Origin of the sequence: Streptomyces sp. NPDC028722 (assembly GCF_040637655.1) — a bacterium.
Lineage (GTDB): Bacteria > Actinomycetota > Actinomycetes > Streptomycetales > Streptomycetaceae > Streptomyces.
In genome coordinates, this window is the sequence record NZ_JBEZWU010000001.1 from 1 (window position 1) to 56,928 (window position 56,928).

The following is a 56,928-nucleotide window of genomic DNA, read 5'->3' on the forward strand; positions in this document are numbered from 1 at the left end:
TGTACCGCTCCGCACGACCGGGATCCGACGCGAACAATTCCCGCAGATGCGGCTGACTCCGGGCATGATGGTCGGCCAGCGCCGTCCACTCGGGCGTCCGGTTGAGCCTCGTACGGCCGTCTGCGTTCATTTCCGACCTCCGCCTTCCGTCGTGCCTGTCCCAGCCGTTCCAACCTAGTTGATCAGCATGGAACGTGAGCGGCACACGGAGGGCAGGCCGGTGCGGCGCGCCGCACACGGATCCGGCCAGGCACCCTCGGGTACCCGGCCGGTCGGTCTCGCTAGATCTCGCCCCGCAGCTTGGCGAGCGCCTCGGCGAGGATCGCCTCGCCGTCCGCGTCGCTGCGCCGCTCCCGTACGTACGCGAGATGCGTCTTGTACGGCTCGGTGCGCGGCGGGTCCGGCGGGTTGTCCCGGTCCTGGCCGGCCGGGAAGCCGCAGCGTGGGCAGTCCCAGGTCTCGGGAACCTGCGCGTCGCTGGCGAAGCTCGGCTGCGTCTCATGCCCGTTGGAGCACCAGAAGGAGATGCGCAGACGCGGCGCGGACTCGCCGCGCTCGGCCTCGCCCATCGGCCCCGCCCCGACCCGGCTTCCTCGGATCGCGTTGCCACTTGCCACGGTCGTAACTCCCTGCGTGATGGTGCCGCGAAGCGAGTCGGCGTTTCGCTTCGCCGCGAGCGCCTCAGTCTACGTAAGGCCCAACGCGCGTCCAGTGATTGGAGTTACCGGCCCCCACATCCAGACGCAAGCCCCATGATAGGCCGCGCTCAGGATCGCGTACCGAACATGGGGCTTTACGTGCGGAACGGGCGGAATGTGCTGTTCGCGTGTCAGCTGTTCGACTTCATCAGCATGCCGAGGACGATGATGCACGCGAACCACAGCAGAGCGATCACGATGGTGATCCGGTCGAGGTTGCGCTCGGCGACCGAGGAACCGCCGACGGAGGACTGCATGCCGCCGCCGAACATGTCGGAGAGGCCGCCGCCCTTCCCCTTGTGCATCAGCACCAGCAGCATCAGCAGCAGGCTGAAGACGATCAGGGCGATCGAGAACCCCAAAACCACGGCTGGACCAACTTCCTCGGATTCTGATGGACGACGGGGCCGACGCTCCCGCGGGGGCTGGCAGCTCCCGTGACAGTTTCGGCCCCGCAAGCGTACGACGTATCGCCGCTACCGCCTACTCATGGCCGCGTCACTGGTCGCGGAACCGCACGATCCTGACGAACTCGTCGGCGTCCAGCGAGGCACCGCCGACCAGGGCGCCGTCGATGTCGGGCTGGGCCATGATCTCGGCGACGTTGCCCGACTTCACGGAGCCGCCGTACTGGATGCGGATCTTGTCGGCCACGTCCTGCGAGTACAGCTCGGCGAGCCGGGCGCGGATGGCGGCGCAGACCTCCTGCGCGTCCTCGGTGCCGCAGACCTTGCCGGTGCCGATGGCCCACACGGGCTCGTAGGCGATCACGACGGTCTCGGCCTGCTCGGCCGGCAGGTCCTTCAGACCGCCGTCGACCTGGGCGAGGGTGTGGGTGACGTGGTCGCCGGCCTCGCGGACGTCCAGCTCCTCGCCGACGCACAGGATCGGGGTCAGACCGTGCTTGTAGGCGGCCTTGACCTTGGCGTTGACCAGCTCGTCGGTCTCGTTGTGGTACTGGCGGCGCTCGGAGTGGCCGATCACCACGAAGGTGCACTTCAGCTTGGCCAGCATCGGGCCGGAGATCTCACCGGTGTAGGCACCGGAGTCGTGCTGCGAGATGTCCTGGGCGCCGTACTTGATCCGGAGCTTGTCGCCGTCGACCAGGGTCTGCACGGAGCGCAGGTCGGTGAACGGCGGCAGGACGGCGACCTCGACGGCCTCGTAGTCCTTGTCGGCCAGGGCGAAGGCGAGCTTCTGGACGTGCGCGATGGCCTCGAGGTGGTTGAGGTTCATCTTCCAGTTGCCCGCCATGATCGGCGTGCGGGTGCTCAAGGGTCAGTCCTCCAGTGCGGCGAGGCCGGGGAGCGTCTTGCCCTCGAGGTATTCGAGGGAGGCGCCGCCACCGGTCGAGATGTGGCCGAATGCGTTCTCGTCGAAGCCGAGCGTACGCACGGCGGCGGCGGAGTCACCGCCGCCGACGACGGTGAAACCGCCGGCGCCGACGAGGGCCTGGGCGACCGCTCGGGTGCCCTCGGCGTAGTCGGGGTGCTCGAAGACGCCCATCGGACCGTTCCAGAACACGGTCTCGGCGTCGGCGAGCTTCTGGGCGTACAGCTCCCGGGTCCTCGGACCGATGTCCAGGCCCTCCTGGTCGGCGGGGATCTTGTCCGCGTCGACCACGGTGTGCTCGGTCGGGGCCTTGGCCTTCAGGTCCGGGAACTCCCGCGAGACCACGACGTCGACCGGGAGCACCAGCTCCACACCCTGCTCCTCGGCGCGCCGCATGTACTCCTGGACGACCGGGACCTGGTCCTCCTGGAGCAGGGAGATGCCGACCTCGTAGCCCTTGGCCTTGAGGAAGGTGTAGGCCATGCCGCCGCCGACGAGGATGCGGTCGGCCTTGCCGAGGAGCTGGTCGATGACGGCGAGCTTGTCGGAGACCTTGGCGCCGCCGAGCGCGACGACGTAGGGGCGCTTGACGTCGTCGGTGAGCTTCTTCAGGACGCCGACCTCGGTGGCGATGAGGTAGCCGGCGTAGTGCGGCAGGCGGGCCGGGAGGTCGTAGACGGAGGCGTGTCCCCGGTGCACGGCGCCGAAGCCGTCACCGACGTAGACGTCCGCGAGGGCGGCGAGCCGGTCGGCGAAGACGCCGCGCTCGGTGTCGTCCTTGGCGGTCTCACCGGGGTTGAAGCGCAGGTTCTCCAGGACGGCGACCTGGCCGTCGGTGAGCCCGGCGACCGTCTCCTGGGCCGACGGGCCGACGGTGTCGGTCGCGAAGGCCACGTCGGACCCGAGGAGTTCACCCAGGCGGGAGGCGGCGGGCGCGAGGGAGAAGGCGGGGTCCGGGGCGCCCTTGGGGCGGCCCAGGTGGGAGGCGACGACCACCTTGGCGCCCGCGTCGGCGAGGGCCTTGACGGTGGGCAGGACGGCGCGGATGCGGCCGTCGTCGGTGATCGTCCCGTCGGCGAGCGGCACGTTGAGGTCGGCGCGGACGAAGACCCGCTTGCCGCGTACGCCGTCGGCGAGAAGTTCGTCGATCGTCTTCATTGAGTGGACTCCTGAGGAGGGCTCGTGGTGCACCTGATCGTAAGAGGACGTGGTCAGTACGCGGGACAGGGCCCGGGCAGCGCGGCGGTGCGCTGCCCGGGCCCTGCGCCCACTGCGGGGTCCTGCTGCTGCGATCAGAGCTGGTTGCCGACGAAGACCGTGAGGTCCACGAGGCGGTTGGAGTAGCCCCACTCGTTGTCGTACCAGCCGATGACCTTCACGCTGTTGCCCTCCTGGACCATGGTCAGGGAGGAGTCGAACGTGCAGGACGCCGGGGCGTTGACGATGTCCGAGGAGACGATCGGGTCCTCGGTGTAGTCGATGAGGCCCTTCAGCTCGCCCTCGGCGGCCTTCTGGAAGGCGGCGTTGACCTCTTCCTTGGTGACCTCGCGGCTGAGTTCCACGACGAGGTCGGTGACCGAGCCGGTCGGGACCGGGACGCGCATGGCCATGCCGTCCAGCTTGCCCTTGAGCTGCGGCAGCACCAGGGCAGTGGCCTTGGCGGCGCCGGTGGTGGTCGGGATGATGTTCTCGGCGGCGGCACGGGCGCGGCGCAGGTCCTTGTGCGGGAAGTCAAGGATGCGCTGGTCGTTCGTGTACGCGTGCACCGTCGTCATCAGACCCCGGACGATGCCGAAGTTCTCGTCGAGGACCTTGGCCATCGGCGCCACACAGTTGGTGGTGCAGGAGGCGTTGGAGATGACGTGGTGGTTCGCCGGCTCGTACTTGTCCTGGTTGACGCCCATCACGATCGTGATGTCCTCGTCCTTGGCCGGAGCCGAGATGAGGACCTTCTTGGCGCCGCCGGCGATGTGCTTGGCGGCGTCGTCCTTCTTGGTGAAGATGCCGGTCGACTCGATGACGATGTCGACGCCCAGCTCGCCCCACGGGATGTCCGAGGGGTTGCGCTCGGAGAGCACCTTGATGGTGTGACCGTCGACCGTGATCGTGTCGGCGGTGTGGGAGACCTCCTGCTTGAGGCGGCCCAGGATCGTGTCGTACTTGAGCAGGTGGGCGGTGGTCGCGGTGTCACCCAGGTCGTTGACAGCCACGACCTCGATGTCTGCGCCCTGCTCCAGCAGTGCGCGGAAGTAGTTACGCCCGATACGGCCGAAGCCGTTGATGCCTACGCGGATCGTCACGAACCGATCTCCTCGTTGGTACGCCGGCCATGCGGTGCCGGCGAGCTCTGTTTGGGATGTCCCCGACCACCACCGACCCTACCTCTCTGCGGGCCCCGGGGTGACATCGAGATGGCGCATACACGGGCAGGCGGTCCGTACTGGTCAGTAGGGGTACGGACCGCCTCGGATCGGCAGCGGATTCATCCGTATGTGCTACGAAATGCGGGGCACTTTTGGCGCCGTTGTCACTCGTTCGTGAGCGGGTCGGCTCACTTGATGAGTACCCCGTTCGTGCACCGTTGAGAGGGGGGTCCGCTCACCTGGTCCACTCACCTGTCGAGCGAGTCGAACGCCTTCCGCAGCAGAGCCGCCCGGCCGGCCGCCGACGTCACCTGTTCGAGGCCGAAACCGAGCAGCACGGTGTCGTCCGTGGCGACCGCTCCGTACGTGCGGAACAGCGCCCCGGTGCGCGCCCAGTCCTTGAGCACCGCCGGACTGCCCGCGGGCGGTCCGGCCGCCCGCCATGCGCCCAGGGACGACTCGAAGCCCTCCGTCTCCCTCGCCGTGCCGCCCACCACCAGTGAGGCGTCGTCGGCCAGGACACCGTGACCGCCGCTGCCGGGATCGGTGATGTAGGCGACCGACACCTCGACGGATTTCCCGGCGTAGCCGCTCAGGTCGAAACTCACCTGCCGCCAGCCGCCGGAGCTGCCGGTGAGGCTGTTCCAGGCACCGGTGGCGCCGCCCGCCGTGCAGGCGTTGCCGGTGAGCGTCAGGTAGTGCTTCAGCCACGGGTGCTCGCCGATCAGGAAGCCGTCCCCGCAGTCGGCCGGCACGGCCGTGCTCGTGGCCCCGCCGGCCTCCGGCAGGGTGGTCCAGTCGGCGGCGCCCGCGGTGTGCGCCTCGACCACCGCGTGGTCGTAGCCGGGTTCGGTGTCCCACAGCAGCCGCATGCTGAGGGCCGGCTTGTCGGCGGCGCCGACACCGGTGAGGTCGATGGTGCGGGTGAGACGCTTGTAGGCGTCGTCGGTGTGCACCGCGGCGGCCATGGCGGCACCCGCGTACGGCCCGTACGGGTTGACCGTCCCGGGGAACGTTCCCGCGCCCGCGCTCTTGAACTGGGGATGCGTGGACACCGGCAGCTCGTCGGAGGTGACGCCGTAGGTGCCCGCCCCGTCCAGCGGGTTGCCGGGCGCGTCACCGAGGGCGCCGGTGACACCGTCGAGCGCGCCGGAGCCGGTGAAGCCGGTGGCCCCCTTGGTCGACGTGCGGCTGTAGGCCCCCAGGTAGTACTGGCTGAAGTCGTCCGACAGGGTGCCGCCGCCGAGGTCGACGCTGCCGCCGGCCAGTTCACCGGCCTCGATCAGCTTGCCGCCCTCGTTGACGTAGGCGCGCAGCTGGAGCTGGGTGGGTCCGGCCGGGCCCTTCGCCCCCGAGTAGTGCACGACCGTCCGGAAGTGCCGCAGCACGCCGAGCGCGTCCGGGGCGCCCCGGGTGGCCACGTCCCACACGATCGCCCTGTGTCCGGCCGCCTTCAGCGCGTCCACGTACGTCCGTGCCTGCGTGGCGGCCGTCCCCTCCTCGGCGACGACCAGGGTGTCCGCCTTCGGCCGCTCGGCGACGGTGTAGGTGAAGTGGGAGCTGGAGACCTTCCTGCCGCCCCCGGTCTCGCCGGTGAACCACACCTCGACCCTGTCGCCCGGCTCGCCGTCGCGCACCCTGGCCCGGTACTCGTCGAAGTAGAGGTCGTCCTCGCCGCCGTAGGTCTGCCCGCCCTTCCAGGGCCGCAGCGCCTGGTCGAGCGTACGGCCGCCGTTGACGCGGTACTTCAGCTCCTTGTCCCGGACCGCCTTGCGCACGACGGCCGAGACCTCCTGGTCCGCGCCCCGGGAGTACGACGTGGAGAACGCGGCCGGGGTGAAGTCGGCGGCGCTCAGGCCCACCGAGGAGACCGGCCTGTCGGGGTGCACGGCGGTCTCGGCGACGGAGAGCGCGAAGGGGACGTTCTTCTCGAACTCCTGCCGGATCAGCTTCTCGTCGTCCGGGAAGTTGAAGACCGACCGGCAGTCCTGGGACTTCCAGGCGTCGTCCGGATCGAGGTCCGAGGCGGTCTGACAGGTCGACATCTCCGGGGTGAACATCGCCATCCCGTTGACGTTCGACGCGTGCCCGTCCGCCTCGCCGTTGGTCGTGTACAGCTCCGAGGAGACCTGCGAACGGTAGCCGGGGATCGCCGGGTTGTCGGGGGTGCCGGCCAGCGCCCGGTAGAGGACGTCGTCGGGCGTGGGCGTGGCCACCTGCCAGCCGACTCCGTAGAGGAGGAGTTGGGCGGCGGAGTGGTAGTTGATGGCGTACCTGAAACCGACGCGCTTCTCGAAGGCGTCCAGCGCCCGGGTCTCGGGCTCGGACGCGGGGCTCGCGCCGCGGTAGGTCTGGCTGGTCGGATCGGGCGACGAACCCTCGTCGTCGTAGCCCCACTTGTACGGGAAATTTCGGTTGAGGTCGACGCCGTCACCCGTGCTGATGACGCCGTCGCCGTTGACGTCCCGCAGGTTCTTGCGCCACAGGCGGGTGCCCGCGTCCCGGAAGGTGTAGTCGTAGCCGTCCGGGTTGGCCGACAGGACGAACCACAGCTCGGTCGAGTCGACGATCTTCTTGACCCGCCGGTCGTTCGTGTAGTGGTCCAGGTAGTAGTGCATCAGACGCCGGGTCATCTCCGGGGTGATCCACTCGCGCGCGTGCTGATTGGACATGTACAGCACCGACGGCTTGGAGCCGTCCCGCGACCCCTTGGCGTTCCTGGTGAGTTTGAGCGCGAGGATGTCCTGGCCGTCGACGGTCCTGCCGATGGACTCCACCTTGGCGAGAGAGGGGTGGTCCCGGGCGGTGCGCAGGATCTCCTCCCTGAGCCCGCCACTGCCGCTGTAGGGACGGAACACGCCCTGCGCGGCGCCCTCGACGCGCGCCTGCGCCCGGGCGGACAAGGTGCGCTCGGTCAGGTCGACGCCCTGCTTCCGCAGGTGCGCGGCCTGCCTGCCGGTGAGGTAGACCTCGACCTCGGTCCGGCCGTCCCCGGTCACCTGCTCACTGAGTTCGCGGCCGTCCTGGCCCGCCCGGAGCAGCAGGGGCACCTGCTGCCGGGTGACGTCGGCGCGGAAGACCCTGATCTCGTCCGGCTGGGGTGCCGCCGGATGTCCGCTCTGTGCCTGGGCGATGGGCGCGAGGCTCGCTCCGCCGATCAGAAGCGCGCCGACAGCGAGGATCGATCTCGCTCTGTGTCTCATGAACCCCCCTAGCGGTGGTCCGCCACAGCGACGAACAGCTGCCAGGCTCAGGTCACTCCTTGATCGAGTCAAGAGCGCCTCACGGACACGACGAGGGAGACGGTGAACGAGCCCCGAACGGCCGATGCCGGGGCCCCGACCGGGCCCCGGCACGCGGAGTGTGACGTTCCGTCAGCCGACCAGGTTGTCCGCCAGATCCTCGCTGAGGTTGGCGTCCGTACCCGGGATGCCCAGGTCGGAGGCGCGCTTGTCGGCCATCGCCAGCAGGCGGCGGATGCGGCCCGCGACCGCGTCCTTCGTCAGCGGCGGGTCGGCGAGCGCGCCCAGCTCCTCCAGGGAGGCCTGCTTGTGCTCCATGCGCAGCCGTCCGGCGGCGGCGAGGTGCTCCGGCACCTCGTCCCCGAGGATCTCCAGAGCGCGCTGCACCCGGGCCCCGGCGGCCACCGCGGCGCGGGCGGAACGGCGCAGGTTGGCGTCGTCGAAGTTGGCGAGCCGGTTGGCGGTGGCCCGCACCTCCCGGCGCATCCGGCGCTCCTCCCAGGCCAGCACCGACTCATGGGCGCCCAGACGGGTGAGGAGGGCGCCGATCGCGTCACCGTCCCGGACGACCACCCGGTCCACGCCGCGCACCTCGCGAGCCTTCGCGGCGATCGACAGTCTGCGGGCCGCGCCGACCAGCGCGAGCGCGGCCTCCGGGCCCGGGCAGGTCACCTCCAGGGAGGAGGAGCGGCCGGGCTCGGTCAGCGAGCCGTGCGCCAGGAAGGCCCCGCGCCAGGCCGCCTCCGCGTCGCAGGTGGCCCCCGAGACGACCTGCGGGGGCAGCCCGCGGATCGGGCGGCCGCGGCCGTCCACGAGCCCCGTCTGGCGGGCCAGCTGGTCCCCGCCCGCGACCACACGCACCACGTACCGCGAGCCGCGGCGCAGCCCGCCGGGCGCCATCACGATCAGCTCGGAACTGTGGCCGAAGATCTCCAGAATGTCCCGCTTGAGCCGGCGCGCCGCCATCGCGGTGTCCAGCTCCGCCTCGATCACGATGCGCCCGCTCACCAGATGGAGGCCGCCGGCGAACCGCAGAACGGCGGAGACCTCTGCCTTCCTGCAGCAGGTCCGGGTGACGGGGAGCCGGGAGATCTCGTCCTTCACCGCTGCCGTCATCGCCATGGGCCGATCCTTCCATGCATCCGAAAAATACGGTCGTACGCGGCGGCCAACAGCTCCGGATCATGCCGGGGCGTTCCGTCGGTCCGGGCCACCGGCGCCAGCTCGACCGCGGCTCCCAGCCGCTTGGCGGCCTCGGTGAGCACATCGCGGTCGGGCACGGCGGCGTCGTCGGCCAGCACCACGTCCAGGGCGAGTTTAGGGGCGTGTCGCCCCAAAACCTCCAAATGACGCTGCGGTGAGAAGCCTTCGGTTTCTCCCGGCTGCGGCACGAGGTTCAGGGAGAGCACACGGCGGGCCTTGGTCTCGGTGAGGGCGTCGAGCAGCTCGGGGACGAGCAGGTGCGGGATCACCGAGGAGAACCACGAGCCGGGGCCGAGGACCACCCAGTCCGCGTCCAGGACCGCCGCGACGGCCTCCGGCACGGCCGGCGGGTCGTGCGGCACCAGGTGCACCGACTGCACCTCGCCGGGTGTGAGAGCCACGGTCGCCTGCCCGCGGACCGTGTCCACGTCGTCCGGCCGCTCCGGGTCGTGCCCCCTGACCAGGGCCTGGAGTTCCAGCGGCACGGCCGACATGGGCAGCACGCGCCCGTGCGCCCCGAGCAGCCTGCCGACCAGGTCCAGGGCCTGGACGTGGTCGCCGAGCTGCTCCCACAGGGCCACGATCAGCAGGTTGCCGACCGCGTGGTCGTGCAGGTCGCCCTTGGAGTGGAAGCGGTGCTGGATGACCCGGGACCAGGTCTGCCCCCAGTCGTCGTCCCCGCACAGCGCGGCCAGCGCCTTGCGCAGGTCGCCGGGCGGCAGCACACCCAGCTCGTCCCGGAGCCGGCCGCTGGAGCCGCCGTCGTCGGCCACGGTGACGACGGCGGTGAGATCACCGGTGATCCGGCGCAGCGCCGCGAGCGACGCGGACAGGCCCATGCCGCCGCCGAGCGCGACCACCTTGGGCTGGGCGCCGCGCCGCCGGGGCCGGGCCCCGCGGACCTCGGCCGGGCGGCCGGCACGGGCCTCGGGCACCATCCGGCGCAGCCTGCCCAACCGCGGTGTACGTTCCGTCATTCCCGTCCCATGTCCCGGTGTACGACCACCGTCTCCACGCCCTCGGCCGCGAGCCGCGCGGCGAGCTTCTCCGACATCGCGACCGAGCGGTGCTTGCCGCCGGTACAGCCGATGGCGATGGTCACATACCGCTTGCCCTCGCGGCGGTAGCCGGCCGCGATGAGCCGCAGCAGCTCGGCGTACCGGTCGAGGAACTCCTTCGCGCCGGGCTGGTTGAAGACGTAGGCGGCGACCTCCTCGTTGACGCCGGTGTACGGGCGCAGCTCCGGGACCCAGTGCGGGTTCGGCAGGAACCGCATGTCCGCGACCAGGTCGGCGTCGACCGGCAGGCCGTACTTGAAGCCGAAGGACATCACGGTGGCCCGCAGCTCGGGCTCCTCCTCGCCGGCGAACTGGGCGTCCATCTTGGCCCGCAGCTCGTGCACGTTCAGGCTGGAGGTGTCGATCACCAGATCGGCGTCGCCGCGCAGCTCGCGCAGCAGCTCCCGCTCGGCGGCGATGCCGTCCACGATACGGCCGTCACCCTGGAGGGGGTGCGGCCGGCGCACCGACTCGAAGCGGCGCACGAGCGCCTCGTCGGAGGACTCCAGGAAGACGATCCTGCGGGTGACGCCCCGGGTGTCCAGGTCGGCCAGGGACTCGCGCAGGTTGTCGAAGAAGCGCCGGCCGCGGACGTCCACGACGACCGCGATCCGCGCGACGTTGCCCTGGGACCGGGCGCCCAGCTCCACCATGGTGGGGATGAGCGCGGGCGGGAGGTTGTCCACGACGAACCAGCCGAGGTCCTCCAGACACTTCGCGGCCGTGGATCTGCCCGCTCCGGACATGCCGGAGATGATCACCAGCTCGGGGATGGCCGCCTCGGGGGCCCCGGCTGTCTCGCTGCCCGTACTCACCTGTGCTCCGTTGTCCTCGCCCGCTCCCTGGCCGGCGTCCTGCCGGGCGACATCGTCACCCGTGTCGCTGTGCGCCTGTTCCCCATGCGCTGTGGGCTGTGCGTCGTGCTCGGTCATGTCTCCTGCCCCCGTCGTCCGTCCGGGGGGCCCGTGGTCACGGGCTCCCCCGAGGAACCCCCCGTCGTGCCGGGTTCCTCATCCTCAATAATCTCTCCGGTCGCCGTGTTCACGGCGGGTGCGGCCGGAGCCGCCCGGGCGAGGGCCACGGCGATGGTCTCGGCCGTCTTCCGGCCTATCCCGGGCACTTCCTGGATCTGCTCGACGGTGGCGGACCGCAGCTTCTTCACCGAGCCGAAATGCCTGATGAGCGCCTGCTTGCGGGTCTCGCCGAGTCCGGGCACCTCGTCCAGCGGGCCGGCCCGGAAGCGCTTGGCCCGCTTGGTCCGCTGGTAGGTGATCGCGAACCGGTGGGCCTCGTCACGGACCCGCTGGAGCAGGTAGAGGCCCTCGCTGGTGCGGGGCAGGACCACCGGGTCGTCCTCCCCGGGCACCCAGACCTCTTCCAGGCGCTTGGCGAGACCGCAGACCGCGATGTCGTCGATGCCCAGCTCGTCCAGGGCGCGCCGGGCCGCCGCGACCTGCGGCTGACCGCCGTCGACGACGACCAGCTGCGGCGGGTACGCGAACTTCCTGGGACGCCCGTCGTCGTCCTTGAGGGAGTCGGTGACCACTTCCGTGCCGGTGAGCGCGCCGTCGTCGTCGGTGAGCGCCTCCTCGGTGCCGGCGCCGTCGGCCCACTCCCCCGTCCTCTCCTTCTCGGCCAGGTAGCGCCTGAAGCGCCGGGTGATCACCTCGTGCATGGAGCGGACGTCGTCCTGGCCGGCGAAGCCCTTGATCTGGAAGCGGCGGTACTCGTTCTTCCGCTGGAGACCGTCCTCGAAGACGACCATGGAGGCCACCACGTCGTCGCCCTGGAGGTGCGAGATGTCGTAGCACTCGATCCGCAGCGGGGCGCTGTCCAGGTCGAGGGCCCCGGCGATCTCCTCCAGCGCGCGCGAGCGGGTGGTCAGGTCGGAGGCGCGTTTCGTCTTGTGGAGGGCCAGGGACTGCTTGGCGTTGCGCTCCACGGTCTCCATGAGCGCCTTCTTGTCGCCGCGCTGCGGGATGCGCAGCGAGACGTTCGCCCCACGGCGGGCGGCCAGCCACTCCTGGACCGGCTCGACCGGCTCGGGCAGGGCCGGGACCAGCACCTCCTTGGGGACCGCGTCCCCGGTCTCCTCGCCGTACAACTGCTGGAGGGCGTGTTCGACCAGGGCGCCGGTGGTGACGTCCTCGACCTTGTCGGTCACCCAGCCGCGCTGGCCGCGGACCCGGCCGCCGCGTACGTGGAAGATCTGGACGGCCGCCTCCAGCTCGTCCTCGGCGACGGCGATGAGGTCGGCGTCGGTCGCGTCGGCGAGCACGACCGCGTTCTTCTCCATGGCCTTCTTCAGGGCCCCGATGTCGTCGCGCAGGCGGGCCGCCCGTTCGTACTCCATCTCCTCGGCCGCCTCCGCCATCTGCTTCTCCAGACGGCGGAGGTAGGTGCCGGTGCGGCCGGTCATGAAGTCACAGAACTCGTCGGCCAGGTCCCAGTGGTCCTCGGGGGTGATCCGGCCGACACAGGGGGCGGAGCACTTGTCGATGTAGCCGAGCAGGCAGGGGCGGCCGGTACGGGCGGCGTTCTTGAAGACACCGGCCGAGCAGGTGCGCACCGGGAAGACCCGCAGCAGCAGGTCGACGGTGTCCCGGATCGCCCACGCGTGCGCGTACGGCCCGAAGTACCGAACGCCCTTCTTCTTGTGACCGCGCATCACCTGCACGCGCGGGAACTGTTCGTTCATCGTCACCGCGAGGTAGGGGTAGCTCTTGTCGTCGCGGTACTTGACGTTGAACCGGGGGTCGTACTCCTTGATCCAGGAGTACTCCAGCTGGAGCGCCTCCACCTCCGTGGACACCACGGTCCACTCCACGGACGCGGCGGTGGTCACCATCGTCCGGGTGCGCGGGTGCAGGTTCGCCAGGTCCTGGAAGTAGTTCGCCAGGCGCTGGCGCAGGCTCTTCGCCTTCCCGACGTAGATCACCCGGCGGTGCTCGTCACGGAACCTGTACACCCCGGGGGAGTCCGGGATGTCTCCCGGCCTGGGGCGGTAGCTGGAGGGATCGGCCATGTCTCACACCCTACTGGCGAGCGCCGACACCGCGTCGCGCCTGTGGACGACGCCCAGCCCCGTGCGGCGCCCCGGGAGTGCGTCGGCAGCTCCCCCGCCGCGATGTCCGCGCCCCTGTCCCACCGGCCCTCTTCACCGGCGCCGCCCACCGCGCCTCTCCCCCGGCGCACCCGCCCGCACCCGGCCGCGAGACGGTGAGGTCCGGTCAGTCGTCGGCGGCGGCCGGGCGCCAGGTGTTGTCGGGTTCTGGTCAACACGCTTCAATGCGGGGAAACTCGGGGCCGTGCACGCATGCACACGGCGCGGCGGAGCCCGGCCACGGGCGTCCGCGCGCCCACGGGGGTGGCCACGCGGACTCGCACAGACGGTCTGACCAGCCGGAGTGACACCTTACAGAAAGGCCCTCGGCATGCGGCATGCCACAGAGCACGCGGACCTCCCCACCGCGGACCTCGACACGGCCCTGCGCGGCGGCCCCTTCCATGTGGCGCTGCGCGCCGCGATCGCCGCACGCGGACTACCGCTCCAGCGCGTGCAGCACCATCTGTCACGCCGCGGGGTCACGGTGGGCGTGACCAGCCTGAGCTACTGGCAGCAGGGCGCCCGCCGCCCGCAGCGCCCGGAGTCGCTGCGCGCCGTCCGGGCGCTGGAGGAGATACTCCAGCTGCCGGACGAGTCACTGATCCGGCTGCTCGCCGAGGCCGACGAGCGCCCGACGGCCGGCCGGCCGGGAGGCCGCTCCTACCGTTCCCTGGCCGAGGCGTCGGACGTCCTGGACCGGCTCACGGCCGACCTGGGCTGGTCCGTGGACGGCGGGCTGCACACCCTCGGCCACCACGAATGTGTCCGGATCGGCGCCCGGCGCGAGCTGGCCGGCCGCGAGGCCCACCACATCGTGCGGGCCCACCGCGACGGCGTCGACCGCTTCGTCGCCGTCCACCACGGCGACCGGGGCTGCGATCCGCGCCGGATGACCGTGCGCGCCCTGGAGAACTGCCGCACCGGGCGCCTCCGCTGGGACCAGGACACCGGCGTGCTGGTGGCCGAGCTGCTCTTCGACACCCGGCTGCGTTCCGGCGACACGTTCCTCTTCCGGTACGCCGTCGAGGACGGCACGGCCGGGACCGCCCGCGAGCATCTCCAGCGGTTCGGCTCCCCCGGTGGTCAGTACGCGCTCCAGGTGCGCTTCGACCCGGCCGCCCTGCCGGTGCGCTGCCACCGCTTCGCCCAGCACTCGCCAGCGGCTCCGCGCAGCGGCCGGCAGGAACTCGCCGTGACCGGCCTGCACCACTGTGCCCACGTGGTCGAAGCGCGCATCCGGCCGGGCATCGTGGGAATCGCCTGGGAGTGGGAGTGACGGCATCCTCTCCGCCCGTTCCCCCTCGTGCCCGGAACCATCCGACAGGCCGCCGCACCGAGGGCGACAGGGGCCGGTGTGCTGCCTGCCCGGCAGCACTGCGCGACGGGGCGACCGGTTGGAGGCTTTGGGCGACCGGGTTGGCGGCTTTGGGCGACCGGGCCGGGCGGGCGGCTCCGGGGCCGGGGCTCTACGGGGTCGTCGATCTGGGCGGTGCCGGGCGGCCGGTCCGGGCGGCTCCGGGCGGCCGGTCCGAGGCCGGGCGAGCGGGCTGGGGCCGGGCAAGCGGGGCTGGGGTCGGGCAAGCGGGCTTTGTGACTCCGGGCGGCGCGCCTTCGCCGCTCCCGGCGACTGGTGGACGGGCCGGGCGAGCGCCCTTCCTGGCTCCGGGCGGCGGTCTGGGACCGGGCGCCCGAACCTCGTCCCTCCCGAACGCCAGTGGACGGCTCCCGGCCGGCTCGGCCGGCTGCGGGCGGCCCTCGGTCAGGCCGCCGGGCCGGCGATGATCCTGCCGTTCGCGGCCTTCACCGTCAGCTCGCCCAGGGGCTCGGTGGCCGGCGCCTGGACCACCTTGCCCGTCACGGCGTCGAACTCGCTGCCGTGGCACGGGCAGACCAGAGTCGTCCCCCGCAGTTTGTTGATGGGGCACCCGGCGTGCGTGCAGATCGTGCTGTACGCCTTCAGCGTGCCGTTCCGGTCGCGGCTGACCACCACGTTCTGGTCCTGGTAGAGCTGGGCGCCGCCCTTCGGGACCTCACTCTCGGCACCGAGATCGACCGGTGCGGTCGGGGTGGCCGCGGCCGGCCCGCTCCCGTCCGGTGCCGCGCACGCGGCCAGGCCGAGTCCGGCGACCGGGGCAGCGGCGGCCCCGCGAAGGACGGTACGGCGGCTTGCCGAGGAGCGGGCGGGCATCTGGGTCTCCACAGGTCAAGGGGTGTGCAGGGCGACGATACCCGGAGGGAGGGAGCGCGTCGGACCCCGGGGGCGGCAGGTGCTCACGTTCCCGTTTACGCGGGACGAGACGGTGAGATACCGTCCCGGTTCGGCCGACCCCGCACGCGGGCGCGGGCGCAGGGGCAGGCCGGGAAGGCTCGGCCGACGGCACGGAGGGGCGGTTCAGTCCGCACCACCCCTGCCGGGAGCCGGCGGCGGGCCCGGGCCGGCTCACGACTCAGCCGGCACAGGGACCGGGCCGCTCACGACTCGGGTCCGCCAAGAAGGGAACCGCCGCATGATCGTCGTTGCCGGTGAGGCACTGATCGACCTCGTACCGCAGGGCCCCGGTGCCCTCGCGGTACTGAAACCGGCGCTCGGCGGCGGCCCCTACAACACCGCCGTGGCCCTCGGGCGGCTCGGCTCCCGCACCGCCTTCTGCTCCCGGGTGTCGGACGACGCCTTCGGCGAGGCCCTGCTGGACGGGCTACGGCGGGCCGGGGTCGACGTGTCCGGCGTACAGCGGGGGCCGGAGCCGACGACCCTCGCGGTGGCGACGGTCGACACCGCCGGCTCGGCCGCCTACTCCTTCTATGTCGACGGCACCGCCGACCGTCTGTTCTCCGGCCCGGTGACTCTGCCCGCCGGTACCCGCGCCGTGTCCTTCGGTACCTGTTCGCTCGCCCTGGAGCCGGGAGCGAGCGCCTACGAGGAGCTGATGCGTACCGCTGCGGGACAAGGGCTCTTCACCGCCCTCGACCCCAACATCCGGGCGGGGCTGATCCCGGACGCGGACGCCTATCGGACGCGTTTCGCGAGCTGGCTGCCCTCGGTGACGCTGCTGAAGGTGTCCGAGGAGGATGCCGCGTGGCTCGGCGGCACCCCGCGCGCATGGCTGGCCGCGGGACCGTCGGCCGTGGTGGTCACCCGGGGCGGCGACGGCCTGACCGTGTTCACCCGGGACGGCGGGGAGTGTTCCGTACCCGGTGAGAAGGTCAGTGTCGTGGACACCATCGGCGCCGGTGACACGGTGAACGCGGCCTTGCTGCACGGACTGGCCGTGCGCGACGCACTGACGCCGGAAGCGCTCGCCGCCCTCGGGAGGGAGGGCTGGGCCCGGCTGCTGCGCTTCGCGGCCCGCGCGGCGGCGGTCACCTGCTCGCGGGCGGGGGCCGAGCCGCCGTACGCGGCCGAGCTGGGCGGGCCGGCCGCGTGGTGAGCGGTCTGTTCTCCCTGTGCTGTTGACAAGGTACGGCCGGCTCTGCGGGGTGCGGGGGCCTGTCGGACCGCAGAACCGGGCTGGCTGTCGAGAGAACGAACGGCGCCCCGCGAGGAGTTCCCGCGGGGCGCCGAATTTCTGATGCCGTGTCAGCCTGACCGGGAAGCGTAGGCGTTTCTGGCCTCCTCCCGGTCCGGCCCGGCTCAATCCTTGCGGGCCCGCGCGGCCTTCTTCGCGGGCGTCGCCTTCTTCGCGGCGGTGGCGGTCTTCTTGGCCGGGGTGCTGTCGGCCTTGACCGTCACCGTCTTCTTCGCCGGTGACTTGGCGGCGGCCGTCCTGCGTGCCGTCGTGGCCCGCAGCGCCTTGACCGGCTCGGCGTCGCTGACGCGGTCGGCGCCGAGGACCTCGCGCAGGAACTTGCCGGTGTGGCTGGCCGGGACGCCGGCGACCTCCTCCGGCGTGCCCTCCGCGACCACCAGGCCACCGCCGGCGCCGCCCTCCGGACCCATGTCCACGATCCAGTCGGCGGTTTTGATCACATCGAGGTTGTGCTCGATGACGATGACCGTGTTGCCCTTGTCGACCAGCCCGCCGAGCACCGTGAGCAGCTTGCTGATGTCCTCGAAGTGCAGACCGGTGGTCGGCTCGTCCAGGACGTAGACCGTGCGTCCCGTGGACCGCTTCTGGAGTTCGCTGGCGAGCTTGACGCGCTGCGCCTCACCACCGGAGAGGGTGGTGGCGGACTGGCCGAGGCGGACGTAGCCGAGACCGACGTCGTTCAGCGTCCTCAGGTGCCGGGAGATCGCCGGGACCGCCTCGAAGAAGTGCATGGCCTCCTCGATCGGCATGTTCAGCACCTCGGCGATGGACTTGCCCTTGTAGTGGACCTCCAGGGTCTCCCGGTTGTACCGGGCACCGTGGCAGACCTCGCACGGGACGTAGACGTCCGGCAGGAAGTTCATCTCGATCTTGATGGTGCCGTCACCGGAGCAGTTCTCGCAGCGGCCGCCCTTGACGTTGAAGGAGAAGCGCCCCGGCAGGTAGCCGCGGACCTTCGCCTCGGTGGTCTCGGCGAACAGCTTGCGGATGTGGTCGAAGACACCGGTGTACGTCGCCGGGTTGGACCGCGGGGTGCGGCCGATCGGCGACTGGTCGACGTGCACCACCTTGTCGACCAGGTCGTCGCCCGCCACGCGCGTGTGCCGTCCGGGGACGGTCCGGGCGCCGTTCAGCTCGCGGGCCAGGTGCGTGTAGAGGATGTCGTTGACCAGCGTCGACTTGCCGGATCCGGAGACGCCGGTGACGGCCGTGAACACACCGAGCGGGAAGGAGACGTCGATGTCCTGCAAGTTGTTCTCGCGGGCACCGTGCACGGTGAGCTGCCGGGACGGGTCGAGCGGGCGGCGCACGTCCGGGAGCGGGATCGACTTGCGGCCCGAGAGGTACGCGCCGGTCTGCGACTCGGTGTTGGCGAGCAGTTCCTTCACGGAACCGCTGTGCACGACCTTGCCGCCGTGCTCGCCGGCGCCGGGACCGATGTCCACGATCCAGTCGGCGACCTTGATGGTGTCCTCGTCGTGCTCGACGACGATGAGCGTGTTGCCCATGTCGCGCAGCCGGACGAGGGTCTCGATCAGCCGGTGGTTGTCCCGCTGGTGCAGACCGATGGAGGGCTCGTCCAGGACGTAGAGGACGCCGACGAGGCCGGAACCGATCTGGGTGGCCAGGCGGATGCGCTGGGCCTCGCCGCCGGAGAGGGTGCCGGCCGCACGGTTGAGCGAGAGGTAGTCCAGGCCGACGTCGACCAGGAAGCGCAGCCGCTCGTTGACCTCCTTCAGGACCCGCTCGGCGATCTTCTTGTCGCGGGCGCTGAGCTTCAGTTCGCCCAGGAAGTCGGCGCAGTCGCTGATCGACATCGCGGAGATCTCGGCGATCGACCTGCCCATGATCGTGACCGCGAGGACGATCGGCTTCAGGCGCGTGCCCTCACAGGAGGGGCAGGGCACCTCGCGCATGTAGCCCTCGAAGCGCTCGCGGCTGGCGTCGCTCTCGGCCTCGCTGTGCCGGCGCTTCACGAACGGCACCGCACCCTCGAAGGGGGTCGTGTAGACGCGCTCGCGGCCGTACCGGTTGCGGTACCGCACCTCGATCTGGGTCCTGTGACCCTGGAGCAGGGCCTTCTTGGCACGCTGCGGCAGACCGGCGAAGGGGATGTCCGTGCGGAAGCCGAGGGCGTCCGCGAGGGCGCCGATCAGGCGGCTGAAGTAGTCCTTGGTGTGCCCGTGCGACCAGGGGTGGATGGCACCCTCGTCCAGGGACTTGTCGGGGTCCGGGACGATCAGCTCGGGGTCGACCTCCATGCGCGTGCCGATGCCGGTGCACTCGGGGCAGGCGCCGAAGGGCGAGTTGAAGGAGAAGGAGCGGGGCTCCAGCTCCTCGAAGGAGAGGTCGTCGTACGGACAGTAGAGGTGCTCCGAGTACATCCGCTCGCGCTCGGGGTCGTCCTCGGGGAGGTCCACGAAGTCGAGCACGACCATGCCGCCGGACAGGCCGAGGGCCGTCTCCACGGAGTCGGTGAGGCGGCGCTTGGCGGAGTCCTTCACCGTGAGGCGGTCCACGACCACCTCGATGGTGTGCTTCTCCTGCTTCTTCAGGGCCGGCGGCTCGGAGAGCTGGACGGTCTGGCCGTCGACGCGCGCGCGGGAGTAGCCCTTGGTCTGGAGGTCGGCGAAGAGATCGACGAACTCGCCCTTGCGCTCGCGCACCAGCGGGGACAGCACCTGGAAGCGGCTCCCCTCGGGGAGCTCCAGGACCCTGTCCACGATCGCCTGCGGCGACTGGCGCGAGATCGGGCGGCCGCACTCGGGGCAGTGCGGCTTGCCGATGCGTGCGAAGAGCAGACGCAGGTAGTCGTACACCTCGGTGATCGTGCCGACCGTCGAGCGGGGGTTGCGGGAGGTCGACTTCTGGTCGATGGAGACCGCCGGGGAGAGGCCCTCGATGAAGTCGACGTCGGGCTTGTCCATCTGCCCGAGGAACTGCCGTGCGTACGAGGAGAGCGACTCCACGTAACGGCGCTGACCCTCGGCGAAGATGGTGTCGAAGGCCAGGGAGGACTTGCCCGACCCGGACAGGCCCGTGAAGACGATGAGCGAGTCACGAGGCAGGTCGAGCGACACGTTTTTCAGGTTGTGCTCGCGCGCGCCACGGACGATGAGACGGTCGGCCACGCCGGTCCGCACCTTTCTAGAGAAGTGACAGGGGCGGGGCCCCCGAGCTTCTTCAGACTAGGGGGAGCCACTGACAACGCCGGTCGGATTGCCCGGTCGCATAACAACCCCCGACCCTCCAGCATGCCCGACGCCACCTTCGACGATATAGCACGTGCTTTCGATTTGCGGGCGAGGTTCCTCACCTTCACCCGAAGGTGTGGCGGGACTAGGGTCAGCACCATGATTGATCACGCTCATGACCTGGCCTGTGTACGTGACGCGACCGGTCGGCTCCTCACCGCGGTCGCCGAACTGGACAACGCGTCACTCGCCCTGCCGTCACGGCTTCCCCGCTGGAGCCGTGGGCATGTGCTCGCCCACCTCGCCCGCAACGCCGACGCGCTCGTCAACGTCCTGGAAGGGCGTCCCATGTACGCGAGCGCCGAGCAGCGCGACGCCGACATCGAGCACGACGCCCCGCGCCCCGTGGCGGCCCAGCTCGCCGACCTCCGGGAGAGCGCGGCCCGCTTCGAGGCGGCCGGTGACAAGCCCGCGGACTGGACGCGCACCGTGGAGCTGCGCAACGGAGTCACCGACTCGGCGGCCCGGATCCCGTTCCGGCGATGGGCGGAGGTGGAGCTGCATCACGTCGACCTCGGGACCGGGTACGAGCTGGAACATCTTCCGGCGGAGTTCCTGGAGCGGGAGACCGGCTTCCTCGCACAGCGGTTCGCCGGACACGAAGACGTCCCCGCGACCCGGATCACGGACGGCACGCGCGCGTGGAGCACCGGCCGCGAGGCGGACGTGTCCGAGGTCACCGTCACCGGACGGCCGGCCGATGTGCTGGGCTGGCTCGCCGGGCGCCGCGACGGGGCGGCGCTGGAGGTGCGGGGCGGCACGCTGCCGAAGCTGCCCCCGCTGTAGGACCGCAGCGTCCGCCGGGGCTCCCCCGCTATAGGCTGGCCGCCATGACGTACTCCGGAGAGGTCAAGGTCGGCGGGCCGGCGGACGTGCACGAGCTGAAAGACCTGATGATCACCAAGATCGCGGTCGGCCCGATGGACAACAACGCCTATCTGCTGCGCTGCCGGGCCACCGACGAGCAGATTCTGATCGATGCCGCCAACGAGGCGGCGACACTCCTGGCGATGATCGGTGACGACGGCATCGCGTCCGTCGTCACCACCCATCAGCACGGCGACCACTGGCAGGCGCTCGCCGAGGTCGTCGCCGGCACGGGCGCGCGCACCTATGCGGGCCGCGACGACGCCCCCGGCATCCCGGTGCCCACCGACGTCCTCGTCGACGACGGCGACGTCATCACGGTGGGCCAGGTGCAGCTCACCGCGCGCCACCTGGTCGGGCACACGCCCGGTTCGATCGCGCTGATCTACGACGACCCGCACGGCCACCCGCACGTCTTCACCGGTGACTGCCTCTTCCCCGGCGGGGTCGGCAACACGCGCAAGGATCCGCAGGCGTTCGCCCGCCTGATCCACGACGTGGAGACGAAGATCTTCGGCGCGCTGCCGGACGAGACCTGGGTCTACCCCGGGCACGGCGACGACACCACGCTGGGCGCGGAGCGGCCGCACCTGCCGGAGTGGCACGCGCGCGGGTGGTGAGCCGCGCGCGGACGCTCGCGGCGGCGCACGCACCCTGCTTTCGCACGGGGCGTGCGCCCTGCTCGTACGCCCGGCGTGCGGCACGTGCACCGCGCCCCGTGTGAACATTTCGCGCACGTCCGACGCCCGTGCGCGCTCCCGTGGTGCGGTGTGAGGCGGTCAACTGGTGACAACCCGCGCAGGATGACGGCTCCTGAGCGGCAGGGCCGCCGGTCTGTCCACCCCGCCCTCGGCCGGCGGCCCCGGTCCGCGCGCGTGAGCGGCTGTGCTCCCCCGTGTTCACACGGTGGCAACACCCGTTCCCAGTATGCGGACAACCACCGCCGTGACCTGGACATACGCGTCGTTCGCTGCCACTCTCCGGCCATGCATCCTGCTCCTCGCCTCCTGCGCCGCGCGGTAGCCGCCGCGACCACAGCTCTGCTCGCCACCGCTGTCGGCTGTGCGCCGCAGCCCGAGGACAACGCGTCGGCCGCCCGGTCCGGACCGGCCGCCAAGAGCTGTGCGAAGGGCGGCCTCGCCACCAAGACGTCGGGGAAACTGACGATCGCGACGGACGAACCGGCGTACGAGCCGTGGTTCAAGGACGGCAAGCCCGCCGACGGCAAGGGCTACGAGTCGGCGGTCGCCTACGCCGTGGCGGACCGGCTGGGGTACGGCAGGAGCGCGGTCGTGTGGCAGAGCGTGCCGTTCAACAAGGCGTTCGCGCCAGGCGTGAAGACCTTCGACTTCGACATCAACCAGGTGTCGATCAGCGCCGAGCGCAAGAAGGCCGTGGACTTCTCCTCCGGCTACTACGACGTGCGTCAGGCCGTCATCGCGCTGAAGGACGGCAAGGCCGCCAGGGCGACGGACATCGCCGGGCTGAAGAAGCTCAAGCTGGGCGCCCAGGTGGGCACCACGAGCCTGGAGTACATCACCGACGTGGTGAAGCCGGCCCGGCAGCCCGCCGTCTACGCCAAGAACGACCAGGCCAAGTCCGCGTTGCGGAACGGGCAGGTGGACGCCGTCGTCACCGACCTGCCGACCGCGTTCTACATCACCGCGGCCGAGGTGACGGAGGCGAAGATCGTCGGCCAGTTCGAGAACCAGGGCGGCACACCCGAGCAGTTCGGGCTCGTACTGGACAAGGGCAGCGCGCTGACGCCGTGTGTGACCCGCGCCGTCGACGCCCTGCGCAAGGACGGCACACTGGCCCGGATCGAGAAGCAGTGGCTCTCGGACGCCGTCGACGCCCCGGTGCTCAAGTGACGGTCACCCGGGGCGAACCGGCCCGGGAGGGGGCGGACGACGAGGGCGACATGCCCGACGCCTCCGAAGACGGCGTTCCCGGTGTCGGCGCCCCCGGTGACGGTTACGTGCCCTCCGAGCGGCGGCTGGCGCGCGAGCGCTACCGGCGCGCGCGTGCCCGGCGCGCCACGGCCGTCGCGGCCCTCTCGACGCTCGTCACGGCCGCCGTGCTGTACCTGGTCGTCGTCGGCGCGCCGGGCTGGCCGCGCACCAAGGAGACCTTCTTCAGCGCGCACTACGCGCGCGAGGCGTTCCCGAAGGTCCTCGAAGGTCTGTGGCTGAACGTCCGCCTGCTGCTGGTCTGCGGTGTCGCCGTGCTGGTCCTCGGCATGCTGATCGCCGTCGCCCGGACCCTGCGCGGCCCGGTCTTCTTCCCGCTCCGGGTGCTGGCGGCGGCGTACACCGACTTCTTCCGCGGCCTTCCGCTCATCATCAATCTGATGATCGTGGTCCTCGGCGTCCCTGCGCTGCGGCTCCAGGGCGTGACGGTCGACCCGGTCCTGCTCGGCGGTACGGCGCTGACCCTGACGTACTCGGCGTACGTCGCGGAGGTCTTCCGGGCGGGCATCGAGTCCGTCCACCCCTCACAGCGCGCGGCGGCCCGCTCGCTGGGCCTCACCAACCGGCAGGCGCTGCGCTACGTCGTCCTGCCCCAGGCGGTGCGCCGGCAGGTGCCGCCGCTCCTCAACGACCTGGTGTCGTTGCAGAAGGACACCGGCCTGGTGTCGATCGGCGGCGCGGTGGACGCCGTCCGCGCGGCCGACATCATCGTGGGCCGCAGTCTGAACTACACGCCGTACATCGTCGCGGGGCTGGTGTTCGTGGCGCTGACCATCCCGATGACCCGTTTCACGGACTGGGTGACGGCCAGGACGGACAGGCAACGGGCTCAGGGAGGGTCCCTGTGAGTACCTGCGGAGGATCCTTGTGAGCACCACTGCGAGCACCCCGGACAGCGGCGCGCCCGTGCTGCGGATGGAGGGCGTCCGCAAGACCTTCGGCGGCTCGGTGGTCCTGCGGGACATCGGCCTCGAGGTCGCCCCGCACACCGTGACCGCCCTCATCGGCGCCTCCGGGTCGGGCAAGTCCACGCTGCTGCGCTGCGCCAACCTCCTGGAGGAGATCGACGACGGCGCGATCTGGCTGGACGGCGAGGAGATCACCGATCCGCGCGCCGACCGGGACGCGGTGCGCCGCCGTATCGGCGTGGTCTTCCAGGCATACAACCTCTTCCCGCACATGACCGTGCTCGACAACATCACGCTCGCGCCGCGCCGGGTGCACGGCATCTCCCGGCAGGAGGCCGAGGAGCGGGCCAGGGAGCTGCTGGAGCGCCTCGGCCTGGCCGGCAAGGCGGATGCCTACCCGGACCGGCTCAGCGGCGGCCAGCAGCAGCGGGTGGCGATCGTGCGGGCTCTGGCCGTACGGCCCCGGCTGTTGCTGCTGGACGAGGTCACGGCCGCGCTCGACCCCGAACTCGTGGGCGAGGTGCTGGACGTGGTGCGCGGCCTGAAGGACGAGGGCATGACCATGGTGCTGGCGACGCACGAGATGGGGTTCGCGCGGGACGTCGCCGACCAGGTGTGCTTCCTCGACGGCGGAGTGGTGCTGGAGCGCGGCACGGCCGAGCAGGTATTCGGCGACCCGCGGCAGGAGCGCACCCGGCGCTTCCTACGGCGGATCGTGGAGGCGGGCCGGCTGTAGCGCGCCCGCACGGGGGCGGGGGCTAGGCGTCCGCCCGCGCCGCCCCCAGCAGGGCCGCGACCCGCTCCACGCCGAACACGTAGCCCTGCACTCCACACCCGGCGATGACGCCGTCCGCGCGCAGTGACACGTAGGAGTGGTGCCGGAACGCTTCACGCTGGTGGATGTTGGAGATGTGCACCTCCAGGACGGGCATGCCGTCGCAGGTGTTCAGCGCGTCCAGGATCGCCACCGACGTGTGCGAGTACGCCCCGGGGTTGATGACGATGCCGCAGTGGCCCAGCCGTGCCTCGTGGATCCAGTCGACCAGCTCGCCCTCATGATTGGACTGCCGCAAGTCCACCGTGCCGCCGTGCGCGGCCGCCGCCTCGGCACACCGCGCTTCCACGTCGGCCAGCGTGTCCCTGCCGTAGATCTCGGGCTGGCGCTGGCCGAGCAGATTCAGGTTGGGCCCGTTGAGGATCATGATCGGGGCGTTGGCCAGGGTGCGGGGCACGGTTCCTCCGGGTCCGTTGGGGCGGTGCGTCGACGACCGCTGCTCGCACCCGGTCTATCACGGTGTCCGGAGCGGACGAGGTGCCGTGCGCGCCGGTCACCACGGCGCGTGCCCCGGCCCGGTGCGGTGCTTCCGCACGCCCGTGACTCCTGATCGTCCCAGGCGGTTGACGCGGTATGCACGAGGTACGCCGCGTCAGCACACCGTCCATGCCGCGGCTCGCCGCCGCCTCACTCGCCGGGACGGCGATCGAGTTCTACGACTTCTTCGTCTACGGCACCGCCGCCGCACTGGTCCTGGGACCACTGTTCTTCCCGACGTTCTCCCCGGCCGCGGGAACGCTGGCGGCGTTCGGGACGTTCGGGATCGGGTTCGTGGCCCGGCCGCTGGGGGCGGTGGTCTTCGGGCACCTCGGGGACCGGCGCGGACGGCGGCCCGTGCTCGTCATCTCGCTGCTGCTCACCGGCGCCTCGACGGTCGCCGTCGGCTGTGTGCCGTCGTACCGGGCCATCGGTGTCGCCGCGCCCGTGCTGTTGCTCGTCCTGCGCTTCCTCCAGGGGCTGGGGCTCGGCGGGGAGTGGGGCGGGGCGGTGCTGCTGACCGCTGAGCACGCGCCTGCCGGACGGCGCGCCCTGTGGTCGAGCTTTCCGCAGGTGGGGCCGGCCCTCGGCTTCGTACTTGCCAACGGCATCGTGCTCGCCCTGTCGGCGACGCTGTCCGCCGCGGAGTTCGCGCGGTGGGGGTGGCGTGTGCCGTTCTGGGCGGCCGGCGCGCTGGCGCTGGCCGGTCTGTGGCTGCGTTCGTCGCTCACGGAGAGCCCGCGGTTCCTGGAGATCGACGACCACGTGCGCGTGCCGCTCATCGAGGTCGTACGGCACCACGGGCGGCTGGTGCTGCTGACGGCCGGGGCGCTGGCCGCCGGGTACGCGGTGTTCTACACGGTGACGACCTGGTCGCTGGCCTACGCCACGGAACGGCTAAGTGTGAGCCGCACGGTCATGCTGACGTGTGTCATGGCCGCGGTGCTCGTGATGGGCGCGCTCACACCGCTCGCGGCACTGCTCGGTGACCGCTACGGGCGCCGGCCGATGTGTCTGACCGGGTGTGCGGCCAGCGCGCTGTGGATGTTTCCGATGGTCGCACTGCTGGCGACCGGCGAGCCGCTGCTGATGTTCCTGGGCATCCTGGGCGCCCTGCTCGCCTTCATCACCATGTTCGCGGTGATCGCGGCCTACCTGCCGGAACTCTATGAGCCGCGGGTGCGCTGCACGGGCGCCGCCGTGGGCTACAACCTCGGCGGGGTGCTCGGCGGCGCGCTCACCCCCCTCGTGGCCACGACGCTCGCGGAGCGGGGCGGGCGTGTCCCCTGGGGGGTGGGCGCGTATCTGAGCGGCATGGCCCTGCTCAGCCTGGCGTGCTTCGCACTGCTGCCGGAGACGCGGCCGGTGCCCGCAGCGGTGGCGGAACCGGTGACGAAACCGGTGACGGGCTGACCGGACGCGCTGCGGGTGCCGGCGGGCCGGTGGGCTGGGCGCCGAGGGCCAAGGGGGATGGCGGGCTACGGGCCAGGGCGCGGGCTCATGGGTTGATCGCCAGCTCCAGGTAGGCCGCGAACAGCACCAGGTGCACGCCTCCCTGGAGGGGGGTGGCCCGGCCCGGCACCACCGTCAGGGAACTGACGACCACGGTCAGCAGCAACAGCAGCATGTGGGTCGCGCCGAGGCCGAGGACGAGCGGCCCGGACAGCCAGACGGAGGCGAGCGCCACGGCCGGGATGGTCAGGCCGATGCTGGCCATCGCGGAGCCGAGCGCCAGGTTGAGGCTGGTCTGCACCCGGTCGCGGCGGGCGGAGCGCAGCGCGGCGATGGTCTCGGGCAGCAGGACGAGCAGGGCGATGATCACACCGACGACGGCGGGGGGCAGGCCCGCTGCCGCCACACCCGACTCGATGGTGGGCGACACACCCTTCGCCAGGCCGACCACGCCGACCAGCGCCAGCCCGAGCAGGGCGAGACTGGTCCAGGCGGTGCGGGCGGACGGCGGGCCGGCGTGGTCGTCCCCCGTGATGACCTCGCCCTGTCGGGTGATGGGCAGGAAGTAGTCGCGGTGGCGCACGGTCTGGGTGGCCACGAACAAGCCGTACAGGATCAGTGACGACAGCGCCGCGAACGTCAGCTGGACCGTGGAGAACTCCGGTCCGGGCTTGCTGGTCGTGAACGTCGGCAGCACCAGGCTGAGCGTGGCGAGCGTCGCCACGGTGGCCAGCGCCGCGCCCGTGCCCTCAGGGTTGAAGACCGCCGTGCCGTGCCTCAGGGAGGCGACGAGCAGACAGATCCCGACGATGCCGTTACAGGTGATCATCACGGCGGCGAAGACGGTGTCCCGGGCCAGGGTGGAACTCTTGGCACCGCCGTCGGCCATGAGGGTGACGATCAGGGCCACCTCGATGACCGTGACGGCGATGGCGAGCACCAGCGAACCGAAGGGTTCGCCCACCCGGTGGGCGACCACCTCGGCGTGGTGCACCGCCGCCAGGACGGCGCCGGCGAGAACGACGGTCACCAGGGCGACGACCGCGCCGGGCAGGTGCCGGCCCCAGGTGAGGACCAGCAGGACGATCGCGAGCACCGGCACGAAGATCGTCCATCGCCGGGTGAGCGACCGCAGCCGAGTGGTCATGCGGCGATGCTCGCAGAGGCTTACAGGATTCGCATTCCGTTCTTTTCGGATCCCTCTCGTCCCTTCCGGTGCGGGCCCGTACCGGTGCGGGCCCGCACCGGCGCGGCCGGGTACCGCGCCGGCCGGACCACCGCGTCACCCCGGGACCCCGCAGAGCCGTCAGCGCGGTCAGGCGTCGGCGTTCTCCCTCGGAGCGTCTTCGTCCACGTGTGCCGCTTCCACTGCCGCCTGCCTGCGCGAGGCCATCAGGCTGGTGATCGTGGTGACGGCGAGGACGGCGCAGATCACGCCGAGCGAGACCGGGATGCTGATCTCCGGCACGTGCACACCGGACTCGTGCAGGGCGTGCAGCACCAGCTTGATACCGATGAAGCCGAGGATGATCGACAGTCCGTACGACAGGTGGACCAGCTTCCTGAGCAGTCCGCCGATGAGGAAGTACAGCTGACGCAGCCCCATCAGGGCGAAGGCGTTGGCGGTGAACACGATGTACGGGTCCTGGGTCAGGCCGAAGATCGCGGGGATGGAGTCCAGGGCGAACAGCACGTCGGTGGTGCCGATGGCGAGCATCACGACCAGCATCGGGGTCATGACGCGCTTGCCGTTCTGCCGGATCCACAGCTTCGTGTCGTGGTACCGGTCGGCCACGCCGAACCTGCGCTCCACGGCCTTCAGCAGCTTGTTCTCCTCGAACTCCTCGTCCTCCTGGTCCGTTCGCGCCTCCTGGATGAGCTTCCAGGCGGTCCAGATCAGGAAGGCGCCGAAGAGGTAGAACACCCAGGAGAAGCTGCCGAGGATCGCGGCTCCCGCGGCGATGAAGACGGCCCGCAGGACCAGGGCTATGAGGACGCCGACGAGCAGGACGCGCTGTTGGTACCGGGTGGGCACCGCGAACTTCGCCATGATCAGGACGAAGACGAAGAGATTGTCGACGCTCAGCGACTTCTCGGTGATGAAGCCCGCGAAGAACTCGCCGGCCGGTCGCCCGCCGCCGAACACGAGGAGGCCGAGGCCGAACAGGCCGGCCAGGGCGATCCAGACGACGGTCCAGACACCCGCTTCCTTGACCGACACCTCATGCGGCTTGCGGCCGATGAAGAAGTCGACGGCGATCAGGGCGGCGAGGCCCACGATGGTGAGGACCCACAGGGTCAGGGTGACTTGCACTGCACCTCCGGCATTACGTCACGGCAAATACGTCAGCGTCGTCGCTGCCGGAGGTCTCTTCCACCCGCGATGGGCCGGCGTCCCGGGACCGGAACCGGTCCGTACTGACGGGTGCGCCGCAGTCAGGGAGTACTCCCCTCCGCACAAGAGACAGTACCCCAATGACCAAGAAATGGTAAAGAGGAGAGTAAAGAAATATCTAAAGAGCCTGGCCAGGATGGCTTTACTCGTACTTGGGCAGGGCTCTCGCCACCTCGGCGAGCACCTCCGGCAGGATCCGGCTGCCGACCGGGATCCGTGACGGTTCGTACGTCCAGGCGTGGCCGACCCACGGATCGGCGAGGTGCTCACCGGGCAGCGGGGTGAGTCGCAGCAGCGAACGCCACAACGGATCCAGCAAGGGACCGTAGGCGGCGGCGTCCTCCCGGTCCGCCACCAGCAGGAGATGCACGCCGACGGCCGGCCCCTCGTCCGCGAGATACCGCAGCCGGGTCACCGCCCGGTCGTCGAACCCGTGCGGGAAGTCGTGGACGATCAGGAGTTGCCGCGCGGTGTCGACATCGGCCGGCAGCGACCCGGCCGCGCCGGCACGCACCGCCATCTCGACCAGGTCAACGCGCCGGGTGAGGTCCTCCAGTACCCGCGTGACCCCCGCCGCCCCGGCCGCGGGCGGCGCCGCCAGGACTCCCGACCGCGTCAGCGGCAGCAGCGCCTGAGCCCCGGCCCCCGCCGGGTCGACGACCCGCACGGCGAACGCCCCCGGCGGGTGTACGGCGAGCAGACGCGCCGCGAGGGCGACCGCCGTCTCCATGGCCAGGTGCCGCAGCTCGGCGGAGTCCCGCATCACCCCGTCAGCTGTTGTCATCGGGCCGCTGTCGATCCACAGACCCCTTTCCAGCGGCAGCCTGACCAGCAGGGGTATGCGCAGCGGCACGCTCTCCGGGAGGTGGATGTCGCCGAGCCGCAGGGCGATCGGCGGCTCGGCGGGTGGGCGACGGGCGTGCCAGACGGGCTGGTCCCAGCGGGCGCAGGCGGGCGGGAGTGCGGGCTCGACCACCTCGGCCTCGGCGGTGAGCTGGGCTAGATCGCGGTCGAGGACCGCGCGCGCCTGATCGACCAGCTGTGCGCGCCGGGCGTGGGCCGCCTCGCGGGCGGCTTCGCTCGTCGTGCCGAGCCGGGCCCGCGGATCGGCGAGGACCTGGTCCAGCTCCTTCTCCAAGCGGGAGTCGGCGAAGTCGACGGCGCTGCGGTACGCGGCCGTGGTGCGGGCCAGGTCTTCGAACATGCCCCAGACCTGGTTGTACAGCCGTTCCTCCATCGACCACCCCACCGCGTCCCCGGCGACGGGTCGAGCGGGCTGCTCGCCGGCGGCCGGGGTCAGCGGGGACGGTGGAGGTGGCTGGGTCGGAGCGCGGTGGGCGCGGCGGGGGTGCGTGTAGTCGACCGAGCCGCCCGGAGGCTGCGGTTCACGGGCGGGGGTCGCCTGGGCCGCGTGCGGGGTGCCTGCCGCGTCAGGTTCCCCCTCGGGGCTCTGCGAGCCGTGCGACCGTGCCGGCTCCGCCGCACCGGGTGCGACAGCCGTCTGCGGGGCTGGAGGGACGGCGGTGTGCGCGTCAACCGCGACGGCGGCCAGGGGGTCCGAAGGGGCGACGCCCCGGGGGTCGCCTCCAGGCGTCGGTGCCGGTGCCGCCTGGGACAGGCTGTCGGTCGCCGCATCCTGGGCGGTCGCCGCGAGGTCGCCGGCGACCTCCAGTCCCTGATCGGCGAGGAGCGCGGAGAGGCCACCGGCATAGCCCTGACCCATCGCCCGCACCTTCCAGGCGCCCTGCTTGCGGTACAGCTCCAGGGCGGTCACCGCCGCCTCGGCGTCCAGGCCCGTGAGCGTGTAGGAGACGAGTTCGGTGCCGTCCGGGCCGCTGACCGTGGTGTGCGGGGCGGGGACGGCACCGAATCGGAGCGGCCCGGTGGTGCTGGTGGGCAGGGCGAGGAACACCCCGAGGCGGTGGACGGCCTCGGGCAGGGCGGCCAGGTCGACGACCAGCCGGTGCTCGGCGGCGGCATGCCGGGGCACCTCGACGCCGGGCAGTGCGGCAGCGCCGGGGTGGGCCACCCACTGAGGGCCGCGCACCCTGCCGTGCTCGTCGCCGAGTGTGGCTCCGGCCAGGACCGGCACTCCGGCCGAGATCCGGATCTCCAGCCGGACTTGGGACAGCGGGTGGTTCTGTCCCCGCACCAGCTCCGCCGTCATCGCCGTCGCCCCCCGTGTCGTGGTGTCCCGCGTGCCGTGGCCCGGTGGCCGGCCGGTCCTACAGGTGGGGCAGGATCGCCGGCATCAGGTCCTGGAAGGTGCGGCCGCTGGCCGGGGCGCCGATGGCGGTCATCGTCCAGCCGGCGCCGGCGCGGTGCACCTTGGCCATGATCTGGGCGGTGTAGTCGCCCCCGCCGGCCAGGGTGTAGCGGGCGAGTTCCTGGCCGTTGGTCTCGTCCACGAGGCGGCAGAAGGCGTTCTGCACCTCCTGGAAGGTCTGGCCCGTGAACGAGTTCACGGTGAAGACGATCTGGTCGACGTGGACCGGGACGCGCTGAAGGTCCACCAGGATCGCCTCGTCGTCCCCGCCCTGACCGGCGCCGCCGACGCGGTTGTCACCGGTGTGGCGCACCGAACCGTCGTCGCTCACCAGGTGGCGGAAGAAGACGACGTCCATGGGTTCCCCGCCGGCGAAGAGGACCGCCGAGGCGTCCAGGTCGATCTCGCGGGTGCGGGAGCCGAACAGACCGCGCCGTTTCGCCGCCTGCCAGCCGAGGCCCATACGGACCGCGGTCAGGGTGCCCCCGTCCTGCTTCTCCAGGCTGATGGCCTGACCCTTGGACAAGTTCACGGACACGGCTGATTCCCCTCTCGACAGTCCCCTGTTGCCGCGCCGAAGTGCCGCGCGGTTGTCAAGACCCTACGCAGGGGCGGCGACGCCGCCGAACCCCGGACCGTGCTTTGTGTCGGTGTTGCAACACTTGGCACGGGGAGCGAGGTCCGGCGCGGTGGCGGAGGTCAGGCGAGGCCTGCCTCCCGCATCTGACGCAGCTCCTTCTTCATCTCGGAGACCTCGTCACGCAGCCGGGCCGCGATCTCGAACTGGAGCTCCGCGGCGGCGGCGCGCATCCGTTCGGTCATCTCCTCGATCTGACCGGCGAGTTCGGCCGCGGGCCGGTCCGTCGGGACGGTCCTGCCCTTGGCGGCCTTGGCGTTCTTGCCGGCCTTCGCGCCCTTGGCCGCCTTGTCCCCGAGCGCCGGGACGGGAGCCTTGGCGGCCTTGCCGTCCTTCGCCGCGCGGTAACCGGAGCCGAGGAGCTGTTCGGTGTCGACTTCCTCGCGGGCGATCTGCGCGACGATGTCGTTGATCTTCTTCCGCAGCGGCTGCGGGTCGATGCCTCTGGCCTTGTTGTAGGCGACCTGCTTCTCCCGGCGGCGGTTCGTCTCGTCGATGGCCTTCTCCATCGCCGGGGTGATCTTGTCGGCGTACATATGGACCTGGCCGGAGACGTTTCGTGCGGCACGGCCGATGGTCTGGATCAGTGACGTGCCCGAGCGGAGGAAGCCCTCCTTGTCGGCGTCCAGGATCGCCACGAGGGACACCTCGGGCAGGTCGAGGCCTTCACGGAGCAGGTTGATGCCGACCAGGACGTCGTACTCACCGGAGCGCAGCTCGCGCAGAAGTTCGACGCGGCGCAGGGTGTCGACGTCGCTGTGCAGATAGCGGACCTGGATGCCGAGTTCCAGGAAGTAGTCGGTGAGGTCCTCGGCCATCTTCTTGGTCAGCGTGGTGACGAGGACCCGCTCGTCCTTGTCGGTGCGCTTGCGGATCTCGTGCACCAGGTCGTCGATCTGGCCCTCGGTGGGCTTGACCACGACCTCCGGGTCGACCAGGCCGGTGGGGCGGATGATCTGCTCCACGACACCCTCCGAGCGGGACAGCTCGTAGGTTCCCGGGGTGGCCGACAGATAGACGGTCTGACCGATGCGCTTCTGGAACTCCTCCCACTTCAGTGGACGGTTGTCCAGGGCCGAGGGCAGGCGGAAACCGTGGTCCACGAGGGTGCGCTTTCGGGACGCGTCACCCTCGTACATCGCGCCGATCTGCGGGACGGTGACGTGCGACTCGTCGATGACGAGCAGGAAGTCGTCCGGGAAGTAGTCCAGCAGGGTGTTGGGCGGGGAGCCGGGCAGGCGGCCGTCGAAGTGCATCGAGTAGTTCTCCACGCCGGAGCAGGTGCCGATCTGGCGGAGCATCTCGAGGTCGTACGTGGTGCGCATCCGCAGGCGCTGGGCCTCCAGGAGCTTGCCCTGCTTCTCCATCTCGGCGAGGCGCTCCCCCAGCTCCTTCTCGATGTCGTTGACGGCCCGCTCCATGCGCTCGGGGCCGGCGACGTAGTGGGAGGCGGGGAAGACGTACAGGTGCTGGTCCTCGCTGATGATCTCGCCGGTGAGCGGGTGGAGCGTGGACAGCGCCTCGATCTCGTCGCCGAACATCTCGATGCGGACGGCCAGCTCCTCGTAGACCGGGAAGATCTCGATGGTGTCGCCGCGGACCCGGAAGGTGCCGCGGGTGAAGGCCATGTCGTTGCGGGTGTACTGGATGTCGACGAAGCGGCGCAGCAGCTCGTCCCGGTCGACCTCGTCGCCGACCTTGAGCGGGACCATGCGGTCCACGTACTCCTGGGGGGTGCCGAGGCCGTAGATGCAGGACACCGACGCGACCACGATGACGTCACGGCGGGTGAGCAGCGAGTTGGTGGCCGAGTGGCGCAGGCGCTCGACCTCCTCGTTGATGGAGGAGTCCTTCTCGATGTAGGTGTCCGACTGGGGGACGTAGGCCTCGGGCTGGTAGTAGTCGTAGTACGAGACGAAGTACTCGACGGCGTTGTTGGGGAGCAGCTCGCGGAACTCGTTGGCCAGCTGGGCGGCGAGTGTCTTGTTCGGCGCCATCACGAGCGTGGGGCGCTGGAGCTTCTCGATCATCCACGCGGTGGTGGCGGACTTGCCGGTGCCGGTCGCGCCCAGGAGGACGACGTCCTTCTCACCGGCTTCGATGCGCTTGGCCAGGTCGGCGATGGCCGCCGGCTGGTCGCCGCTGGGCTGGTAGGGGCTGACGACCTCGAAAGGCGCCACCGTGCGTTCGATGTGGGAAACGGGCCGCATGTCATCAACCGTACGACTCCCCACTGACAACGAGCCCCGATCAGCGGTTCTGCGGGGTGCGGTGGCCGTGGTGCTCGGGCCGGTGTCCCCCGTGGAGGGCGGGCCTGCGGTCGGTGTGGGGGGCGACGGCGGCGGCCGGCACGCCCGGCTTGTCCTCGACGGGCGTCCAGTCGGGCCGGCCGGTGACCATCAGCGGATCGAAGATCACGACTACGCCCGCGAGGAGCAGGAAGGCGAGCGGGCCGATCAGCATCGGCGCGAGCACGGACGCCTCGGGCGCGCCTCCGGTGGCGTGGGAGACGCCGTCGAGGTGAACGCCGAGGGCGGCCATCCCGGTGTAGTGCATGCCGCTGACCGCGAGTCCCATGACCAGGCTCGCGCCCACGCTCCACAGGAAGCCCCGGACGCGGCCGGCGGCCCACAGGGCGGCGGTGGCGGCGACGACCGCTATGACGACGGAGGCGGCGACGGTGAAGGTGTTGTAGGTGAACCGGCCGTGGAAGCGGACTCCCGCCATGCCGAGGTAGTGCATGGAGGCGACGCCCAGACCGGTGATCGTGCCGCCGGTGAAGAGCGGGGTGCCGGTGGCGCCCCGGTAGCCGACGATGAAGATCCCGACACCGACCATGACGATGGCGAGAGCGAGACTCGCGTAGGTCATCGGCCCGTCGTAGTGGATCGGCGCCCCGTGGATGGAGAAGCCCATCATGGCGACGAAGTGCATGGTCCATATGCCGGAGCCGATCGCGGCCGCGCCGAGGGCCAGCCAGGCGGGCCGCCTGGCGTGCGTGACCAGCAGGGATCTGGTGGTGCAGCGCAGGCCGAGGGCGCCACCGAGGCAGGCCATCAGGTAGGCCACCAACGGGGTGACCACCCCGTAGCTGAATCCGTCGACCGTGCCTTGCATCGCGGTTGCCCTTCCGCCTTCTTACGTCCCGGAATGTTCTGAATGCGCCCCCGTCCCAGGACCGCGCGGCGGTCAGGGTTGTCGCAGAGAGTATGACCCCCACCGCAATGGCCGAACGATTTTGGAGCAAAGAAACACGGCGTTGCCGCACTTGTGCGGCACTGGTGAGCGGTCGCGGAGATCCCCGCCCGGTCTGTGGTCGTCGTGCGCCCGGGTGCCGTTGACCCTGTGCTGTCAGTCTGGTGCTGTCGGTATTCGCTCGACGCGAGGAGTACGCATGTACGCGCGCGTGGTCGCCGCCACCGTCGCCACGGTCCTGGGAACGGGGGCGATCCTGCTGAGCCCCACTTCCGACGCCCGGGCGGGCGAGGACGGCCCACCCAGGGTGATCGCCCACCGGGGCGCCTCCGCCTACGCCCCCGAGAACACGCTGGCCGCCATCGACAAGGCCGCCGAACTGGGTTTCTCCTGGGTCGAGAACGACGTCCAGCGCACCGAGGACGGTGTGCTGATCGTCCTCCACGACGACAGCCTGGAACGCACTACGGACGTCGAGCAGGTCTTCCCCGGCCGCGCGCCGTGGAAGGTGAAGGACTTCACCGCCGCCGAGATCGCCCGGCTGGACGCGGGCAGCTGGTTCTCCCCCGCGTACGCGGGCACGCGCGTGCCGACGCTGACGGAGTACATGCGGCGGCTGGAGCACAACCACGAGAAGCTGCTCCTGGAGATCAAGAACCCGGAGCTGTATCCGGGTCTCGAACAGCAGACCCTGAAGCTCCTCGCCAATGAGGGCTGGCTGGACGACCGGCATCTGGGGCGGCTGATCGTGCAGAGCTTCAGCGCCGACAGCGTGCGGACCGTCCACCAGCTGAAGCCCGCGGTCACCACCGCCTACCTGGGTACGCCTAGCGTGTCGGATCTGCGCGAGTTCGCGGACTTCGCCGATCTGGTGAATCCCTCGTACGACTCGCTGTCCGCGGGCTACGTCTCGGCCGCGCACGCCATCGACGGGCCGCACGGCAGGCCGCTCGGGCTGTTCGCCTGGACGGTGAACGACGCGGCCACCGCGCGCCGGGTCGCCGGTTACGGCGTCGACGGGGTCATCAGCAACAAGCCCGACGTCGTGCGGGCGGCGCTGTCCTCCGACTGAACGGGACGGGCGTTGTCAGTGGCGGGTCGTACGGTGGGCGCATGGACAGCCATGGGCGGGATGAGCAGCGACTCGTGTGGGCCGTCATGGGCACGGACATCGGTCCGCTGATGCTGGCCGCGACCGGTGACGGCCTGGTGAACGTCGTCTTCCACGCGTCGGACGCCGTGCGCCTGCGGGCACTGGAGCGACTGGCCGTCCGGCTGGGCCGCGAGCCCGTGGAGGATCCGGACGCGCCCCTGCTGGCGGAGGCCGTACGCCAGGTGCGGGCCTACCTGGCGGGTGAGCGGCACGCCTTCGACCTGCCGCTGGACTGGTCGCTGATATCCGGGTTCAACCGGCAGGTGCTGCGCGCACTGGCGTCCGGAGTGCCGTACGGCACCGTGGTCGGGTACGGCGACCTGGCGGGGCGGGTCGGGCAGCCCGGCGGTGCGCAGGCGGTCGGCGCCGCGATGGGCGCCAATCCGCTGCCGGTGGTCGTGCCGTGCCACCGGGTGGTGGAGAGCGGCGGTGGCATCGGCGGTTTCGGGGGCGGACTGGAGACGAAGCGGAAGCTGCTCGCCCTGGAGGGCGTGCTGCCCGAGCCGCTGTTCTGACCGGCCCCCGGAACGCACGGCTAGTCGTCGTAGTGCCGGGCCTCGAATATGTTGCCGTCGAGGTCGCGGAAGTAGAAGCTGCGGGTGGCGTCGCCGCGGGCGCCGGACAGGCCGTGGTCGATGTCCGACACGGGAACACCGTGTTCCTCGAGGCGGGCGCGCAGGGCGTCGAAGGCGTCGGCCGGCAGGGACAGGCAGACGTGGTTGACGGGGTGGCCCGCGCTGTCGGCCGAGCCGGGCAGCATCCTCATGCGTGCGGCGAAGGTGCGCGGGGCGAGGTCGAGGATGGTCTCCTCGTTGACGCGTACGGAGGGGAAGGCCGCCTTTCCCTCGGTGAACTCGGTGACCCTGAGCGGCTCCAGGCCGACGGCCGTCTCGTAGAAGTCGGCTGCCGCGACGGGATCGGCCACCCACAGGACGACGTGGTCGAGACGCGTGGTGTTGTTCGTCATGCGGCCCAGGCTGGTGGTGTCCCCCACAGGCCGCAAGCGTTTATCCGGTGCGGGCGCCCGCCAGGGATGAGGAGGGACCGACGGACAGGAGGCGGGCACGTGGTGCTGGTGGTGTCGGAAGAAGTGCGGGAGGCGATCGACGCGCGGCGCCCGGTGGTGGCCCTGGAGTCCACGATCATCGCGCACGGCCTGCCCCGTCCGCGCAACCTGGAGGTCGCCCGGGAGTTGGAGGAGGCCGTGCGGCGGCAGGACGCCGTGCCGGCGACCGTCGCCGTGCTCGACGGTCAGCCCCGGGTCGGCCTGGACGAGCGGCAGCTGGAGCGGGTCGCGAACGAGGACGGCATCCGCAAGCTGGGCCACCGTGACCTGCCGCTCGCCGTCGCCGCGGGGGTGAGCGGGGCGACAACCGTGTCGGCGACGGCACAGCTGGCCGCGCTGGCGGGGATCCGGGTGTTCGCCACGGGCGGGCTGGGCGGTGTGCACCGGGAGTGGACGCTGACCCAGGACGAGTCCGCCGACCTGGGGCTGCTGGCGCGGACCCGGATCACGGTGGTGTGCGCGGGCGTGAAGTCGATCCTGGACGTCCCGGCGACGCTACAGCGGCTGGAGACGCTGGGCGTGGCCGTCGCCGGGTTCGGCACGGACCGGTTCCCCGGCTTCTACCTCTCGGACTCGGGGCATCCGGTCGACTGGACGCTGGACAGCCCGGAGCAGGTCGCCGCCGTCATGCGCGCCCAGGACGCCCTGGCCGCGCCGGAGTCCGCGCTGATCGTCGCGAACCCCGTCCCCGAGGCGGACCAGCTCGATCCCGGGCTGCACGCGCGCGTGCTCTCCGACGCGCTGCGCGCCTGCGCGGAGCGGGGCGTCACCGGGCAGGCGGTGACACCGTTCCTGCTGGACCACCTGGTCCGTCACACGGACGGAGCCTCGCTCGGCGCCAACCTGGCGGCGGTGCGCGGCAACGTACGGCTGGCGGCACGGATCGCCACGGCGTGGACCAGGGGGTGACCGCGGAGCGGAACGGGGCGCTGCTGGTCGTCGGGGACGTGGTCACCGACGTGGTGGCCCGGCGCCGGGAGCCGCTCGCGGCCGGCACCGACACGGCCGCCGTGATCCGGACCCTGCCGGGTGGTGCGGGCGCCAACGTGGCCTGCTGGGCCGCCCACGCGGGCTGCGCGGACGTACGGCTGCTGGGGCGGGTGGGCGCCGACGCCGCCGCCTGGCACGAGCGGGAGCTGGTGGCGGCCGGGGTGCGGCCCCGGCTGGTGGTGGATCCGCAGGCGGCGACCGGGACGGTGATCTGCTTGGTCGACACGGGTGCGGCGGCCGAGCGGACGTTCCTGACGGACAGCGGCGCCTCGCTGCGGCTCGGCCCCGCCGACTGGTCGGACACCCTGCTCGACGGGGTGGCTCGCCTGCATCTGTCGGGCTATCTGCTGTTCACCGAGGCCAGCCGGGCACTGACCCGGAGGGCCATCGCCTCGGCACGCGCGCGTGGGGTGCCGGTCAGCCTGGACCCGGCGTCGGCCGGCTTCCTGGTGAAGCTGGGAGTGGACCGTTTCCTGGCGTTCGCGGAGGGGCTGGACCTGCTGCTGCCCAGCAGGGACGAGGCGTGCCTGCTGACCGGGGTGCCGGACCCGGTGGACGCGGCGGGCAGATTGAGCCGTCTCGTGCCGCTGGTGGTGGCCAAGGCGGGCGCGGACGGGGCGCTGGTGGCCCGGTCCGGTGCCGTACCGGTCCGGGTCCCGGCCGTGCCGGCGGTGCCTCGGGACACCACGGGCGCCGGTGACGCCTTCACGGGCGCGTTCCTCGCCGCACTGCTCACGGGCGCGACGCCGGAGGAGGCGGCGGCGTCGGGCTGCCGGGCGGGCGCGGAGGCGGTGGAACGGGTGGGCGGCAGACCACCGCGGCCGGGACGCGTGGACTGACCCCGCGAAGGCCTTCGGCGGCGCCGGCGGCAGACCGGGCCGGGGCCGGCCGGTCCTGCTGCCTCGTCGTGCGCGCGGTGGAGTCCGGGGAACGGAGCTACGCCTTGCGGCCCCACGCCGAGATCATCGGCGCGGTGGCCAGGTCCATGCCGCCGGTTTCGACGTTGGCCAGGTGCTGGTCGATCTCCTCGTCGGTGGCCAGTCCCGCGGCGACCAGCCGGGCGCGGACCTGACGGACCGTAGCGGCCTCCAGCGCGGTGCAGGCGGGTGAGGCCACTGGGAAATGGGCGTCGGCCTCCACGTCGTGCAGCCCGGCCTCCCGGAGGAGACGCGGGAGTTTGCGGCCGTACGACAGGTCGGCGCCGCGGTCGGCGAGCAGCTTGCGGAAGCCCTGCCGCAGCCGATTGGCGAGCCGCTGGTCGGGGCCGTGTTCGTCCGGGCAGATCAACGGCTGGAGGGCGGGGTCGGCGTCCTCCACCAGCAGTCGCCCGCCGGGCCGCAGAGCCTGGATCATGGAGCGCAACGCCCGGTCCCGGTCCGGGACATGGACGAGGACCAGCCGGGCGTGGACCAGGTCGAAGCCCTCCCCCGGGGGTTCGTCGGCGCCCACGTCGTGGACGTGGACCTCCACCGGTGGACGGGCCGCGGCGGTGAGCCGGGAGGCGTCGATGTCGGTGGCGACGACCTGACCGGCCGGGCCGACTCTCCCGGCGAGCCAGGACACGACGGAGGTGCCGCCTGCGCCGACTTCCCAGCAGCGCCAGCCGGACTGGAGACCGAGTTCTTCGAGATGCCGGAACGTCGTGGGGTCGAAGAGGGTGGCGAAGGCGTCGAAGCGCTCGCCTGCCTCGTTCTGCTGGTTGTCCAGGAGGTATCCGTCGGGTCGGGTCATGCCGCGATCATCCCGGTCACCCGGCTTGTCCGGTTCGACCGGCCTCTGTCCACAGGCGGGCACAAGCGGAACTCTCTGTTCCCACAGGCTTCCTCACGTTGTGTCCGGGACTGGCAGACTTGCCGGGCAAGGACACGGAAGCGCTGCGCGGAGATCCACGCGAGGAGATCCAGATGTCGATGGCAGGGAATCTGCGGAAGGTCACGGGGCTGGACAGGGTCGGTGGCCTGCGCAGGGTGGCGCGGCTGGCCCGGCGCCGGCCGCGCGTGGACCTGAGTCATCCCGCCAGGTCGCCGCTGGGTTCGTCGGTGGTCAACTGCGTGACGTATCAGGACGGCGTGCGCGTGCCGGGATGCGGCGACCTTGAGGACGCGGTGCGGCTGGTCCGCAAGAGCGGCGAGGGCTTCGTGTGGCTGGGGCTGCACGAGCCGACGGAACGTGAGTTCGCGGGCGTGGCCGACCTGTTCGACCTGCATCCGCTGGCGGTGGAGGACGCGGTCGAAGCCCATCAGCGTCCCAAGCTGGAGCACTACGGGGACACGCTCTTCGCGGTGTTCAAAACCGTCTGTTACGTGGAGCACGAGCAGCTGACGGCGACCAGCGAGGTGGTGGACACGGGCGAGATCATGCTGTTCGTCGGAGAGGACTTCGTCATCACGGTACGGCACGGCCGGCACGGGTCTCTGGGCCCGCTCCGTGAGGAGCTGGAGGCGAACCCGGATCAGCTCGTCAAGGGACCGGCGGCGGTGCTGCACGCGATCGCCGACCATGTCGTCGACGACTATCTGAACGTCACGGACGCGGTGCAGGCCGACATCGACCAGGTGGAGACGGAGGTGTTCTCGGAGAACGGTGCCTGCCTCGACCCGGGCCGCATCTACCAGATGAAGCGTGAACTGCTGGAGCTGAAGCGTGCGGTGGTACCGCTGGGCCGCCCGGTGGAGGATCTGGCCACGCGGCCCATCCGGGTCGTCGCCCCGGAGATACAGGCGTACTTCCGGGATGTGTCCGACCATCTGATACGGGCGAAGGAGCAGATCGCCGCGTTCGACGAACTGCTCAACTCCATCCTCCAGGCGCATCTCGCGCAGGTGACCGTCGCGCAGAACGAGGACATGCGCAAGATCACGGCCTGGGCCGCGGTGGTCGCCGTACCGACGATGGTGTGCGGGGTGTACGGCATGAACTTCCAGCACATGCCGGAGCTGCACTGGCGGTTCGGCTATCCGCTGGTCATGGCCGTGATGGCGGCGGCGTGTCTGGCGCTGTACCGGGGCTTCCGGCGCAACGGCTGGCTCTAGACGGCGGGGCGCCGGCGTTCACTGCGGGACGCGACGCCAGGACGAGTCCGTCGCCTGGGCGGGTCCTCGCCTGGGCACGGTCCTTCGCCCGGGCGGGTACGTCGACCGGGCGGCCACCTCGGCGGGCCGGACAGGCCCGGTCCCGGTGACCGCCCGTCCGGAGTCGCGCTGCTGCCGTCGGCGAAGTGCAGTGAGCCTTGGTCGGCGTACTCGAACGCGCGCCCCCGGTGCACCGCGTGTTCGGGGAGGGATCAGGCGCTCCAGGCGGGATGGCGTGGGTCGTCGGTGCGTACGAGGACGTCCGCCGTCCCGGCCGGGTCGGTCTCGGCCTCGTAACGCGCGAAGGCGGGGAGGGTCCAGTGGTCGGTCTCGGGGGTGCGGCGGCGCAGGGCGCCCGGGGAGAGGAGGAGGTGCACGGTCAGGTCGAAGGGGAACCAGTGGCGTAGCAGGAGGGGGCCGTGGAGCAGCAGGATCGCGCGGGGCGGGAGGTGGACGTACGGGCTGCGGGTGGCCCGGTCGGTGACGGGATCCCACAGGTCGGGCAGGATCCGCCCGCTGCCTCCGGGATCCAGCGGGCCGAATACCTCCCGCCACAGGGCGCCCGTGTCGAACCATCCGCTGTAGTACGACTCCGCGTCCCGCCGCCCGTGCTCCAGCCGCAGCGAGGCAGGGCGCAGGAAACCCTCGGTGCCGACCACGAGCGAGGGCCGGCCGCGCAGCCGCAGCGCCTCCCCGACGCGTTCGGCGAGGTCTCCGGGCCGGGCGGCCGGGGCGCCGTCGAAGCCGACCCGCGGCCAGGCTCCTCCGTCGGCCGGTTCCAGGCCGGCCAGCCGGTCGGCGAGCAGCTCGGCGAGCCGGTCCCAGGTGATCGCTTCGAGTCGCACAGAGCCCATGATGCCGGGTGGCTCCGGAGACCGGTGAGGGCGCCGGCACCGAGCGGTACCGCCTGGACGGGTACGGACTCCCCGCCACCGCCAGCCTGGAGGGGCGACAGGGCCCACCGGGTGAGGCGACAGGGCCGCCTGAAGGACGAGAAGAAGCCGTGACCGGAAGGAGGGGAAGAAGGCGGAGGCCCGTGCGGGAGACGCGGGCGGTGGAAGGGAACGTACCGCGTATGGCGTTTCCCGCGACCCCCCGGCTTGTCGTCGTCCAGCCGCTGAGACGGAAGCGGTGCGCCGGCTGCCGGCGCGGTCCGCTGTCGCTGCTCGTGCTGGAGCAAGGAGCACCGCGGTGCCTGGACTGTGCCGACCTGGGGCACCTGGTGTTCCTGCCGCGGGGTGACACGGCGCTCACCCGCCGGGCGCGGGAGGAGAGTTCGCTGTCGGCGGTCGTGGTGCGGTTCAACCGCCGCAGGAGCCGCTACGAACGCCAGGGCGTGCTCGTGCAGCCGGCGGCGCTGGCCCGGGCCGAGGCCCGTTGCCTGGCGGACGCGGAGGCGCGGCGCCGGAGGCGGGCGCGGGACGCGCGGGGCAGGGCGGTGAAGGACCAGCGGTTCGCCGCGGCGTTCACGGCCGAGATCCTCCGGTTGTTCCCCGGTTGCCCGGGCGAGCGGGCCCGGGTGATCGCGGCCCATGCGTCGGTGCGGGGCAGCGGGCGGGTCGGACGCAGCGCGGCCGGGCGCCTGCTGTCCGAGGGGGCGGTGGTATCGGCGGTGGTGGCGGCCGTGCGGCACGGGGACACGCCGTACGACCGGCTGCTGATGAGTGGAGTGGCACGGTACGAGGCACGGCGCCGGATCGCCCCGGCGGTGGAGAACGTGCTGCGGGCGTGGCGGGAGGCCGGGGAGGACACCGGCTGACGAGGCAGGAGGGTCCTGCCGCAGGGTGGGGCAGGGCGCCCTCCGGCCGTGTCCGGCACCGGTCGGCGTGGCCGGCCACCGGGCTACGGGTGGCGGAGAGAGGGAGGTGCTGCCGATGCTGGACCGCCGGCTGGTCGCGTGCCCGAGAAAATCCCGGCAGAAAGCGCTGTCCGCCACTCTGCGGGGTGGGCGGTGCGGACGTATCGTGGCCGGAAGAGCAGCGCCTGCCGAGGCACGGCCCGTCGTACATCCGGTGCCTTCGGTGCCCCGTACGCGAGGAAGACGCCCATGGCCGATCCCAAGGGGTTCATGACCACGCCGCGCCAGGAGTGGCCGCGGCGGCCCGTCGAGGAGCGGGTGCGGGACTGGGACGAGGTGTACGTCCCGGGAGCGCTGCTGCCCATCATCAGCAAGCAGGCCGACCGCTGCATGGACTGCGGTGTCCCGTTCTGCCACCACGCCTGTCCGCTGGGGAACCTCATCCCCGAGTGGAACGACCTGGTGTCCCGGGAGGACTGGCGGGACGCGAGCGACCGGCTCCACTCCACGAACAACTTCCCCGAGTTCACCGGGCGATTGTGTCCGGCACCGTGCGAGGCGGGGTGTGTGCTGGCGATCAACCAGCCGGCCGTCACGATCAAGAACGTCGAGTGTGCGATCGCGGACCGGGCGTGGGAGGAGGGTTTCACCCCGGCCCTGCCGCCCGAGCGGCTGTCCGGGAAGACGGTCGCCGTCATCGGCTCCGGGCCCACGGGGCTGGCCGCGGCACAGCAGCTGACCCGGGCCGGGCACACGGTGGCGGTGTACGAGAAGGATGACCGGATCGGTGGGCTGATGCGGTACGGCATCCCCGCGTTCAAGATGGAGAAGCTGCATCTGGAGCGGCGGATCGAGCAGATGCGGGCCGAGGGGACGAGGTTTCGCACGTCGACGGTGGTCGGGCGGGACGTTCCCGCGACGGAGCTGCGGACCCGGTACGACGCGGTGGTGATCGCCACGGGTGCGACGGCGTGGCGGGAACTTGCGGTGCCGGGCCGGGAGTTGAACGGGATACACCAGGCGATGGAGTATCTGCCGCTGGCCAACCGGGTGTGTGAGGGGGATCTCGAGGTCTCGCCCCTGTCGGCCTCCGGGAGACATGTCGTGATCGTCGGTGGCGGGGACACCGGGGCGGACTGCCTGGGCACCGCGGTGCGGGAGGGGGCCGCGTCCGTGACCCAGCTGGACATCTACGCCCAGCCGGGTGCCGAGCGCGACGAGGACACCGAGCCGTGGCCGACGTACCCGAAGACCTACCGGCTGTCGGGCGCGCACGAGGAGGCCCGGGACCTGCGTACGGCGCCGGCGGCGGACGCGGACGCGCGGCTGTTCGCGGCGTCCACGCTCCGCTTCACCGGGGACGAGAAGGGGCGGGTGCGGTCGCTGCATCTGGTGGAGGTCGACGAAAGGCGGCTCGCGGTGCCGGACACCGAGCGGACGCTCCCCGCCGACCTCGTGCTGCTCGCCCTCGGGTTCACCGGGCCGGACCAGGGGGACGGGCTCATCGAGCAGCTGGGGCTGGCACTGGAGCCGCGCGGCACGATCGCCCGGGACGACGGCTTCGCGACCCGGACGCCCGGGGTGTTCGCAGCCGGTGACGCGGCGCGCGGACAGTCGCTCATCGTGTGGGCGATCGCGGAGGGGCGGGCGGTCGCGGCGGCCGTCGACCGTTATCTGACGGGTCGCTCACGGCTTCCGGCGCCCATAGCGCCCACCGACCGGCCGATGGTGGTCTGAGGGCGGCGTCCGATGACGTCCGGGGGCGGGGCGGCGCACCGCGGTTCCGGCCGGCGCGTTACGGGGCGCGTGGAGCCCGAGTGGTCGAGCGTCGTCGGGGCGGTTGATACGGCCCGCGTTCTCATGGCCCTGCACGCCGACGCCGGGTACCCCGGAGGCGCCCCTCTCAGAGACGGCGATCCCGGCGCCGGCGGGCCCGAGGCGGGCGGCGCCGGCTGTCCGGCGGGACGGGGCCGGGCGGGCCGGGGTCTGCCGTTCGGATTCGGGGTGCGAGGTGTCGGCGGCGCCTGTCAGCGGGGTTGAGCGGGACCCGGTGCGTGTGGCTGCGGCGGCGGTGCCCCCGCGCGAGCGCAGCCGAACGTGGAGGAGTCGTCAGCCGACGACGCCGCGGACGCGCGCCGGGTCCCGCCGCCCGCGGCATGAGCCGAACGACACGCACTAGCGGACGCGTTCGTCGGTGCCCGCCACCTTGCCCGTCGCCAGGGCCACCCGGTTCCACGTGTTGATCGTGAGGATCAGGGCGAGGACGTGGCCCAGTTCCTGGTCGTCGAAGTGGGCGGCGGCCTCGGCGTAGACGGCGTCGGGAACGCCTTGGTCGGCGACCCGGGTCACCGCGTCCGTCAGGGCGAGGGCGGCCTGTTCCCTCGGGGTGAAGAAGTGACGGGCCTCGCGCCAGACGGCGGTCATGTGCAGCCGGTCCTCGCTCTCGCCGGCCTTGCGGGCGTCGTTGGTGTGCATGTGCAGGCAGTAGGCGCAGTGGTTGAGGTGCGAGGCGCGGACCTGGATCAGTTCGACGAGGGACGGGTCGAGGCCTTCGCGGGCGGCGGCGTCGAAGCCGACGAGGGCGCGGAAGACCTTGGGCGCGGCCTTCGCGAGGTTCAGGCGGGGGCGGGCGGTCCTGGCGGCGGCGGTCTCGGTGGCAGCGGTCTCGGTGGCGGGTGCGGGAGTGGCGGTCGTGTGCGTCGTCATGTGTTCAACCTATGCGCCGTAAAGACCGGCGGTAAGGTGCATTTCCATGATGGAATCATGGGTCAATTCCGCCCAGCGCATCGGTGTCGACCTGCACCTGGAGCTGTCGGGGCCGGGCGGCCGGCGGGCGGCGCTGACGCGGGCGCTGCGGGACGCCGTGCGCAGCGGGCGGCTGGCTCCGGGGACCCGGCTGCCGCCGTACCGGTCGCTCGCCGCGGACCTGGGCGTGGCCCGTAACACGGTGGCCGACGCGTACGCGGAACTGGTGGCCGAGGGCTGGCTGACGGCCCGGCAGGGTTCCGGGACCAGGGTCGCCAGGGGTGTGGCCCCGCCGCGTTCCGGCCGGCGCGAGAGCGCCGAGCCGCAGCGGCACGCCGCGGCCCACGCGACCGAGGAGGCAGTTGTACGCGCGCGTGGGCCACGGCACGACCTGCGGCAGGGTGCGCCGGATGCGTCGGCCTTCCCGCGTGCGGCCTGGGCTGCCTCCTACCGTCGGGCGCTGCTGGCTGCGCCGAGCGAGGCGTTCGGGCCGGGTGACCCCGCGGGGCGCCGGGAGTTGCGGGAGGCGCTGACGGAATACCTGGCTCGCGCGCGAGGGGTGCGCACCGAGCCGGACCGGATCGTGATCTGCTCGGGCTTCGGGCACGCCCTTCGGCTGCTGTTCGCGGGGAACAGGCCGGGCACGCCGGGCGGCCCTGGCAGCCTTGGTGGGCCCAACAGGTCCGACGGACCCGACGGACCCGACAGGCCCGGCAGGCCGGGTGCCGGTGGCGTGCTGCGCGGTCCGCTCGGCGTGGAGGCGTACGGGCTGGACTTCCACCGGGGTCTGCTCGCCGCGGCCGGCGTGCGCACCGTACCGCTGCCGCTGGACGAGGACGGGGCGCGGGTCGAGGCGCTCGGACGGGAGCGGGCCGTACTGCTCACGCCCGCGCACCAGTTCCCGACGGGCGGCCCGCTGCACCCCGAACGCCGGGCGGCGGTGATCGACTGGGCACGCGCGCGGGACGCGGTGGTGCTGGAGGACGACTACGACGGCGAGTTCCGGTACGACCGCCGGCCCGTCGGCGCGCTCCAGGGCCTCGATCCGGAACGGGTGATCTACATCGGCTCGGTCAGCAAGAGCCTGTCACCGGCGCTGCGGCTGGGCTGGATGGTTCTGCCCAGCCGCTGTGTGGAGCCGGTGCTGGCGGCGAAGGGCGTGCGGGAGGGGTGGGCGAGCGCGCCGGACCAGCTCGCCCTCGCGGACTTCGTCGCCGGTGGGTCGTACGACCGTCATGTGCGGCGGATGCGGCAGAGGTACCGGCGCCGGCGGGACCGGCTCGTCGCCGCGCTCGCCGTGCACGCGCCGCACATCGAGGTGACCGGTATCGCGGCCGGGCTGCACGCGGTGCTGCGGCTGCCGCCCGGTACGGAGGGGCCCACGGTGAGCGCCGCCGCACGGCAGGGCATCGCCCTCGACGGTCTCGCCGGTTTCCGGCACCCGGACGCGGAGGGGGACATGACGATGGGCGAGGGGCTGGTGGTGGGGTACGCGGCTCCGGCCGAGCACGCCTACGGTGCGGCGCTTCAGGCGCTGTGCGGGGTGCTGCCGCAGGGGTGACGGCCGGGGTGACGCCGGATGCCCGAGCCGCCACCGAGCCCCGTCGGACGCGTCGGCGGTGCGGGGTTGCCTGGTCGGTCGGCTTGCGCGGGAGAGGGCGGTGGGAACGTCGGCGCGTCACCGGAGGAGGCCGTGCGACGAGGTTCAGGACAGCAGGAAGTCGGCCGCCCCCGCCTTGGCGCCCTCGATGAACGCGGTTATCTCGGCCGTCGTGTAGATCAGCGCGGGCCCGTCCGGGTCGGTGGACTGGCGTACCGCGACCCGGCCGTCGGCCAGCTTCATCGCCTCCAGGCAGTTCCCGCCGTTACCGCCGCTCCACGGCTTGTGCCACCCCTCGCTGCCCAGCTCCCGCGCGGGCATCCCGTTGTAGACGCGTCCGCGCGGCTTGATGCGGTCCATTCACAGCTCCTTGCGGAGATCCCGGAGGATCTCCTTCGTGCGTCGTGCCGTGGCGGCCTGCGCCGCCATGCGGTCCATGACCTCCAGGTGGGTCGCCACCTCGGTGCGCGCGTCCAGGTAGACGGCGCCGGTCAGGTACTCGCTGTAGACCATGTCGGGCAGTTCCGGCATGGCGAACCGGAACAGCACGAAGGGCCCGTACGTTCCTGGATGCGGCCCGTTGGCGAACGGGGCGACCTGGAGCGTCACATGGGGCAACTTCGTGGCCTCGAGCAACTTGTCGATCTGTGCGCGCATCACCTCCGGGCCACCCACCGGGCGGCGCAGGACCGTCTCGTCCATCACCGCCCAGAAACGGGGGGCGTCGGCACGGGTGAGCAGTTCCTGGCGTCGCATGCGCAGCGCGACGTGCCGCTCCATGTCGTCCGGGCTCGTCTGCCCCACGGCACCGGATTCCAGCACCGCGCGCGCGTAGTCCTCCGTCTGGAGCAGGCCGGGGACGAAGTGCGGATCGTAGGAGCGGATGAGGGCGGCGGCACCCTCCAGGCTGACGTACATCGAGAACCAGCCCGGCAGGATGTCGTGGAACCGCTGCCACCAGCCGGGTCTGTTGGCCTCCTCGGCCAGCCGCACGAAGGCGTCGGCCTCTTCGTCGGGGACGCTGTAGGCCTTCAGCAGCAGTTGCAGGTAGGGGATCTTGAGGCTGACCTCGGCCGTCTCCATGCGGCGGACGGTGGCGGGGGCGACGTGGAGGACGCGGGCGGCCTCCTCGCGCTTCAGACCGGCGCGTTCCCGCAGGTCCAGGAGGCGCCGGCCGAGGACCACCTGGCCCACGGTCGGCGCGGACCGCGGTTCGCTCACGCTGCCACCTCCACCGAAGGCTCCGGAACCCCCAGGGCTCCGGCTCCGGGCTCCGGAGCTCCCGAAAAGCTCCACCGAAAGTTTCCTGACAGCCCTACGGCGCCATTCGAAAGTACATTCGAAGACCGGACCGGTTCTCCGACGACCTCAATTGGCGCCGCTCGTGGTGCTGTTGCGAGCAGTGTGCCACGACCTCTGACCGAGTCATACAGCACTCTGCAATTTTCAGAGTGACACTTGCCAAGTGTCCGCGGCAGGGCGATAGTGACATGCGTGATTCCGTCCGCGCCTTTAGGAACAGACGCCTCCGCAGACCGCCCCGGTCTCGGTGCTGCGGCGGGGGCTCCCCCTCAGAGGGGCGCCGCCGAGCGCAGGTTCCGCTTCGAGCTGGCCGCCCATCCGGGTTCCGTCGCCCGGGCGAGACACCTGACACGCGCCCGGTTGTCGGGGTGGTCGGTGTGCGCGGACACCTGCGACGACGCGGCCCTGGTCATGTCCGAGCTGGTCACGAACGCGGTCGTGCACACCGTCAGCAGCCGGGTCGTGTGTGAGTTGCACGAGCACGGCGACGTGGTGCGCATAGCCGTGCACGACGAGGGCTGTGCCCCTGGTGAACCCCACCCGTCCGCGCAGCGGCCCGACGAGGAGCACGGGAGGGGGTTGCTTCTCGTCGACGCGCTGTGCCGGGCCTGGGGGGTCCAGGGGTACGGCCCCGGACTGCTGGTCTGGGCCGAGCTGACCCACCGGACCGACACGGCCCACGACACCGCCGAGCCGCGCGACGACCTCGGCTGGGGCGCCCGCCCCAGGCCGGGCCGCCCGGACGACTCCGGCGACGACCAGGAGACCGAGGCCGACGGGCACGAGCCGGAGCGGCACCGGCAGGGAGAGCCGGAGCAGCACCGGCAGGGGCAGTCGCAGCCGCATCGTCCTAGGGTGCCGGAGCAGCCCGGCCCAGGAATGCCGGAGCAGCACCGTCCGGGAGGGTCGGATCAGCACCGGCATCCCGCCGCAGGTCAGCCCCCGCACCGGGCGGCCGACCAGCACCGGCACGCGGCGGCGGACGGGCATCAGCACGTGAGCCCGGACCAGCCGCACCGGCAGGGCAAGCGTCCGGATCAGTACCGGTACGCGGCACCCGGCGAGCCCCTGCACCACGCCCCCGGCCAGTACCGCCGCGGGGAGCGCGCGTGACCGGCCTCGGTGCGCTCGGCGGTTCCGGCCGGTCCGCCGGCACCGGTGCGGGCCACGAGGTCACCGTCGGCCTGGACTCCCTGGTGCGCATGCAGCGTCGCCGGCCGGCCGCGGATCCGGTCCGCCGGCTCCAGGTGCCGGACGGCATGACGGTCCCGCTCGGCTGTGACGCCGTAGCCGTCCCCGACCGTCTCGGTCCACTCGTCGTGCCCCTGCTGCCACGGCTGGGGTGCGTGTACACCGACGGTTCCCACTGGTGGTGGATCGTCCCGTCGGACTCCGACTACGCCCTGCCGTGGCCGTACCCGGCGCACTATGCCACCGGTGCCCTGATCAACGGCACCGCGAGGCTCATCCACCGGCCGGAGGGCACGGTTCCGTACACCCCGCCGATCCCGCTCTATCTCGCGCTGTGCCGGGTGACGGGTACGGCCCCGGACTGGTCGAGGGCCGTCCCGGCCTAGCCGCGGCACCGGCGTGCGCCGTCATCGCGGTCCCCCGCACCGTGCTCCCGTGCCCCCTCCGCGCCCCCCGTACGTCGGTTCGCGCCCTGCCCAGTCGGTGCGCCGGCCGCGATAGTGGCCGTTTCCGGTGGGCGCGGGAGGTCGTGGTGGGGAAGAGACGGGAGGCGGTCCAGCCCGCGGTGTCGGAGTCGGAGCGGCTGCTCTTCGGCGGGCCGCTGCGGTACGACATGGGCTGGAACGAACACGCGGACGCCTTCCTGGAGCTGGGCTTCCGGGCGATGATGACCCGGCTCCCGGGCATGCTGGCGTCGAGTCTGCGGCTGGCCCGGCAGGCCGACCCGCGGGCCGCCCGGGTGGTCCTGGCCGCGGAGGTGGGCCGGGGCGTGACCCAGGCGGTGAGCCTGCTGGCGGTGAACAACGCGCTCGGCAAGCTGCTCACCGGGCCGGACATCGGGCAGCGGCTGCGCTCGGCGGCCCCCGCCCTGGTCGTGCTGGCCGGCGTGCTGCTGCTGGCCGCGCTCCTGCGGGCGGCCTCGATCTACGCCACCGGGCGGCTGGAGCCCAAGGTGGAGCGGGTGGCGACCGAGCTGTATCTGGAGCGGGCGGCGAACGTGGAGCTGGCCGCGATCGAGGACCACGCCTTCCACAAGCTGCTGGACACGGCGCAGTACGGCGCCCGGTCCACCCGGCACATGATCGGGCACGGCACCCGGGTGATCAACTCGATCATCTCGCTGGTCACCGCGGCGGGCGTGCTCACCGTGCTGCATCCGGGACTGCTGCCGCTGCTGGTCACCATGACCCTGCCCAGCGCCTGGAGCGCGCTGACCAACGCCCGGCGCCGCTACGAGTCCTTCCACACCTGGGTGCAGCACGCGCGGGCCGGCCAGCTGATCGGCAACCTGCTCACCGAGCCGGCCGCCGCCCCCGAGATCCGGGTGCACGGGATGGGACCGTTCCTCCTGCGTCACTTCCGGTCCATGTCGGAGACCGCCGAGGCGGAACAGGCCCGGTTGTCCCGGCTGGCCGCCCGCACCGGTCTGATCGCCGCGAGCTGGACGGGGCTGGCGACCCTCGCGACGTACGCGACGCTGGGCGCGTTGCTGCTGGCCGGCGCGATGGCGCTGTCGGTGGCGGGTACGGCGGTGATCGCGGTCCGTACGGGCGCGGCGAGCCTGGACACGCTGGTCCTGGCGGTCAACGAGCTGCACGAGGAGGCCTTGTTCGTGGGCGATCTCCAGCGGCTGTACGTCGAGGCGGCCGAGCGGGCCATCCCCGTGGGCGGGGAGCCGCTGCCGGAGCACCCGGAGGAGATCCGCTTCGAGAACGTCACCTTCAGCTACCCGCGCGACCCGCAGCCACGGACGCAACCACGGACGCCGGACGCGCACCCGGAGGACACCGGTGAGCGGAGCACCTCGCGTCCAGCTCTGGACGACGTCACCCTCACCCTGCCACTCGGGCGGATCATCGCGCTCGTCGGCGAGAACGGCTCGGGCAAGACCACGCTCGTCAAGCTGCTCGCGGGCCTGTACACGCCGGACCGGGGCCGGATCCTGTGGGACGGCGTCGATGCCGCCCGCGCCGACCGGCGGCTGCTCGCCGAGCGCGTCGCGATGGTGGCACAGGACTTCAAGCGCTGGCCCTTCACCGCACGGGTCAACGTGGCCGTCGGCCGCTCCGGTGCACCCATGACGGAGGAACGGCTGGCCATGTCGGTCGCCGAGGCCGGGGCCGCGGACGTGGTCGCGGATCTGCCGCGTGGCCTGGACACCCTGCTGGCCCGTAACTTCAGCGGCGGTCACGAGCTGTCCGGCGGCCAGTGGCAGCGGCTCGGCATCGCACGGGCCGCGTACCGGCGCGGGAGCATCCTGATCGTGGACGAGCCGACGGCGGCGCTGGACGCGCGGGCCGAGCTGGAGGTGTTCGAGAAGATCCGGGCGCTGGCGGGCGGTGGGCAGACGGTGGTCCTGATCACCCACCGGTTGGCGTCGGTCCGGCACGCCGACCTGGTGCACGTGCTGGAGCACGGCCGTCTGGTGGAGTCCGGCACTCCGGAGCAGCTGCTGGCCAGGGGCGGTGTGTACGCCGAGCTGTACACACTCCAGGCGGACCAGTTCACGGCGAAGGCGGCGGCATCGCGGAAGGTACCGGCGCCGAAGCCGGCCTGAACCGTTCCCACCGGTACCGCGCCGCCCTGAGCCGCTCCGGCCCGAGCCCCTCCGACCGGGGCCGCTCCGGCCGGGGCCGGCGGGCGATCCGGCGCCGGCTCACCGGCTCACTCGCTGACCTCGCTCCCCCGCACGATCACCAGGAACGTGTCCGTGGCGAGATCCATGACGACCTCCGCGGCCAGCCCCTCCAGACGTCGTGCGTGCGCGAACTCCTCCGCGGGCCAGGATCCCCGCGGACCACCGGCGGAAAAGCGCTCGAGCACCGTTCGCCCGTTCACCATCTCGCACCTCCAGAAAGCGTCGTACGTGTAGGAGTTAACGCTCTGGAGAGGGGAAACGCCTCGCTCAGTGACGCGACTGATACCTTCTCGACACCTGGTCGGCGCGGACCGTGAGGATCCGTTCACCTTGTGACACGAACAGGACCATGAGTGTCCGGTTCCGGAGACGTGGCGGGGCCGTCCGTGTCATCAGTCGTACTGGTCGTCATCAGTCGATTCGTCGTCATCAGTCGTACTGGTCGTCATCAGCCGACTCGTCGTCACCCCTCGTACTCGTCGTGGAGGCGGAGGCGGTCGCTGCCGGCGGGGCTGCGGCCGAGCGCCGTCAGATCGAGCAGGCCGGTGGTGGTGCCGAGTCCGTCCAGTCCCCCGTCGTACACCGAGTACGTGTGGAAGACCCTGTCGTGGTCGCGGAGGAAGCAGCTGAGCCCGGGACGCTCGACCAGCTCTCCGTCCGACTCGACGGTGGCCTCGAAGTCACGGTTGAAGTCGCGGCCGGGGTCGTGGCCGCAGTCCCCCGAGGAGTACCAGGGCACCGCCCAGCCCATCCGGGCCTTGAACGGCAGGATCCGGGTGAACGGCGCCCGGGAGACGGCCGCGAAGGAGGTGTTCCGGGCGCGCAGGTGGGCGAGGTGGCCGACCTGGTCCAGGAAGGCCGCGCAGCACGGGCAGCCGCTCGTCCATTCCGGCGCGAACGCGAAGTGGTGGACGACGAGCTGGGCGCGCCCCTCGAAGAGGTCGAGGAGAGTGGCCTTGCCGTCGCCGCCCTCGAAGACGTACTCCGCGTCGACCTCGGTCATGGGCAGCCGCCGCCGCTCGGCGCCGAGCACCTCACGGGCCCGTCTGGCCGCCTCCTCCTTGCGCAGCAACTCCTCGCGCGCCGCGCGCCACTGCTCACGCGAGACGATCTCCGGAAGCGACATGGGCCCTCCTGTCCGACGGTCGGTTCGGGGTGGTGACCGTCGGTGGGAGCGGAACTCATCGCCCGGTGCGGAGCGTTTTCCGGCCAGTCTCGTGCGGGCGCCGGCGCGACTCGTACCGCCCGGAACCCGCGGGCCGGTCACGCCGCCAGGGGCAGCGGCGCCCGCTCCCCGCGCGTCTCCAGCTCTCCCAGTGCCTCCCGCAGTTGCCGCGTGTGCCGGGGGCCGAGCCGGCCGGTGTCGTCCAGCTGCACGGCGCAGGCCGTCGTCGTGTCCACCAGCCGTTCCAGCACCTCGGCGACGGCGTCCGTGCCCTCGGTGTGCCGGGCGAGGGCGGGCAGTTCGGCGGCGGCCAGCGCGATGGCGGTGCGGGCCTCGGCGAGGGTGCGGTAGGCCTCCCGGCGCAGCGCCCACCGTTCGGCGCGGTCGCCGGACTCGCCGAGGACGTGCAGGAGGTAGGCGTGCGCGGCGTTCTCGGCCGCGGCCAGCCGGGACCTCACCCCGCCGCCGCGCTGCCCCGGCATCGGCAGGTGCCCGACGAGCAGCACGAGTGCGCAGGCCAGCAGGGTCTCGCCGATCCGGCCGACGGAGGCCTGCGGTTCCCCGCCGGCCATGACCAGGGCGAGGACGAGGACGGTGACGACGGCGGTGAGCGCCGCGAAGTGCCGGGTGGCGACCGGTACGAGGGCGCCGCACACCGCGACCAGCGCGACCAGTCCGGCCGGACGGGGCAGGAGCGCCGCGCAACCGGCGAACACCAGGGCGCCCAGCACGGTGCCGGCGGCCCGGCACAGCACCCGGGAGGCGAGCGGGCCGAGATCGGGTTTGACGAGGAAGACGGCGGTGGCGGGCAGCCAGTACCAGTGTTCGTGCTGCCCGTACCAGCGGGCGTGGTGCAGGGCCTGGGCGATGGCGGCGCCGGCGCCGAAACTGAGGGCGACGCGCAGCCCGTACTCGCGGCCGCCGGCCCCCAGCGCGGCACGCAGCGCCCGCCGGACACCGCGGCGCCGGCCGGGCGGCCCGTGGTGGGCGCCCTCGCCCCGGTCGAAGACCTCGGCGGTACGCAGCAGGGCGTCGTCCAGGGCGCGCAGGGCGGGCGCCGACCGGGGCGGCGCGGGCAGCGGGCCGGGCCCTGTACCGGTGCGGATCGCCGCGGCGAGCAGCCGCGGACCCTCCGCCGTCCGCGCCGGCACCGGCTCCCCCGCCCAGTACAGGGCGGTGGCGGCCTCGGCGAGCGGCAGCGCCGCCGCGAACCGGGCGTGCAGCCGGCGCTCGGCGGCGGAGCCGGCGTACCGGCGCAGGCGGGGTCCGGCGAGGGCGTCCTGGGCGTGGTCGAGGGCGGCGGTGAGCGCGGCCCGCCGGGCGGTGGCGTGCTTCCCGCCCACGGCGTCGAGGAGCGCGGCGACCGCGTCGTACACCTCGGCGACCGCTGCCCGCTCCCCGTCGAACCGGAAGTCCCCGGGGAACGAGCCGGGGGTGGGCAGGGCCAGCCGCAGCACGAGCAGCCAGCCGGCCCCGGCGAGGAAGGCCAGGGCACGCTGCCAGCCGGGCTCGGCCGCCGGCATCCCGGCCCCGACGGCCGCGGCGACCAGCAGCTGGGTCCCGGCGGCGGAGGCGACGGGCCCGACCGCGCTGACGGCTCCGGCGACCAGTCCCAGCAGGGTGAGAGCCAGGGTCAGCGGTACGGCGGTCAGACCCTGCCCGGCGTAGGTGCCCACCAGCAGCCCGAGGGCGCCGGCCAGCGCGGGCGCCCCCAGCCGCTTCACGGAGACCCGCCGGCTGCCGGGCCGGTCGTTGATGCCGGCGAGCATCGCGGCGATGGCGGCGAGCACCCCGACGGCCGTCCGCCCGCCGAGCAGGCCGGCGAGCAGCAACGGCCCGGCGGCGAGCGCGCCCCGGGTCACGGCACTCCAGGGAACGGGACCGCGCTGAGCACGGAAGGCGTGGGCGAGCCAGGGGGGTGTGGCGGGCCGGTACACGGGGCTCCTGTCCGTACGAGGGCGGGGTGGGCCTTCGGACGACGGCGGCCGGCGGATGTTCCCACCGTAGAGCCTGTTCCCGGTGCGAACGGTGTGACCACGTTTCGCCCATGTGAAAGGTGCCGGGGCGGCCGGTTTCTTTATGAACGCAATCCCGGACCGCCCTCCCGCGACACCCGGCGGCGGCCCGGCGCCCGCCCCGGGACGCGTAATCCGGATGCGTCACGGGCGGAAGGGGGCGATCATCGGGCAGTTGCCCGCAGACCGCACCAGGAGTCGCTTCCATGATCCAGCGCGTCACCGTCCCCACTCTGTTCCCGCCGCCCACCTACTCCCACACCTCCGTCGTGGAGGCCGGCACCAGACTCGCGTTCCTCGCCGGGGCGGTGCCGCTCACCGCCGACGGCGAACTGGTGGGCCCGGGGGACCCCGTACGCCAGGCCGAGCAGGTCATCGCCAACCTGCGCGAGCAACTGCACGCCGTCGGCAGCGACTTGCAGCATGTGCTCGCGACGGAGGTGTACGTGGTCAGCAGCGAGACCGCGACACTGTCCGCCGTGTGGGAGGTGGTCGAGGCGTCCGGTCTGAGCCGGGGACCGCACTCGTCCACGCTGCTCGGCGTGGCCTGCCTCGGATACACCGGGCAGCTGGTGGAGATCACGGCCACGGCCGTGGTGCCGGAAACACCTGACCGGCCCTGAAAGCGATCCGCCGGCAGCCGTCACAGCAGCCCGGCCGTTCTCGCCGCCGTGCGCAGCACCTCGCGCAGCATCTCGGGGGTGAGACGGCCGGTGAAGGTGTTGCGCTGGCTGACGTGGAAACAGCCGAACAGGTCGAGGCCGTCGAGCGCGACCCGGGTGCCGTGGGCGAAGGCCGGCCGGGGGCGGGGCACGGTCCAGCCCGCTTGCGCGAACGCGGGCAGCGCGGCCTGCCAGCCGAAGGCACCGAGCACGACCGCGGCCCGCAGCGTCGGGCGGAGCAGCGTCAGCTCCTGGACCAGCCAGGACCGGCAGGTGTCGCGCTCACCCGGGGTCGGCTTGTTGTCGGGCGGGGCGCAGTGCACGGGCGCGGTGACACGGACGCCGTACAGCTCCAGGCCGTCGTCGGCACGGACGGACGTGGGCTGGGAGGCGAGCCCCACGTCGTACATCGCCTGGTAGAGCACGTCACCGGAGCGGTCGCCGGTGAACATCCGGCCGGTGCGGTTGCCGCCGTGCGCGGCCGGGGCCAGACCGATGATCACCAGCCGGGCGTCGGCGGGGCCGAAGCCCGGGACCGGCCGCCCCCAGTACGTCTCGTCGGCGAACGCGGCCCGCTTGGTACGGGCCACCTCCTCGCGCCAGGCGACCAGCCGGGGGCAGGCCCGGCAGTCGGCGACGCGCCGGTCGAGACGGGCGAGGGCACTGCTGTCGTCCATACCGTCCCGTGTGCCCCGAGGTGCTCGGGCGAACGCGGCATCCGGCGCCCGAACGCGCAGATCAGCCCAC

48 protein-coding genes and 1 pseudogene are annotated in these 56,928 nt (G+C 72.0%); 20 read left to right on the forward strand and 29 right to left on the reverse strand.

Annotated elements, in window-relative coordinates:
- Positions 1-281 precede the first annotated feature (281 nt).
- From AB0F03_RS00005 to uvrC, 10 genes are all read right to left on the reverse strand, one after another.
- Positions 282-617: an RNA polymerase-binding protein RbpA gene (locus AB0F03_RS00005; protein ID WP_003976875.1), complete on the reverse strand. Its 336-nt coding sequence runs from the start codon at positions 615-617 to the stop codon at positions 282-284.
- A 212-nt stretch (positions 618-829) separates the two neighbouring features.
- Entirely contained in the window at positions 830-1,066 is a 237-nt protein-coding gene (secG, locus tag AB0F03_RS00010; RefSeq protein ID WP_356820976.1) for a preprotein translocase subunit SecG, read from the reverse strand.
- A 130-nt stretch (positions 1,067-1,196) separates the two neighbouring features.
- Positions 1,197-1,973: a triose-phosphate isomerase gene (gene tpiA, locus AB0F03_RS00015; protein WP_361984398.1), complete on the reverse strand. Its 777-nt coding sequence runs from the start codon at positions 1,971-1,973 to the stop codon at positions 1,197-1,199.
- 3 nt (positions 1,974-1,976) lie between these two features.
- Positions 1,977-3,188, reverse strand: coding sequence for a phosphoglycerate kinase (locus AB0F03_RS00020; RefSeq protein WP_361984400.1), 1,212 nt, complete (start codon positions 3,186-3,188; stop codon positions 1,977-1,979).
- A 134-nt stretch (positions 3,189-3,322) separates the two neighbouring features.
- Positions 3,323-4,330 carry a type I glyceraldehyde-3-phosphate dehydrogenase gene (gap, locus tag AB0F03_RS00025; RefSeq protein ID WP_361984403.1) on the reverse strand — a complete coding sequence of 336 codons (1,008 nt, stop codon included), beginning with the start codon at positions 4,328-4,330 and terminating at the stop codon, positions 3,323-3,325.
- A gap of 311 nt (positions 4,331-4,641) precedes the next feature.
- Positions 4,642-7,596 carry a M14 family zinc carboxypeptidase gene (locus AB0F03_RS00030; RefSeq protein ID WP_361984406.1) on the reverse strand — a complete coding sequence of 985 codons (2,955 nt, stop codon included), beginning with the start codon at positions 7,594-7,596 and terminating at the stop codon, positions 4,642-4,644.
- A gap of 171 nt (positions 7,597-7,767) precedes the next feature.
- On the reverse strand, positions 7,768-8,757 hold the full coding sequence (whiA, locus tag AB0F03_RS00035; protein ID WP_361984409.1) for a DNA-binding protein WhiA: 990 nt from the start codon (positions 8,755-8,757) through the stop codon (positions 7,768-7,770).
- Positions 8,748-9,815 carry a uridine diphosphate-N-acetylglucosamine-binding protein YvcK gene (gene yvcK, locus AB0F03_RS00040; protein WP_361984412.1) on the reverse strand — a complete coding sequence of 356 codons (1,068 nt, stop codon included), beginning with the start codon at positions 9,813-9,815 and terminating at the stop codon, positions 8,748-8,750. The genes whiA and yvcK overlap by 10 nt, the downstream gene beginning before the upstream one ends.
- Positions 9,812-10,828 (reverse strand): RNase adapter RapZ, encoded by a 1,017-nt coding sequence (gene rapZ / locus AB0F03_RS00045; RefSeq protein WP_361984415.1) that lies wholly within the window; start codon positions 10,826-10,828, stop codon positions 9,812-9,814. The genes yvcK and rapZ overlap by 4 nt, the downstream gene beginning before the upstream one ends.
- Positions 10,825-12,921, reverse strand: coding sequence for an excinuclease ABC subunit UvrC (gene uvrC, locus AB0F03_RS00050; RefSeq protein ID WP_361984418.1), 2,097 nt, complete (start codon positions 12,919-12,921; stop codon positions 10,825-10,827). The genes rapZ and uvrC overlap by 4 nt, the downstream gene beginning before the upstream one ends.
- 409 nt (positions 12,922-13,330) lie before the next feature.
- Between uvrC and AB0F03_RS00055 the strand changes: the two genes are divergently transcribed.
- Complete coding sequence (locus AB0F03_RS00055) at positions 13,331-14,278, forward strand: hypothetical protein (RefSeq protein ID WP_361984421.1); 948 nt, start codon at positions 13,331-13,333, stop codon at positions 14,276-14,278.
- Between the two features lie 483 nt (positions 14,279-14,761).
- Here AB0F03_RS00055 and AB0F03_RS00060 read toward each other — a convergent pair whose 3' ends face one another.
- Positions 14,762-15,190 (reverse strand): Rieske (2Fe-2S) protein, encoded by a 429-nt coding sequence (locus AB0F03_RS00060; protein ID WP_361984424.1) that lies wholly within the window; start codon positions 15,188-15,190, stop codon positions 14,762-14,764.
- Between the two features lie 319 nt (positions 15,191-15,509).
- On the opposite strand from AB0F03_RS00060, the gene AB0F03_RS00065 reads away from it, so the two are divergent.
- A complete protein-coding gene (locus tag AB0F03_RS00065) occupies positions 15,510-16,430 on the forward strand; it encodes a carbohydrate kinase (protein ID WP_361984427.1) in 921 nt (306 codons plus the stop codon).
- Positions 16,431-16,633: 203 nt separating this feature from the next.
- Here AB0F03_RS00065 and uvrA read toward each other — a convergent pair whose 3' ends face one another.
- Positions 16,634-19,660: an excinuclease ABC subunit UvrA gene (gene uvrA, locus AB0F03_RS00070; protein ID WP_361984430.1), complete on the reverse strand. Its 3,027-nt coding sequence runs from the start codon at positions 19,658-19,660 to the stop codon at positions 16,634-16,636.
- Between the two features lie 222 nt (positions 19,661-19,882).
- Between uvrA and AB0F03_RS00075 the strand changes: the two genes are divergently transcribed.
- The 5 genes from AB0F03_RS00075 (at position 19,883) to AB0F03_RS00095 (ending at position 24,264) form a co-directional block, all read left to right on the forward strand.
- The gene (locus AB0F03_RS00075) at positions 19,883-20,569 is read left to right on the forward strand and encodes a maleylpyruvate isomerase family mycothiol-dependent enzyme (RefSeq protein ID WP_361984433.1); all 687 of its coding nucleotides are present in this window, start codon (positions 19,883-19,885) and stop codon (positions 20,567-20,569) included.
- A 44-nt stretch (positions 20,570-20,613) separates the two neighbouring features.
- A complete protein-coding gene (locus AB0F03_RS00080) occupies positions 20,614-21,270 on the forward strand; it encodes an MBL fold metallo-hydrolase (RefSeq protein ID WP_361984435.1) in 657 nt (218 codons plus the stop codon).
- 366 nt (positions 21,271-21,636) lie between these two features.
- Entirely contained in the window at positions 21,637-22,521 is an 885-nt protein-coding gene (locus AB0F03_RS00085; RefSeq protein ID WP_361984438.1) for an ABC transporter substrate-binding protein, read from the forward strand.
- Positions 22,518-23,468: an amino acid ABC transporter permease gene (locus tag AB0F03_RS00090; protein ID WP_361984441.1), complete on the forward strand. Its 951-nt coding sequence runs from the start codon at positions 22,518-22,520 to the stop codon at positions 23,466-23,468. The genes AB0F03_RS00085 and AB0F03_RS00090 overlap by 4 nt, the downstream gene beginning before the upstream one ends.
- A gap of 67 nt (positions 23,469-23,535) precedes the next feature.
- Positions 23,536-24,264: an amino acid ABC transporter ATP-binding protein gene (locus AB0F03_RS00095; RefSeq protein ID WP_361985786.1), complete on the forward strand. Its 729-nt coding sequence runs from the start codon at positions 23,536-23,538 to the stop codon at positions 24,262-24,264.
- A gap of 22 nt (positions 24,265-24,286) precedes the next feature.
- On the opposite strand, the gene aroQ is transcribed toward AB0F03_RS00095, so the two are convergent.
- Positions 24,287-24,760, reverse strand: coding sequence for a type II 3-dehydroquinate dehydratase (gene aroQ / locus AB0F03_RS00100; protein WP_361984444.1), 474 nt, complete (start codon positions 24,758-24,760; stop codon positions 24,287-24,289).
- A 209-nt stretch (positions 24,761-24,969) separates the two neighbouring features.
- Here aroQ and AB0F03_RS00105 point away from each other — a divergent pair, with 209 nt between their 5' ends.
- Positions 24,970-26,253, forward strand: a complete 1,284-nt coding sequence (locus tag AB0F03_RS00105) for an MFS transporter (RefSeq protein ID WP_361985789.1) — start codon at positions 24,970-24,972, stop codon at positions 26,251-26,253.
- Positions 26,254-26,338: 85 nt separating this feature from the next.
- Here the strand turns inward: AB0F03_RS00105 and AB0F03_RS00110 are convergent, their stop codons facing one another.
- From AB0F03_RS00110 to AB0F03_RS00135, 6 genes are all read right to left on the reverse strand, one after another.
- Positions 26,339-27,439 (reverse strand): ionic transporter y4hA, encoded by a 1,101-nt coding sequence (locus AB0F03_RS00110; protein WP_361984447.1) that lies wholly within the window; start codon positions 27,437-27,439, stop codon positions 26,339-26,341.
- Positions 27,440-27,607: 168 nt separating this feature from the next.
- Positions 27,608-28,606 carry a TerC family protein gene (locus tag AB0F03_RS00115; RefSeq protein WP_361984450.1) on the reverse strand — a complete coding sequence of 333 codons (999 nt, stop codon included), beginning with the start codon at positions 28,604-28,606 and terminating at the stop codon, positions 27,608-27,610.
- Between the two features lie 223 nt (positions 28,607-28,829).
- The gene (locus tag AB0F03_RS00120; RefSeq protein ID WP_361984453.1) at positions 28,830-30,854 is read right to left on the reverse strand and encodes a TerD family protein; all 2,025 of its coding nucleotides are present in this window, start codon (positions 30,852-30,854) and stop codon (positions 28,830-28,832) included.
- 58 nt (positions 30,855-30,912) lie between these two features.
- Entirely contained in the window at positions 30,913-31,491 is a 579-nt protein-coding gene (locus tag AB0F03_RS00125; protein ID WP_361984456.1) for a TerD family protein, read from the reverse strand.
- Between the two features lie 161 nt (positions 31,492-31,652).
- The gene (gene uvrB, locus AB0F03_RS00130; RefSeq protein ID WP_361984459.1) at positions 31,653-33,800 is read right to left on the reverse strand and encodes an excinuclease ABC subunit UvrB; all 2,148 of its coding nucleotides are present in this window, start codon (positions 33,798-33,800) and stop codon (positions 31,653-31,655) included.
- Between the two features lie 40 nt (positions 33,801-33,840).
- The gene (locus AB0F03_RS00135; RefSeq protein WP_361984462.1) at positions 33,841-34,707 is read right to left on the reverse strand and encodes an MHYT domain-containing protein; all 867 of its coding nucleotides are present in this window, start codon (positions 34,705-34,707) and stop codon (positions 33,841-33,843) included.
- 277 nt (positions 34,708-34,984) lie between these two features.
- Here AB0F03_RS00135 and AB0F03_RS00140 point away from each other — a divergent pair, with 277 nt between their 5' ends.
- A complete protein-coding gene (locus tag AB0F03_RS00140; protein ID WP_361984465.1) occupies positions 34,985-35,857 on the forward strand; it encodes a glycerophosphodiester phosphodiesterase family protein in 873 nt (290 codons plus the stop codon).
- Between the two features lie 41 nt (positions 35,858-35,898).
- Positions 35,899-36,453 carry a methylated-DNA--[protein]-cysteine S-methyltransferase gene (locus tag AB0F03_RS00145; RefSeq protein ID WP_361984468.1) on the forward strand — a complete coding sequence of 185 codons (555 nt, stop codon included), beginning with the start codon at positions 35,899-35,901 and terminating at the stop codon, positions 36,451-36,453.
- 20 nt (positions 36,454-36,473) lie between these two features.
- Here the strand turns inward: AB0F03_RS00145 and AB0F03_RS00150 are convergent, their stop codons facing one another.
- The gene (locus AB0F03_RS00150) at positions 36,474-36,905 is read right to left on the reverse strand and encodes a VOC family protein (RefSeq protein ID WP_361984471.1); all 432 of its coding nucleotides are present in this window, start codon (positions 36,903-36,905) and stop codon (positions 36,474-36,476) included.
- A gap of 99 nt (positions 36,906-37,004) precedes the next feature.
- Here AB0F03_RS00150 and AB0F03_RS00155 point away from each other — a divergent pair, with 99 nt between their 5' ends.
- Both AB0F03_RS00155 and AB0F03_RS00160 read left to right on the forward strand, forming a co-directional pair.
- A complete protein-coding gene (locus tag AB0F03_RS00155; protein ID WP_361984474.1) occupies positions 37,005-37,913 on the forward strand; it encodes a pseudouridine-5'-phosphate glycosidase in 909 nt (302 codons plus the stop codon).
- Positions 37,898-38,833 carry a PfkB family carbohydrate kinase gene (locus tag AB0F03_RS00160; protein WP_361984477.1) on the forward strand — a complete coding sequence of 312 codons (936 nt, stop codon included), beginning with the start codon at positions 37,898-37,900 and terminating at the stop codon, positions 38,831-38,833. The genes AB0F03_RS00155 and AB0F03_RS00160 overlap by 16 nt, the downstream gene beginning before the upstream one ends.
- Positions 38,834-38,930: 97 nt before the next feature.
- Here AB0F03_RS00160 and AB0F03_RS00165 read toward each other — a convergent pair whose 3' ends face one another.
- Positions 38,931-39,725 (reverse strand): methyltransferase, encoded by a 795-nt coding sequence (locus AB0F03_RS00165; RefSeq protein ID WP_361984480.1) that lies wholly within the window; start codon positions 39,723-39,725, stop codon positions 38,931-38,933.
- Positions 39,726-39,898: 173 nt separating this feature from the next.
- On the opposite strand from AB0F03_RS00165, the gene corA reads away from it, so the two are divergent.
- Complete coding sequence (gene corA, locus AB0F03_RS00170) at positions 39,899-41,026, forward strand: magnesium/cobalt transporter CorA (RefSeq protein ID WP_361984482.1); 1,128 nt, start codon at positions 39,899-39,901, stop codon at positions 41,024-41,026.
- Between the two features lie 251 nt (positions 41,027-41,277).
- On the opposite strand, the gene AB0F03_RS00175 is transcribed toward corA, so the two are convergent.
- The gene (locus tag AB0F03_RS00175; protein WP_361984485.1) at positions 41,278-41,910 is read right to left on the reverse strand and encodes a uridine kinase; all 633 of its coding nucleotides are present in this window, start codon (positions 41,908-41,910) and stop codon (positions 41,278-41,280) included.
- Positions 41,911-42,140: 230 nt separating this feature from the next.
- Between AB0F03_RS00175 and AB0F03_RS00180 the strand changes: the two genes are divergently transcribed.
- Positions 42,141-42,824 (forward strand): DUF2293 domain-containing protein, encoded by a 684-nt coding sequence (locus AB0F03_RS00180; protein WP_361984488.1) that lies wholly within the window; start codon positions 42,141-42,143, stop codon positions 42,822-42,824.
- Between the two features lie 288 nt (positions 42,825-43,112).
- Complete coding sequence (locus AB0F03_RS00185) at positions 43,113-44,600, forward strand: glutamate synthase subunit beta (RefSeq protein WP_361984491.1); 1,488 nt, start codon at positions 43,113-43,115, stop codon at positions 44,598-44,600.
- A gap of 438 nt (positions 44,601-45,038) precedes the next feature.
- On the opposite strand, the gene AB0F03_RS00190 is transcribed toward AB0F03_RS00185, so the two are convergent.
- Positions 45,039-45,569: a carboxymuconolactone decarboxylase family protein gene (locus tag AB0F03_RS00190; RefSeq protein WP_361984494.1), complete on the reverse strand. Its 531-nt coding sequence runs from the start codon at positions 45,567-45,569 to the stop codon at positions 45,039-45,041.
- A gap of 46 nt (positions 45,570-45,615) precedes the next feature.
- On the opposite strand from AB0F03_RS00190, the gene AB0F03_RS00195 reads away from it, so the two are divergent.
- Positions 45,616-47,169 carry a PLP-dependent aminotransferase family protein gene (locus AB0F03_RS00195; RefSeq protein ID WP_361984497.1) on the forward strand — a complete coding sequence of 518 codons (1,554 nt, stop codon included), beginning with the start codon at positions 45,616-45,618 and terminating at the stop codon, positions 47,167-47,169.
- Between the two features lie 144 nt (positions 47,170-47,313).
- On the opposite strand, the gene AB0F03_RS00200 is transcribed toward AB0F03_RS00195, so the two are convergent.
- Entirely contained in the window at positions 47,314-47,568 is a 255-nt protein-coding gene (locus AB0F03_RS00200) for a DUF397 domain-containing protein (protein ID WP_361984500.1), read from the reverse strand.
- Positions 47,569-48,429: a helix-turn-helix transcriptional regulator gene (locus AB0F03_RS00205; RefSeq protein WP_361984503.1), complete on the reverse strand. Its 861-nt coding sequence runs from the start codon at positions 48,427-48,429 to the stop codon at positions 47,569-47,571.
- A 264-nt stretch (positions 48,430-48,693) separates the two neighbouring features.
- On the opposite strand from AB0F03_RS00205, the pseudogene AB0F03_RS00210 reads away from it, so the two are divergent.
- The 3 genes and pseudogenes from AB0F03_RS00210 to AB0F03_RS00220 form a co-directional block, all read left to right on the forward strand.
- Positions 48,694-49,251, forward strand: a pseudogene (locus tag AB0F03_RS00210) (ATP-binding protein); the annotation flags it as partial.
- Between the two features lie 461 nt (positions 49,252-49,712).
- Positions 49,713-50,087 carry a hypothetical protein gene (locus AB0F03_RS00215; protein ID WP_361985792.1) on the forward strand — a complete coding sequence of 125 codons (375 nt, stop codon included), beginning with the start codon at positions 49,713-49,715 and terminating at the stop codon, positions 50,085-50,087.
- 146 nt (positions 50,088-50,233) lie between these two features.
- Complete coding sequence (locus tag AB0F03_RS00220) at positions 50,234-52,258, forward strand: ABC transporter ATP-binding protein (protein ID WP_361984506.1); 2,025 nt, start codon at positions 50,234-50,236, stop codon at positions 52,256-52,258.
- A 107-nt stretch (positions 52,259-52,365) separates the two neighbouring features.
- Here AB0F03_RS00220 and AB0F03_RS00225 read toward each other — a convergent pair whose 3' ends face one another.
- The 3 genes from AB0F03_RS00225 to AB0F03_RS00235 all read right to left on the reverse strand — a co-directional run bounded on the left by AB0F03_RS00225 (position 52,366) and on the right by AB0F03_RS00235 (position 55,366).
- A complete protein-coding gene (locus AB0F03_RS00225) occupies positions 52,366-52,542 on the reverse strand; it encodes a hypothetical protein (RefSeq protein WP_361984509.1) in 177 nt (58 codons plus the stop codon).
- A gap of 260 nt (positions 52,543-52,802) precedes the next feature.
- Positions 52,803-53,465, reverse strand: coding sequence for a DUF899 domain-containing protein (locus AB0F03_RS00230; protein ID WP_361984512.1), 663 nt, complete (start codon positions 53,463-53,465; stop codon positions 52,803-52,805).
- A gap of 137 nt (positions 53,466-53,602) precedes the next feature.
- On the reverse strand, positions 53,603-55,366 hold the full coding sequence (locus tag AB0F03_RS00235; RefSeq protein ID WP_361984515.1) for an FUSC family protein: 1,764 nt from the start codon (positions 55,364-55,366) through the stop codon (positions 53,603-53,605).
- A gap of 359 nt (positions 55,367-55,725) precedes the next feature.
- Between AB0F03_RS00235 and AB0F03_RS00240 the strand changes: the two genes are divergently transcribed.
- The gene (locus tag AB0F03_RS00240; RefSeq protein WP_361984518.1) at positions 55,726-56,142 is read left to right on the forward strand and encodes a RidA family protein; all 417 of its coding nucleotides are present in this window, start codon (positions 55,726-55,728) and stop codon (positions 56,140-56,142) included.
- Between the two features lie 20 nt (positions 56,143-56,162).
- Here AB0F03_RS00240 and AB0F03_RS00245 read toward each other — a convergent pair whose 3' ends face one another.
- The gene (locus AB0F03_RS00245) at positions 56,163-56,858 is read right to left on the reverse strand and encodes a uracil-DNA glycosylase (protein ID WP_361984521.1); all 696 of its coding nucleotides are present in this window, start codon (positions 56,856-56,858) and stop codon (positions 56,163-56,165) included.
- Positions 56,859-56,928: the final 70 nt, after the last annotated feature.

Bases quoted from the DNA above. Each gene is read 5' to 3' on its own strand.
- AB0F03_RS00020 (WP_361984400.1), bottom strand. From the start codon at position 3,188: ATGAAGACGATCGACGAACTTCTCGCCGACGGCGTACGCGGCAAGCGG.
- AB0F03_RS00190 (WP_361984494.1), bottom strand. From the start codon at position 45,569: ATGACGACGCACACGACCGCCACTCCCGCACCCGCCACCGAGACCGCT.
- AB0F03_RS00110 (WP_361984447.1), bottom strand. From the start codon at position 27,439: ATGACCACTCGGCTGCGGTCGCTCACCCGGCGATGGACGATCTTCGTG.
- corA (WP_361984482.1), top strand. From the start codon at position 39,899: ATGTCGATGGCAGGGAATCTGCGGAAGGTCACGGGGCTGGACAGGGTC.
- uvrB (WP_361984459.1), bottom strand. From the start codon at position 33,800: ATGCGGCCCGTTTCCCACATCGAACGCACGGTGGCGCCTTTCGAGGTC.
- rapZ (WP_361984415.1), bottom strand. From the start codon at position 10,828: ATGACCGAGCACGACGCACAGCCCACAGCGCATGGGGAACAGGCGCAC.
- AB0F03_RS00105 (WP_361985789.1), top strand. From the start codon at position 24,970: ATGCCGCGGCTCGCCGCCGCCTCACTCGCCGGGACGGCGATCGAGTTC.
- AB0F03_RS00095 (WP_361985786.1), top strand. From the start codon at position 23,536: ATGGAGGGCGTCCGCAAGACCTTCGGCGGCTCGGTGGTCCTGCGGGAC.
- whiA (WP_361984409.1), bottom strand. From the start codon at position 8,757: ATGGCGATGACGGCAGCGGTGAAGGACGAGATCTCCCGGCTCCCCGTC.
- AB0F03_RS00185 (WP_361984491.1), top strand. From the start codon at position 43,113: ATGGCCGATCCCAAGGGGTTCATGACCACGCCGCGCCAGGAGTGGCCG.
- yvcK (WP_361984412.1), bottom strand. From the start codon at position 9,815: ATGACGGAACGTACACCGCGGTTGGGCAGGCTGCGCCGGATGGTGCCC.
- AB0F03_RS00055 (WP_361984421.1), top strand. From the start codon at position 13,331: ATGCGGCATGCCACAGAGCACGCGGACCTCCCCACCGCGGACCTCGAC.
- AB0F03_RS00240 (WP_361984518.1), top strand. From the start codon at position 55,726: ATGATCCAGCGCGTCACCGTCCCCACTCTGTTCCCGCCGCCCACCTAC.
- AB0F03_RS00215 (WP_361985792.1), top strand. From the start codon at position 49,713: ATGCAGCGTCGCCGGCCGGCCGCGGATCCGGTCCGCCGGCTCCAGGTG.
- AB0F03_RS00150 (WP_361984471.1), bottom strand. From the start codon at position 36,905: ATGACGAACAACACCACGCGTCTCGACCACGTCGTCCTGTGGGTGGCC.
- AB0F03_RS00145 (WP_361984468.1), top strand. From the start codon at position 35,899: ATGGACAGCCATGGGCGGGATGAGCAGCGACTCGTGTGGGCCGTCATG.
- AB0F03_RS00200 (WP_361984500.1), bottom strand. From the start codon at position 47,568: ATGGACCGCATCAAGCCGCGCGGACGCGTCTACAACGGGATGCCCGCG.
- AB0F03_RS00230 (WP_361984512.1), bottom strand. From the start codon at position 53,465: ATGTCGCTTCCGGAGATCGTCTCGCGTGAGCAGTGGCGCGCGGCGCGC.
- AB0F03_RS00030 (WP_361984406.1), bottom strand. From the start codon at position 7,596: ATGAGACACAGAGCGAGATCGATCCTCGCTGTCGGCGCGCTTCTGATC.
- AB0F03_RS00060 (WP_361984424.1), bottom strand. From the start codon at position 15,190: ATGCCCGCCCGCTCCTCGGCAAGCCGCCGTACCGTCCTTCGCGGGGCC.
- AB0F03_RS00075 (WP_361984433.1), top strand. From the start codon at position 19,883: ATGATTGATCACGCTCATGACCTGGCCTGTGTACGTGACGCGACCGGT.
- AB0F03_RS00080 (WP_361984435.1), top strand. From the start codon at position 20,614: ATGACGTACTCCGGAGAGGTCAAGGTCGGCGGGCCGGCGGACGTGCAC.
- AB0F03_RS00165 (WP_361984480.1), bottom strand. From the start codon at position 39,725: ATGACCCGACCCGACGGATACCTCCTGGACAACCAGCAGAACGAGGCA.
- AB0F03_RS00085 (WP_361984438.1), top strand. From the start codon at position 21,637: ATGCATCCTGCTCCTCGCCTCCTGCGCCGCGCGGTAGCCGCCGCGACC.
- AB0F03_RS00225 (WP_361984509.1), bottom strand. From the start codon at position 52,542: ATGGTGAACGGGCGAACGGTGCTCGAGCGCTTTTCCGCCGGTGGTCCG.
- AB0F03_RS00245 (WP_361984521.1), bottom strand. From the start codon at position 56,858: ATGGACGACAGCAGTGCCCTCGCCCGTCTCGACCGGCGCGTCGCCGAC.
- uvrC (WP_361984418.1), bottom strand. From the start codon at position 12,921: ATGGCCGATCCCTCCAGCTACCGCCCCAGGCCGGGAGACATCCCGGAC.
- AB0F03_RS00120 (WP_361984453.1), bottom strand. From the start codon at position 30,854: ATGACGGCGGAGCTGGTGCGGGGACAGAACCACCCGCTGTCCCAAGTC.
- AB0F03_RS00065 (WP_361984427.1), top strand. From the start codon at position 15,510: ATGATCGTCGTTGCCGGTGAGGCACTGATCGACCTCGTACCGCAGGGC.
- AB0F03_RS00135 (WP_361984462.1), bottom strand. From the start codon at position 34,707: ATGCAAGGCACGGTCGACGGATTCAGCTACGGGGTGGTCACCCCGTTG.
- AB0F03_RS00180 (WP_361984488.1), top strand. From the start codon at position 42,141: ATGGCGTTTCCCGCGACCCCCCGGCTTGTCGTCGTCCAGCCGCTGAGA.
- AB0F03_RS00195 (WP_361984497.1), top strand. From the start codon at position 45,616: ATGATGGAATCATGGGTCAATTCCGCCCAGCGCATCGGTGTCGACCTG.
- AB0F03_RS00140 (WP_361984465.1), top strand. From the start codon at position 34,985: ATGTACGCGCGCGTGGTCGCCGCCACCGTCGCCACGGTCCTGGGAACG.